This window comes from Methylobacterium sp. UNCCL125, assembly GCF_900116795.1.
GTDB lineage: Bacteria > Pseudomonadota > Alphaproteobacteria > Rhizobiales > Beijerinckiaceae > Methylobacterium > Methylobacterium fujisawaense.
This window is the reverse complement of the sequence record NZ_FPBW01000002.1, coordinates 169,045-224,266: the sequence shown is the minus strand read 5'-3', so window position 1 is coordinate 224,266 and position 55,222 is coordinate 169,045. Positions and strand designations below refer to the sequence as shown.

Here is a 55,222-nt window from a genome sequence, read left to right as displayed (position 1 = left end):
GGGTCGAGGCGGATCTGGCCGGTGAGATCCTGCCCGGCTGGAACATCATCGGCAGCGTCGGCCTGATCGACGCGCGGATCACCAAAGACACGACCTTCGCGATCGGCAATCGCCTCGCCGGCGTGCCGGTCTTCAGCGGCAGCCTCTGGACGACTTATGATGTCCAGCATGGCCCGCTCCGCGGGCTCGGGCTCGGGTTCGGCATCACCCATGTCGGCCAGCGCTACGGCGACCTCAACAACAGCTTCACCGTGGGTGCCTACAATCGCCTCGACGCGCTCGTATACTATGACTTCGACGCGCATTGGCGCTTGTCGGTCAACATGCGCAATCTGACGAACGCACGTTACATCGAGGCGCCGACGAGCGTGACCAACAACACGCCCGGCGCGCCGTTCACGGTGCTCGCGACGATCACCGCCCGGCTCTGAACCGGGCGGGCGGCCTCGCGGAGGCGGCGGCCTCGTCTATCGCGTCACCGGGGGAGTGCAGTGCTGCCGGTCCCGCACGGAGCGATGCACGCCCGGGCGGCGCTCCACGGACCGGCGTCATGACGCCCCGCTCGCCTTCGCGGCGCTCGCGACGGCGAGCGGGCTGGAGCGGCCGAAGGCCACACGGGCGCAGGGTCTCACACCGCGCGGACGGCCCCTGCCGACGCTTTCGGCTCGACGGCCCTGCGCCGGGCACCGGCGCGGCGGCGCAGGACGTAGAGGGTCAGGCCGGTGGCCGCGAAACCCGGCATGGCCAGGGCCGCGAGACAGAACAGCAGAGCGACGAGATCGCCGAAGAAGCGGCCGCGATGCACCTCCAGGATGTTGTCCAGGAGACGCCGGCCCAGCGGCGCATCGGTGGCGCGCTCGTAGGCCAGCAGGGCGCCCGTGAGGGGATCGTAGCGCTCCTCGTTGCGGGCGCTCGGCGCATCGACGCCCTTGGGCAGCCAGCGAATCCGGATCGCCTTCGTGTCGGCCCCCGGCAGGGTCAGGACCGCTGTCCCGGCGGCGTCACCGGTCCGCGCGCGGAAATCCGCCCAGGCGCGATCGACGGCCGCGCCGCCATCGGCCCCGGCATCGACCGGGCGTCCGGCAGCCTTGCTCCCGGCCGGTCGCGCAGGCTTCCCCGCGTCCGGAGCGCCCGCGAGCAGCCGCGTGGCGCCGTCCTTGAACGACGGGTAGGACCATGTCAGGCCGCTGAGCGCGATGACCAGGTAGACGGGCAGCAGCCACGTCCCGACCACGGCGTGCAGCGACCACCAGCGCGGCCGGCCGGGGCGCGACAGGGCCGGCTTCAGCCAGATCCGCCAGCGATGGATCCTGGGCCAGCGCAGGTAGAGACCCGTCGCCAGGAAAGCCAGCAGCGCCAGGGTGCAGGCGCCCGTGATCGTGCGGCCCCAGCCCTTGGACCCGCCGGGGAGCAGCAGCCAGCGGTGCAGGTCCCGCACCGTGGTGAAGGCCCCCTCCAGCCGCACCGGGCCGAGCAGGGTGCCGTCGTAGGGATCGGCATAGGCGGCGGGCGGCCGCGCGCGGGTCTCGGGATCGCGGGCGAAGCGGACATGGACGCTGGCGCGCGGATCGTCCGACAGGGTCAGCACGTTGGCGATACGCCCCCCCGCCTGCGCGTCGATCCGCGCCGCGAGGGTCGCGGGAGACAGCGCCGTCCGCGCGCCGGGCGTGACCTCCAGCCGGTCGCGGTTGGCGAAGGCGGTCAGCGCCTCCTCGTAGCTCATCAGCGCCCCGGTCAGGCCCATCAGGGCGAGGACAAGGCCGGCGGTGAGGCCAAGCGCCCAGTGCAGGCGGAAGAGCAGGGTCCGGAGGGAGGGAATCGGCAGCGTCATGGCAATGCCGGCTGCCTAGCAGAACGCGGCCACGCTGACGACGCCGCAGGGCACATGCCCCCCGGCCGCCCTCAGGTGATCGGCGCCGGGTTGAACAGGGTCAGATCGTTGAACAGCCCCCACCGGTCGGACCAGGGGCGCTTGCGCCCACTCGCCACGTCGAGGATCAGGTGGAACAGCTCCCAGCCGACCTCCTCGATCGTGGCCGCGCCGGTGGCGATGCGGCCGGCATCCAGGTCGATCAGATCGGACCAGCGCTCGGCGAGTTCCGTCCGGGTCGCGACCTTGATCACCGGGGCCTGGCTGAGCCCGTAGGGCGTGCCGCGCCCGGTGGAGAAGACCTGGACGGTCATCCCCGAGGCGAGCTGCAGCGTGCCGCAGACGAAGTCGCTCGCCGGGGTCGCGGCGAAGATCAGGCCCTTCTCGCGGACGCGCTCCCCCGGCGCCAGGACCCCGGAGATCGCGCTCGTGCCCGATTTGGCGACCGAGCCCAAAGCCTTTTCGACGATGTTGTTGAGGCCGCCCTTCTTGTTGCCCGGCGACGGGTTGGCCCGCCGGTCGGCCTCGCCCTTGGCGAGGTAGGCGTCGTACCACGCCATCTCGCGGATCAGCGCCTCAGCGACCTCCGGCGTCTTGGCGCGCGGGGTCAGGAGGTGGATCGCGTCGCGCACCTCGGTCACCTCCGAGAACATCACGGTGGCGCCGCAGCGCACCAGCAGGTCGGCCGCGAAGCCGAGCGCCGGGTTGGCGGTCACCCCCGAGAAGGCGTCGCTGCCGCCGCATTGCAGGCCGACCACGAGGTCCGAGGCCGGGCAGGTCTCGCGGGTCCGGCGGTTCAGCTCCGCGAGGCGCGCCTCGGCCATCGCCAGGATGCTGTCGATCATGGCCGAGAAGCCGTGATGGCGCTCGTCCTGCAGCCGAACCACCCCGTCGCCGGCGGCGCCGTTGTCGGGCAGGAGGCGCTCCGAGACGAGCTTCTCGCAGCCGAGGCCGACGACCATGACCGCGCCGCCGAAATTCGGGTTCTGCGCGAGGCTCTGGAGCGTCCGGATCGGCACCACCGCCTCGGGGGCGTTGATGGCGACGCCGCAGCCATAGGCGTGGGTCAGGCCGACCACGTCGTCGACGTTGGGGTAGCGCGGCAGCAGCTCCTGCTTGATCCGCCGGATCGCCACGTCGAGGGTGCCGGCGACGCATTGCACGCTGATCGAGATCGCCAGGATGTTCTTGGTGCCCACCGACCCGTCCGGGTTGCGGTAGCCCTCGAAGGTGTAGCCCTCGAGCGAGGGCAGGGGGGCCGGCACGCGGGTGGCCATCTCCAGGGCGTCGAGGGCGGGGGGGACCGGCGTCGCGACGCGGGATTCCTCGACCCAGGCGCCCCGCGGGATCGCCTGCGTGGCGAGACCCACCACCTCGCCGTAGCGGCGGACCGCCCCGCCCTCCGGGATGTCGGTGAGGGCGACCTTGTGGCCCTGCGGCACGAACTCGACGAGCTCCAGCCCGTCCGGGAAGACCGTGCCGGCCGGCAGCCCGAAGGCGTTGACCACGATGGCGACGTTGTCGTCGGGGCTCAGGCGGATCGTGCGCGGCACGTCGCCGGCGGCGGGCGGGCGGGTCGGGGCTTCGATCTCGGCCTGCATCGGAGGCTCCTTCCGTGACGCGCCCGTCCGGGCTTCTGGCGTGATCAGGCGGCGGCGCCGACGGCGTGGTTCGCCAGGGCCTCGAGCGCCTTCACCATCGCCGAATGGTCCCAGGCCGCGCCGCCCTGCGCCACGCAGGCCGAGAACAGCTGCTGGGCCAAAGCCGTGGCGGGCAGGCTGAGGCCCAGCGTCCGGGCTCCATCAAGGGCGAGGTTGAGGTCCTTCTGGTGCAGGCCGATGCGGAAGCCGGGATCGAAGGTCCGCTCGATCATCCGCGCGCCGTGCAGCTCCAGGATGCGCGAGGTGGCCAGCCCGCCGGTGATCGCCTGCCGCACCTTGGCGGGGTCGGCGCCGGCCTTCGAGGCGAAGAGCAGCCCCTCGGCCACCGCCTCGATCGTCAGGGCGACGATGATCTGGTTGGCCACCTTGGCGACCTGGCCCGCGCCGACCGGGCCGACATGGGTCACGGTCTTGCCCATCGCCTCGAAGAGCGGCCGGGCGCGCTCAAAAGCCTCCGGCTCGCCGCCGACCATGATCGAGAGCGCGGCGTTCTTCGCTCCGACCTCGCCGCCGGAGACCGGCGCGTCGAGATAGGCGCCGCCCCGCTCGGCGATCCGGGCGGCGAAATCCTTGGTGGCCAGCGGCGCGATCGAGCTCATGTCGATCACGGTCTTGCCGGGGGACAGGCCTTCGGCCACGCCGTCGGCGCCGAACAGGACCTGCTCCACGTCCGGTGTGTCGGGCAGCATCAGGATGATCGTGTCGGCGCGCTCGGCCACCGCGGCCGCCGTGGCGCAGGCGGTGCCGCCCGCGGCAAGCAGCGCTTCGGGCACGCTGCGCCGGGTCTTGAGGAACAGGCTGTGGCCCGCCGCGATCAGGTGTCCGGCCATGGGCGCGCCCATGATGCCGAGGCCGATGAATCCGATGTTCATGCGTGTCGATCCCGGTTGCGGTGTTCAGGCGCGGAAGCGGGCGGCCAGCGCCTCGGAGCCGCGGGCGAGCAGCCCCATGTCGGAGCCCACCGCGGTGAAGCGGGTGCCGGCGGCGATGTAGCGGCGGGCCAGCTCCTCGCTAGGCGTGAGGATGCCGGCATGCTTGCCGGCCCGGACGATCCGCGCGACCGCCGCCTCGATGGTGGCGACCACCTCCGGGTGGCCCTGCTGGCCGACATGGCCGAGGCTGGTGGAGAGGTCGCCGGGCCCGATGAACACGCCGTCCACGCCCTCGACGGCGGCGATCGCGTCCAGATTGTCGAGGGCGCGGCGGGACTCGACCTGCACCGCCACGAAGATCTCGGCCTCGCAGCGGGTGTGGTAGTCCTTGATCCGGCCGAACCGGGCGGCGCGGGGCGCCTGCGAGAAGCCGCGGATGCCGCGGGGCGCGTAGCGCGTCGCCGCGACCACCCGGGCGGCCTGCTCGGCATCGTCGATGTTGGGGATCATCAGCGACTGCGCGCCGGCATCGAGGATGCGCTTGATGGTGATCGGGTCGTCGCTCGGCACCCGCACCATCGGGTGCGTGTCGCCCTCCATCATGGCCTGGAGCTGGGCGTAGATGTCCCGGAGGTCGTTGGCCGAGTGCTCCATGTCGAGGAGCAGCCAGTCGAACCCGGCCCCGGCGACCACCTCGGTGGAGATCGGGCTCGCGAGGCTGCACCACAGGCCGATCTGCTGGCGCCCCTCGGCGAGGGCCGCCTTGAAGCGGTTGGTGAGGCTGTCCATCACGATCCTCCCTGGGCGCGCACGCGTCGCGGCGTCTGCGCGCCGTCCGCCCCATCACGCGCAGCCTTCCGGTGCCAGGTCAAAGCCAAACACTGGATCGATCGATGCCGAACATGCATCAATCGGAGGCCCCGTCAGGGTGGGGGCATCTCGGCCAGGATCGAGACCAGCCGGGCGATGAGCGGGGCGTCCGCATCGCGCCGCCACGCGAGGAGGAGTTCCACCGGGCGCGGGGCGGGCAGGGCGAGCGGCCGGAACACCACGCCCTCGAAGCGCAGGCGCTCGGCGGCGGCCGGCACCAGGGCGATGCCGAGCGCCGCCCGGACGAGGGCCAGGATCGAGTGGATCTGCGTCAGCTGCTGGACCATCGGGGGCTGGATCTCGGCCTCGGCGAGCAGGCCGAGGACGAGGTCGTGGAAGTAGCGCGCCTCGTTGGGCGCGTAGCCGATGAGCGGCTCGCGCCCGAGATCGGCGGGGGTGAGCCCGTCGCGCAGGGCCAGGGGGTTCCCGGCCGGCAGGGCCACCACGAGGGGCTCGGCCAGCGCCCGGACGGCGATCAGGTCCGGATGCGTCACCGGCGGCCGCACCAGCGCGGCGTCGATCCGGCCGGCGAGGAGTTCCTCGATCTGATCCTTGCTGACCATCTCGCGCAACGCGAGCGTCACGTCCGGCAGCGCCCGCCGCAACGCGGTGACGAGGCGCGGCAGGAAGTCGTAGGCCGAGGCCGCCGTGAAGCCGAACTTGAGGACGCCCGCGCGCCCCGCCGCCACCTGCCGGGTGACGTGGGTCGCGGTCTCGGCCAGCCGCAGGATGCGCTGCGCCTCGGGCAGGAAGCTGCGGCCGGCGGCGGTCAGCCGGACGGTGCGGCTGGTGCGCTCCAGGAGCTGCACGTCGAGGACGCGCTCCAGAACCTGGATCTGCCGCGACAGCGGCGGCTGCGTCATGTTCAGCCGGGCGGCCGCGCGCCCGAAATGCAGCTCCTCCGCCACGGCGGCGAAGCACCGGAGCTGGCTGAAATCGAACATGAAGGCTCCCTCTTCCGGACCGCGGCGCAGTCGGGCGGGAGCATAAGGCCGTCGCGGCGGCTGCGTTGAGAGGGCCGCCCTCATCCAATTAGCTGAGGCGGCGGCCTCCGGCCCCGACCGGCCTACGGGGTCACCTCGTGCCTACGGGGCCACCTCGTGCCCGGCATAGTCGATCCGGCCGTCCGGCCCCTTGGTCCACGCGTAGATGACGTAGTCGGGCCGGGTGAGGTCGCCCTTCCTGTCGTAGGCGATCGGCCCGACCACCGTGTCCACCGGCTTGCCCTGGTGCAGCCAGTCGGCGAGCGCCTTCCCGTCGCTGGAGCCCGTCTCGGCCATCGCCTTGGCCAGGACCTGCACGGCCGCGTAGGCGTAGAGCGTATAGGCCTCGGGATCGATGCCCCGGGCGTTGAAGGCCGCCACCACGCCCTTGGCGTTCGGGTTCTTGCGGGCATCCGGCGCGAAGGTCATCAGGGTCCCGGCCGCGCCCGGACCGGCGATCTGGACGAATTCCTTGTCGGGGATGGCGTCGCCGCTCATCATGCGGGCGGCGAGGCCCTGATCGCGCATCTGCCGGATGATCAGCCCGGCCTCGGTGTGCACGCCGCCGAAATAGACGACGTCGACATTGGCCGACTTCATCTTGGAGACGAGCGCAGAGTAGTCCTTCTCACCCGGGTTGATGCCCTCGTACAGCACCTCCTTGCCGCCCTTGGCCCTGAACGCCTTCAGCGTCTCGTCGGCCAGCCCCTTGCCGTAGGGCGTCTTGTCGTGGACGAAGGCGATCTTCTGGCCCGGGAAGTGCGCGGCCAGATAGCTGCCCGCCACCGCGCCCTGCTGGTCGTCGCGGCTGCAGGTGCGGAACGTGTTCCACATCCCGCGCTCGGTGAACTTCACGCTCGTGGAGGCCGGCGTGATCTGGATGATGCCGGCGTCGAGGTAGACGTCCGAGGCCGGGATCGTGACGCCGGAATTGTAGTCGCCGACGACCATCTTCACGCCGTCGCTGGCGAACTTGTTGGCCACCGAGACGCCCTGCTTCGGGTCGGAGGCGTCGTCGCCGACCGTGACCGTCAGCGTCCTCCCCTTCAGCGTGCCCGCCTTGTTGAGGTCTTCGACCGCCTGGCTCACGCCGTTCCGGATCTGGGCGCCGAAGGCCGCGTTCGGCCCGGTCATGGGCGCGGCGACGCCGATCTTCACCGGCGCGCCGCCCTCCTGCCCCTGCGCCGCGGTCATGAACAGCAGCCCGGCCAGGCCGGCCCTCAGTAATTGCGTCATCGTTCCCCCAGATGCGGCCGGTCAGATCGCCGACGAACGCTGAGTTCGGACAGATCAACGTGCATCGCCGCGCGTCGAGTCGCAGATCATCCAGACCGATCCTGTCGCTCACCTTGCGCAGGGTCAAGTTTTCCGGGGCGGGCCCGGATGGTCCCGGGCCGGGCCCGCCGCGGGGCCGGCGGACGGGCCCTCACGGAGCCGTGCGGTGGCCGTGCGGGCGGCCGGGTCGGGATGGCGTCAATGATGCATCGGGCCGGCGCATCCGCAGCAAACCGTCGTGACCGATGGCCGCCTCCCATCCCCGCCGCGCCCCCGTCCCCCGCCGTCCGAGACCGCGTCCGGGACGCGGCTGATGGGGCCGCGCGTGGACGAGGATCGTGCCGAGGATCGTGACGACTCCCGGGACGCGTCGGTGGGCTGGGCCGAGCGCCGCCGGATCGCCGAGCAGGGCCGGGGCGACCGGGCGTGGTCGCTCTGGGGGCCTTATCTCAGCGAGCGGCAATGGGGGACCGTGCGGGAGGATTACAGCCCCTGCGGCAACGCCTGGGCCGCCCTGACGCACGAGGACGCCCGCTCGCGCGCCTATCGCTGGGGCGAGGACGGGCTGGCGGGGATCTGCGACGAGCGCGGCAGCCTCTGCCTGGCCCTTGCCCTCTGGAACGGGCGCGACCGCATCCTCAAGGAGCGGCTGTTCGGCCTGACCAACCAGGAGGGCAACCACGGCGAGGACGTGAAGGAGGTCTACCACTACCTCGACGCGGTCCCGAGCCACGCCTACCTGAAGATGCTCTACCGCTATCCGCAGGCGGCCTTCCCGTACGAGGACATCGTCGGCGAGAACATGCGGCGCGGGCGGGAGCAGCCCGAATACGAGATCGAGGAGACGGGCCTCTTCGACGGGAACCGGTTCTTCGACGTCACGGTGGAATACGCCAAGGCCGACGCCGACGACATCCACGCGGTGATCACCGCGCTGAACCGGGGGCCCGAGGCCGCCGACCTCCACCTCGTCCCGCAGCTCTGGTTCCGCAACACGTGGTCCTGGCAGGCCGGGCAGGCGCGCCCGCGGATCGCCTGCGCCCCCGACGGGGGCGTGATCTGCACGCATGACCGGCTCGGGCCGTACCGGCTCGCCTTCGACGGGATGCCGGACCTCCTGTTCTGCGAGAACGACACCAACCTGCGGCGGCACGGCGGGCAGCCGGACGCCGCCGGGCCGTTCAAGGACGGGCTCCACGCGGCGATCGTCGGCGGCGATCCCGCTTCGGTGCGCCGGGACGCGGGCACCAAGCTCGGCCTCCACTACGCGCTGCGGCTGGCGCCCGGGGAAACCGCCCGGATCCGCCTGCGGCTGTCGGCGGGCACGCGCCCCCGGGTGGTCGATGAAGGGTCGCTGGTCCGCCGCCGGGTGGCCGAGGCGGACGCGTTCTATGAGGAATTGCAGGACGGCATCGCGAGCCCGGATTCCCGCGCCATCTTCCGCCAGGCCGCCGCCGGCCTGATCTGGTCGAAGCAGCTCTACAGCTACGACGTGCGGCGCTGGCTGGAGGGCGACCCGCTCCAGCCGCCGCCGCCGCGGGGGCGCGCGGGCGGCCGCAACGGCCAGTGGCGCCACTTCGCGGCGGCCGACGTGCTGTCGATGCCCGACACCTGGGAATATCCCTGGTTCGCCGCCTGGGACCTCGCCTTCCACTGCCTGCCGCTCGCCCTGCTGGACCCGGACTTCGCCAAGAAGCAGCTCCTGCTGCTCACCCGCGAATGGTACATGCACCCGAACGGTCAGCTCCCGGCCTACGAGTGGGAGTTCGGCGACGCCAACCCGCCGGTCCATGCCTGGGCCACCTACCGGGTGTTCGAGATCGACCGGGACCGGCGGGGCGGGCGCGGCGACCTCGCCTTCCTGGAAGGCGTGTTCCACAAGCTCCTGATCAACTTCTCCTGGTGGGTGAACCGCAAGGACGCGCAGGGCCGCAACGTGTTCCAGGGGGGCTTCCTGGGGCTCGACAATGTCGGCGTGTTCGACCGCTCGCGCCCGCCCCCGGGCTTCGGGGTGGTGCACCAGGCCGACGGCACCGCCTGGATGGCGATGTACGCGCTCAACATGATGCGCATCGCCCTGGAGCTTGCCCTCCACAACGACGTCTACGAGAGCACCGCCTCCAAGTTTTTCGAGCACTTCCTGCTCATCGCCGAGGCCATGACCGACATGGGCGGCGAAGGCGGCGGCGACGGCTTCGGCCTGTGGGACGAGGCCGACGAATTCTACTACGACGAGGTCGACATCCCCGGCGGCGGGATGCTGCCGCTGCGGGTCCGCTCCATGGTCGGGCTGGTCCCGCTCTTCGCCGTGGAGGTGATCGAGCCCTCCGTGCTCCACCGGCTGCCGGACTTCGCCCGGCGCCTGAACTGGGTTCTGGAGAACCGGCCCCATCTCGCCCAGCTGGTCTCCCGCTGGACCGAGGGCGGCGTGAAGGACCGCAAGCTGCTGTCGCTGCTGCGCGGGCACCGGATGAAGGCCCTGCTGCGCCGCATGCTCTACGAGGCCGAGTTCCTCTCGCCCTACGGCATACGCTCGCTGTCGAAGGTCCACCGCGACGCGCCCTACGTGCTCAACGAGCTGGGCGCTTCCTTCACGGTCCGGTACGACCCGGCCGATTCCACCTCGAACATGTTCGGCGGCAATTCGAACTGGCGCGGGCCTGTCTGGATGCCGATGAACTTCCTGATCGTCGAGGCGCTACGGCGCTTCCATACCTATTACGGCGACGACTTCCGGGTGGAGTATCCGACGGGCTCGGGCGCGATGCTGACGCTCAGCGCCATCGCGGACGCCCTCGAGGACCGGCTGATCGCCCTGTTCGCCAGGGACGAGACCGGCCGGCGGCCCGCCCTCGGGCCCCGCGAGCCGATCGCCCCGGCGCCCGGCGCCGAGGAGCCGCTGCTGTTTCACGAATTCTTCGATGGCGACACCGGCAGGGGGCTCGGCGCCGCGCATCAGACCGGCTGGACGGCGCTGATCATCAACCTGCTGCACGACCGGGCCCGCGCCCGATAGGCGCGCCCGGTCGAGCGGGGTCCGGCGATCCGGTCAGCAGCTCAGACGGCGGCCCTCGCGACGCCCGAACACCCGGTAATGGGCGGCGCCCGATTCCATCTGGCCGTTGGCCACGGCGCGGCGGACATCCGGATTGCAGCGCAGGTATTCCCGCTCGTCGAACCCGTAATTGGCGCGTCCCCGATAATCGTCCCGATCGCGGTAGCCGCGGTCGCGGTCGCGGTAATCGTAGTCGCCGCGATCACGGTAACCGCGACCGCCGTAATCGTCGTAATCTGGGCGCGGCTGTGCCGAGACCGGGCCGACGACGCCCAAGATTCCGAGGCTCACCGCGGCCGCTGCCAGAAACGCCTTCATTGTACCAATCTCCCTTTCGGTGCCTTGAAACGCACAGCGCCACGGATGGTTCGATCGTCCCGGACGTAGCGGCGCGCACCGCAGACCTCCGAGGACGGACCGGGACCATGGCCGCTCCGGCACCGGGGAGCCGCTCGCCAGGGCCGCCCGGGGGCCGCGCGTCGGGGCCGGCCCACCGCCGATCCCGGTCACAGGTAGCGCTTCTCCCGATGCGTCATGGGCGCGGTCAGGCCGCGGATGGCGCGGCCGCCCGGAAGTCTCCGGTGCCGCGCCATCTCCGGAATCCTCGGTCGGGGCTCGCCGCGGGCGGGCAGCTCACGGTGACGGGGAACGGGAGCGGACTTCCTGTCGCGGCTTGCCCGCCGCCGCGCACCGCGGCGTGGCGCGATACGGATGGACCCAGCCCTACCGCACCAGCCGCAGGACGATCGCACGCACCTGTGCCCGATCCGCCGGCTGCGGGTCGACCGAGCGGTGGATCGTCAGGCCCTCGATCATCGCGTCGAGGGCCTTGGCGGTCTCCGGTGCGAAGTGGCGCTCCAGGGCGGCGCGGCTCTTGGCCATCCAGTCCTGCATGACCCGGCGCAGCGGCGGGTTCCGGGCCGCGAAGGCGTAGAGTTCATAGCTCAGCAGCATCGTGCGCGGGCTCGCCCAGGCATCGCTCACGATGAGGTCGACCACGGCCTCGCAGGCCTCGTCGAAGGTCGCGGCCGCGGCGAGCCGGTCGGCGAACCGCGCCGAGACCGTGTCGGCGAGCCCGGTGAACGCCTCGGTCAAGAGCGCGTCCAGGCTTTCGAAATGGTAGGTCATGGAGCCGAGCGGGACGTCGGCCGCCGCCGCGACCCGGCGGTGGGTCGTGCCGGCGACGCCGTACTCGGCGACGACGTCGAGGCTCGCCTGGATGATGCGCGCCCGGCGATCCGGGTCGAAACGACGCTGGGCGGCGGGCACGGGAGCCTCCTCGGATCCGGGATCACGGCCGCCGGGCGGTAGCGCACGCGGCCAGGATGTGTACATATGTACGTATCGTTCGGTTGTGAGATGCCGGTGCTGACGTCCTGTGCGGTCTCGCCGTGCGGGAGCGGGCCGAAGAGGCTGGAGGGGAATCCTCGCCATGACGACAGAGACCATGAAGACTCAGAAGCAGAAAATGCTGGCCGGCGAATTGTACTGCGCCGACGACCCGGACCTGGCCGCCGACAACCGGCGCATCTCGGAATGGATGGACCGCTACAACGCCACGCATACGCGGAGCCAGCCCGAGCGGCAGGCGCTCTTGGAAGAGGCGTTCGCCCGCGTCGGCGCGGGCTGCAACATCCGTCCTCCCTTCCACTGCGACTACGGCTACAACATCAGCCTGGGCCGCGGCGTATTCCTGAATTTTGGATGCTGCATCCTCGACGTGGTATCGGTCACCATCGGCGACATGACCCAGATCGGCACGGCCGTGCAGATCCTGACGGCCGATCATCCCCGCGATCCGGCGCAGCGGCGGCAGATGCTGGAATTCGGCCGCCCGGTGGTGATCGGCGCGAATGTGTGGATCGGCGGCGGCGCCATCATCCTACCCGGGGTGACGGTCGGCGACGACGCGATCATCGGGGCGGGAAGCGTGGTGACGCGCGATGTCCCGCCGGGCGCGACCGTCGTCGGGAATCCCGCTCGGCCACGGCCGTGAGGCGAGGAAGCACGGGGGTGCCGCGGGAGGCTGCGATCCGGCCGCTCGGCGGCCGTGCCGATCGGGATTGTGCCGGACATCGCGTCCAGATCGAGCCGCCAGGGACGCCGAGACCCTGGCGCCGGGCGGGGCGGATGTCGGCATCGGTCCGATCGCCCGGCACGGTCCCGCCCAACGCCTGACGCGGTGCGTGGCCGTGCCGGACGATCGCCGCGTGCGGGATCAGTCCGTGTGGATGAGGGCCGCCGGGGCGACCGTTTCGCCGAAGCCGAAATCGGCCAGCCGGTACGAGACCTGTGCGAAGGCGCCGTAACGCGCGGTCCCGAACTCCATCGGGCTGGGCGGCGGCGACGTCAGCCCGCCGCCGGGTACGCCCCCGGCCCAGGCCTCCCCGGAGGATCGTGATGCCGCACGCGGCCTGAGCGGGTCGGGCGCCGTCACGGGGAAGGAGGACGCGCCATGTCCGGCCGGCTTCCCTGTCCAACGGGCAGGTCTCTTGCCTCCGAAGCAAAGCGTGTCGGACCCTCCGGGCGGCTGGCCGGCGCACGTTCGATTCGGCTGCGAGGAGGAAGAACAGGTCATGGCTCGAGAGGGTATGCTCCGCCGGTCGGTTGCAGTGGCGGCGCTGGCAACGCTGGTTCTCGGCCTTCTGGCACCCGGCCTCGCCCGGGCCGCCGACAAGGAGGTCACCTTCGCCCACCAGGACATGGTGGTGCCGTTCCGGGCGCTGATGGCCTCGGGCGCCCTCGAAAAGGCGACCGGCTACACCGTCCACTGGCGCAAGTTCGGCGGCGGCGGCGACGTGATCCGCGCCATGGCCTCGGGCAGCGTCCAGATCGGCGAGGCGGGATCGAGCCCGATCGCGGCCGCCGCGTCGCAGGGTCTCGATATCCAGCTGTTCTGGATCCTCGACGAGATCGCCGACGCCGAGCAGCTCGTGGCCCGCGCCGGCAGCGGCGTGACGCGCGTGGCCGACCTGCGCGGCAAGACGATCGCCGTGCCGTTCGTGTCGACGGCGCATTACCAGCTGATCGCCGCCCTGGCGGAGGCCGGGCTCGGCCAAGCGGATGTCAGGATCCTCAACATGCGCCCGCCCGAGATCGCCGCCGCCTGGGAGCGGGGCGACATCGACGCGACCTTCATCTGGGATCCGGTGCTCGCCCGGGTGAAGCCATCCGGCACGGTGGTGGTCTCGGCCGGCGACCTCGCCCGCCGGGGCAAGGCGACCTTCGACGGCCTCGTGGTCGACCGCGCCTGGGCGGCCGCGAACCGGGATTTCCTGGTGAGGCTCGTCAAGCTGATCGCCGCCCAGGACGCGGCTTATGCCGCCAAGCCCTGGAATGCCGACGCGCCCGAGGTGGCGGCGGTGGCCCGGATCACCGGCTCGGCGCCGGCGCAGGTGCCGGCGAGTCTCGCGGCCTACCGGTTCCCGACCCTCGAGGCGCAGGCCTCCCCGGCCTGGCTCGGCGGTGCCGCCGCCAAGGCCCTGACCGAGACCGCCGCGTTCCTGAAGGCGCAGGGGCGCGTCCAGGCGCTGGCGCCGGATTACGGCCGGTTCGTCACGACGGACGTCGTGGACGCGGCCCGGAAAGGGCCTGTCCCCGGACCGGAGGGCCGATGATCGAGATCCGCAACCTGAGCGTCCGCTACGGACAGGGTGCCGGCGCGGTCGCCGCCCTGTCGCGGATCGACCTGACCATCGGCCCCGGGGAGTTCGTGGTGGCGCTCGGCGCCTCGGGCTGCGGCAAGACCACCCTGCTCTCGGCGATCGCGGGCTTCCTCCCGTCCACCGAGGGTCAGATCCTCCTCGACGGGGCCCCGATCCGGGGCCCGGGGGCCGAGCGGGGCGTGGTGTTCCAGCGCCACGCGCTGATGCCCTGGCTGGACGTGGCCGAGAACGTGGCCTTCGGCCCCAAGATGCGGGGCGTGCCCCGGGCGGAGCGGCGGCGGATCGCCCGCGCGATGCTCGACCTCGTGGGCCTGCCCGACTGCGCCGACCGGAAGGTCTACGAGCTCTCGGGCGGCATGCAGCAGCGGGTCGGCCTCGCCCGGGCGCTGGCCGGAGACCCGCGTGTCCTGCTGATGGACGAGCCGCTGGGCGCGCTGGACGCCCTCACCCGCGAGCAGATCCAGGAGCTGATCCTCCGGATCTGGCACCGGACCGGCAAGATGGCCTTCTTCATCACCCACGACGTCGAGGAGGCGGTGTTCCTCGCGACCCGGCTGGTGATCATGAGCCCGAGGCCCGGCCGCATCGTCGAGACGCTGGACCTGCCCTTCTCCCGGGCGGCGGTCGGCGGCCGCGATACGCGGGCCGTGAAGTCGGATCCCGCCTTCATCGCCGTGCGGGAGCGCGTCCTCGAGCGCATCCGCCACGGTGCTGGCGCCCGGCCCGAGGCCGTCCGATGAGCGGGCCGCCCCGCACGGCGCGGGACGCGGCCTCGGGCTCCGCGGCGGATCCGCCGGCGCGCCCCGGATCCCGTCGCCGCGGCGGGATCCCGGTGCCGGCGGTCAGCGTCGCAACCGTGCTCGCGGCCCTCGGCCTCTGGGTGGTCGCCACGGGCGCCGGCTGGGTGAAGCCGCTGTTCCTGCCGCCGCCGGAGGCGGTCCTGTCGGCCTTCGGGCAGGCCTGGCACGGGGCGATCGACGGCGCCCCGCTCGGGATCCACATCCGCGACAGCCTCCTGCGCGTTCTCGGCGCCTTCGGGCTCGCTACCCTGGTCGGGATCCCCGTCGGGCTCGCCATGGGCACGAGCCGGATCGCCCGGGGCATCCTCGACCCGCCGATCGAGTTCTACCGGCCGCTGCCGCCGCTCGCCTACCTGCCGCTGATGATCATCTGGTTCGGGATCGGCGAGCTGTCGAAGGTGCTGCTGATCTTCCTCGCCTGCCTCGCCCCGGTGGCGCTCGCCGCGCGCGCGGGGGTGCGCTCCGCCTCGGTCGACCAGATCAACGCGGCGCGCGCCCTGGGGGCGAGCCCCTGGCAGGTCCTGCGCCACGTGGTCTTCCCGGCAGCCCTGCCGGAGATCCTGATCGGCCTGCGGATCGGCATGGGCGTCGGCTGGACCACCCTGGTGGCCGCCGAGATGGTGGCGGCCCAGGCCGGCCTCGGCCAGCTCGTCCTCAACGCGTCCAACTTCCTGCGCACCGACGTGGTGCTGATGGGCATCCTGGTGATCGGCCTGTTCGCGGGACTGTTCGAGTTCGGGATGCGGTGCCTGGAGCGCGTGCTGGTCCCCTGGAAGGGCAGGGCTTGAGAGGCGACCGACCCGCGCCCACGATCCCGGACGAGACGCCGATGCGGCGGCGGGGAGGGAATGCCGCAGGTCAATATTGCGCCCTCAACATGCGCACTTAATTGTGTCGCTTGCAGATCCCAACGGAATACGGAGTGTGTACGATCGGAGGGGGCGCGCGGCAGCGGCCGTTTTGGCGATGCGCTCGGGGATGCCACGGATGGCCCAAACGGACGAGGATGTGTCCGAGGCGGCTCTGGTCGCGGCTCTCGAAGCCTCGGGCGGCGTCGGCTTCTGGATGTGGGACATTCTCCGGGACGAGGCGCGGGCCGATCCGGTGAGCGCCCTTCTGTTCAACATCAGCCCGGCCCGGTCGCGGGCCGGCGTCAGCCTCGCCGAGCTCCTGGAGGCCGTCCATCCGGACGACCAGCCGCATATCTCGCAGGTCATCCTGGATTGCGTCCGCACGGGCGGCTCCTACACGGCCGAGTACCGCGTCTGCTCCCCGGAAGGCCGGCTGCGGTGGCTGTTCACCCGCGGGCATTTCTACCTCGATCAGGACGGCCGACCGTCCACCGGCCGGGGGGTGATCGTCGAGATCTCGGACAGCAAGTCCGCCGGCACAGCCTTCGCGAAGCGCGACGGGGCCACGATCGACGACGCCCTCAGCCGGACCGCCGACCTGTGCCTCTCGCTGCACGACACGGTCTCGCAGCTCCGCGACACCGCCCTGGTGGCGCTGACCGAGACGCTGCTGATCGAGATCGGCCGGCGCCTCGCGGACCGCCAGCGCACCGAGCGCGGCGACGCCCTGCACTGATTGGGGCCCCGTTCCCGTCGAGGCGGCGGCCAGGGCGACGACCGTGGCGCCGGAGCCGCGTCTCCCCATCGACGTCGCCGGCCGGTTGACCCGCCCCGTCAGTCCGGGGCGTCGAGGGCAAGCCCGGACCCGGAGAGGCGCGCCGGAGGCGGTCGATCCGGAACCGCGCCGGTCCGGATCCCGAAACGGCGCAGGACAGGCTCGATCGGCGCCTCCTCCTGCGACCTTCCGACCGGAACTTGGCCGCGCGGCGCCTGTGTTTGCTGGTTGAACGAGCCATCAGGCTCGCAACTGCTACGAGGTAAACGCCATGACCATGGACGTCCGCGAGATCTACGTCACGGCCCTGAAGAATACCCATGCGGTTGAGATGCAGGCGCTGCAGATCATGGAGCGGCAGGTCGAGCGTCTGGAGCGCTACCCCGAGATGGAACAGGCCCTGCGCCGCCACATCGAGGAGACGCACGGGCAGCGCCAGCGCCTGGAGGAGGCGCTCCAGAGCCTGGGCGACAGCCCCTCGGCCCTCAAGGAGGGCTTCCTGGGCTTCGTCGGGAACATGATGGCGCTCGGTCACACCCCGGCCCAGGACGAGATCCTGAAGAACACCTACGCCAACCACGCCTTCGAGAATTTCGAGATCGCCGCCTACGAGTCGCTGCTCACGATCAGCGACGCCGCCGGACAGCAGGGCCACCGGAGCGCCTTCGAGCAGTCGCTCAAGGAGGAGCAGGCCATGGCGGATGCGATGCGCAAGCTGATCCGTCCGATCACGGAGCGCTACCTCTCCCTGACGGTGTCCGGCGCCAAGGCCGATCGCTGACGTCGCGCCGTCCCCGCCCGAAGCGGGGCGGGGACGGCCGCGTCCGACGACCCTCACACCAACGCCGACCCGGCCTGATTGCGCGCACATGGACACTGGAAGCGGACGATCGACGAATGCTCCCCGGCCGGAGGGGAAAGCCTCCGGAGGGGCCCTGGAGACGGGTTGCGTCCATCTCTGCATCGACATGCAGCGCATGTTCGCCGAGCCCACCGACTGGCAGACCCCGTGGATGAACCGCGTCCTGCCGCAGGTGTGCCGCCTCGCGGCGGCGCATCCGGAGCGGACCATCTTCACCCGCTTCATCCCGGCCGCCCGGCCGGGCGAGGGCCGCGGCACCTGGGCGACCTACTCGCAGCGTTGGGCCGCCATGACCCGGGAGCGCCTCGACGCCGGCATGATCGACCTCGTCCCGGATCTCGCCCGGATGGTCCCGCCCGCGGAGGTCGTCGACAAGACCGTCTATTCGCCCTGGCTCGAGACCGGCCTCGACGCGCGCCTGCGGGCGCGCGCTGTCGATACGCTGATCGTCACCGGCGCCGAGACGGATGTCTGCGTGCTGGCCGCCGTGCTCGGCGGCGTCGATCTCGGCTACCGGATCGTGCTGGCCACCGACGCCCTGTGCAGCTCCTGCGACGCGGCGCACGACGCCCTCCTGCTGATGTACCGGATGCGTTACGGCCACCAGGTCGAGACCATGACGACCGCCGAGATCCTCGATCTCTGGCACTGACCCAGCCCGCCGCCCTCCGGACAGGGCCGAACATTCGCACCGTAATAGCCAAGCTCAGGCGAGATCTGCGCGAGCCGTCCGCGACCATCCCGGCTCTCGAACACTCGATCCGTGCGCCGCCGCACGCGAAAAACAGTCGCGCCGCGCGAACCAGCGGCCTGCGCGACCGTTATGATCCTGAACACGGTCCCGGAGGAAAGGTTATGGCCAAGCACGAGATCCTCGGCTACTTCGAGCACCGCCGCGACGGGGCCTGGGTCTGCGTCCGTCCCTTCACCCTGACCACCCGGGATGCCAGCGTCGACATCCGCCAGGGGATGCGCTTCGACTACGGCAAGCGTGTCGGGGGTGTCGACCTGGCCGAGTACCTCGAGCGGCTGGGCTCGCAATTCGGGTCCTGAGGGCCTGCCCGAGGGCTTGGTGGCACCACCGGCAGCCCCGGCGCCGGTCAAAAATGTCTCGACGCGGCGCCGGACCTTGAGCCCAGCGCCGCGCTTCGTCGTTCAGGCGCCACCCCACTGCATCGTCAAGCCGCCATCGACCACCAGAGTGTGGCCGGTGACATAGGCCGCGGCATCCGAGGCCAGATACACGATCGCTTGAGCGATCTCCTCCGGCTGGCCGGCCCGATGCCACGGGATCCGCTCCAGGGACTGGTCCAGAACCTCCGACCGCTCGAACCGGTCCGCGGTCATCGGCGTCTCGATCAGGCCCGGGGCGACATTGTTGACGTTGATCCGGTCCTCGGCGAGTTCCCGCGACAGGGAGCGGCAGAGGGAGCCGAGCCCCGCCTTCGACATCCCGTAGGGCGCGCTCTCAGGGGTGGGCAGGTGCTGGGCCACGGAGGAGACGAACACGATCTTGCCGTTCCCGCCCTGCGCCCGGCGCATCTTGATGAAGGGGCGGGCACAGAAGAGCGGTCCCATGAGGTTCACCCGCAGGATCCGCTCCAGGACTGCGTCGTCCATCTCGGCGACCGGTATCCCGCTCATGGCCTGTCCGGCATTGGCCACGAGGATGTCGAGGGTGCCGAGCTCGCTGCCGATACGGTCGAAGGCCGCCGTGACGGCCGCCGGATCGCCGACATCGAGCTGGAGCACCAGGGCCCGGCGGCCCGCGGCCTCGACCCGCGCGGCGGTCTCGCGGATGCCGTCCGCGTCGCTGTGATAGGTGATCGCGACGTCGGCGCCTGCCCGGGCGAGCAGTTCCGCCGTCGCCTGCCCGATGCCGGAATCGGCCCCGGTGACCAGGGCACGGGTGTCGGTGAAGCTCATCGGGACTCTCTCGCTGGCACCGCCATGGCGGCCGGATGCGGGGGCAATGGGTGTCGCCGGGGCGGGTTCCGGGCGCGCGCACCGGCCGCAGGGGAACCCGATCCGGGTTCGCGTCTTTGACGCCCCACGGCCGCATGGCCTAGTGAGGACGCATGTCCCTGGACGAAACGCCCCACGCGATCGCAGAGGAGTGCGCGCCCGACACGCGGAGCCGCATCCTGGCGACGGCGGGCACGTATTTCCGCGAGATCGGCTATCAGAAGACGACCGTGGCCGACATCGCCCGGACGCTCAAGATGAGTCCGGCCAACGTCTACCGGTTCTTCGAGTCGAAGAAGGCGATCAACGAGGCGGTGCTGGAGCGGCTGATCGGCGAGAGCGAGGCGGTGATCTCGGAGATCGCCGACCGGCCGGGCCTCGACGCCACCGCGCGCCTCGTGGCGGCGATCGAGACCCTGCATCGCGACTGCACCCGCCGCTGCGAGACGTTTCCCCGCCTGCACGAGATGATCGAGGCGGCGATGGTGGAGAGCTGGGACGTCTGCCGTCATCACGTGGCCCGGATCACCGCCGGGTTCGAGCGGATCATCCGCGAGGGGGTGGCCCGGGGCGAATTCGAGGCCGCCGATCCCGTCGAGGCGGCCGCCTGCATCCACGCCGCCATCGCCCGCTACACCCATCCGCTGCTGGTGGGCAGCTCCAGTCTTCAGCCGGTGCCGCCCGTCGCCGCGATGACGGCCTTCCTGCTGCGGAGCCTTGCGCCGCGGAGGCCGCTGTCGTAGCGCGACCGGACGAGATCCGGGATCGTCGCCGGCGGCATCGCGGCCGCCCCGGAGGACCCGCCTCCATGGTCCCGCTCTGACGGTCGGTCCAACGTCGGCATTCCGCCCCCCGCCCCACAGGGGCGAAGCGGCGCGCCGGGACAGTGGCGATCGCCAGCGCGGACACCGCGCCGCCGGATGCGATGGCGGCCGGGGACGACACCTCCGTCATTCCCCGACTGCGCGCAGGCCCCGAAATCCAGAGCCCCGTCCGGTGCCCGGCTCGGCCGCGCGAGACTCCGCGTGGCCCCTTCGCTGCGATCTACTCGGAAGCCGGACCGGCCTCCGGCGCCGGCTCGGAGGCGCTCGGCTGCGGGCCGTCATAGCCCTCGATCACCAGGATCTCGGCCTCGACGCCGCCGCGCTGCTTGGCCTTGGCCGCCTGGTAGAGGTCGGAGTTCCAGCAGGCGAGGGCATCGGCATAGCTCGGGAACTCGATCACCACGTTGCGGGATCGGGCCGGCCCCATCACCGCCTCGTGGGCGCCGCCGCGCACGAGGAAGCGACCGCCGAACTTGGCGAAGGCGGCACCGTTGGCCGCCACGTACGCCTTGTAGGCCTCCGCGTCGCGGACATCGACCCGCGCGATCCAGTAGCCCTTCGTCATGCTGCGTCTCCTGCCTTGCGGAGCGAAGTGGATCCGATCGGCGCGAAGGCAATCCCGGTCCGGTTCAGGCGAGTTCCGTCACGATCGCCTGCGCCACCGCGCGGGGGTCGGCGGCGCCGGTGATCGGGCGCCCGACCACCACATGGTCGATCCCGACCTTTCGGGCATCGCCGGGGGTCATCACCCGCTTCTGGTCGCCGGCCTCGGTGCCCGCCGGGCGGATGCCCGGAGTGACGATCAGCCGGTCCGGGCCGACGATGCGCCGGACCGAGCCCGCCTCGGCAGCCGAGCAGACGAGGCCGTCGATGCCGATCTCGGCGGCCTGGGCGGCGCGCTTGGCGACGAGCTCCGCCACCGGCAGGCCGTAGCCGGCCTCCGCGGCGTCGGCATCGTCGTAGGAGGTGAGCACCGTCACGGCGAGGATCTTGAGCCCCGCGCCCCGGCCGCGGACCGCCGCCCGCATGGTCTGCGGGTAGGCGTGGACGGTGAGGAAGGTGGCGCCGGAGCCCGAGGCCGAGCGCACGCCCTCCTCGACGGTGTTGCCGATGTCGTGGAGCTTCAGGTCGAGGAAGACCTTGAGGCCGCGGGCCGCCAGCCGCTCGGCCAGGGCGAGGCCGCCCGCGTAACCCAGCTGGTAGCCGATCTTGTAGAAGGTCGCGGCGTCGCCGATTCGGTCGATCAGCGCCTCGGCCGCCTGCACGCTCGGCAGGTCGAGGGCCACGATCAGGCGGTCGCGGGGGTCGGCAATCTCGGTCATCGGCGCGTCCTTCGGGGTCGCGGCAGCGATTCCGCGGAACGCCTGCGAGGTCAATGCCGGCACGGCCACTCACCCCGCCAACACCCGCGCCACCTCGGCGCGCAGCACCGGCAGCAGCTCCGCCTCGAACCAGGGCTCGCGCTTCAGCCAGCCGTTGTTGCGCCAGGACGGGTGGGGCAGGGGGAGCACCCGGGGGCGCCGGGGCTCGGCGAGGATCTCCCGCCAGCGGCGCACCGTTCCGGTGAGCCCGCCCTCCATCCGTCCGAGATGCCAGCCTTGCGCGTACTGGCCGATCACCAGGATCAGTTCGAGGTCGGGCAGGCCGGAGAACAGCTCCGCCCGCCAGCGCTCGGCGCATTCCCGGCGCGGCGGCCGGTCGCCGCCCTTGGCGTCGAGGCCGGGGAAGCACGATCCCATCGGCACGATGGCGACCCGGGCCGCGTCGTAGAACTGCGCTTCGTCGAGGCCGAGCCAGGACCGCAGCCGCACGCCCGACGGGTCGGTGAACGGCTGGCCCGTGCGGTGGGCGCGCGTGCCGGGCGCCTGGCTGGCGATGCACAGGCGGGCCGTGGCCGAGCCCTGCACGATCGGCCGGGGCTCCTGGGGCAGGGGCGGACCGTAGAGCGGGCTGTCCCGGCAGAGGCGGCAGGCGCGCAGGCGCGCGGCGGTGTCGTCGAAGGCGGGCATGCCCCGGAGATGGCGCATCGGCGCAGAAAAAAGAAACGGCGCGGTGTCGCGCCGCGCCGTCTTCAGTCGGGTCTCTTGCCTTGGGGGGAAGGCCTCTCCTCCCTACGCCGAACCGGGCCGGTGGAACGTGCGATTCCTCACGCGCCCTTCACGCCCGAGAGGTCGAGAGGCAGGGAGCGCAGGCGCCGGCCGGTGGCGGCGAAGACCGCGTTGGCGATCGACGGTCCCAGGACGGGCACGCCCGGCTCGCCGATCCCGGTCGGCGCCACCTGGCTCGGCACGATGTGAACCTCGACCGTCGGCATCTCGCTCATCCGGGTCGGCGCGTAGGCGTCGAAATTGTGCTCCTGCACCTGCCCGTCCTTGAGGGTGATGCGGTTGCGCAGCACCGCCGACAGGGCGAAGCCCACCGCACCCTCGACCTGCGCGCGGATCACGTCCGGGTTGACCGGAACGCCGACATCCACCGCCGCCACGATCCGGTTCACCCGGACCGCGTTCTCCTGAGCGGTGACGTCGGCGACCATGGCGACGTACGAGCCGAAGGATTCGTGGACCGCAACCCCGAGGCCGCGGCCCGGATCCTGCGGCTTGGCGCTCCAGCCGGCCTTCTCGGCGGCGAGCTTCAGCACGCCGGAGAGCCGCGGCGCCTGGGCGAGGAGCGACAGCCGGTAGGCCACCGGATCGACGTTGGCGGCATGGGCCAGCTCGTCGATCATCACCTCCATCACGTGGGCCGTGTGGGTGTGGCCGACCGAGCGCCACCACAGGACCGGCACGCCCTCACGGCCATTGTGGACGCCGAACCGGTAGGCCGGCAGCGCGTAGGGCGTGTCGGAGGCGCCCTCCACGGTGGTGGAGTCGATCCCGTTCTTGACGATCATCGCCTCGAAGGGCGAGCCGATCATGATCGACTTGCCGACCATGACGTGGTCCCAGCCGACCACCGCGCCCTTGGCGTCGATGCCGGCCCGGACCTTGTGCAGCACGGTCGGGCGGTAATAGCCGCCGGCCATGTCGTCCTCGCGGGTCCAGACGAGGTGCACGGGGGCCTTCTCGCCCGACGCCTTCAGAACCGTCGCGGCTTCGGCGAGGTAGTCGGCGGTGGGGGTCGCCCGGCGGCCGAAGGAGCCGCCGGCCCAGTTGCTGTGGAGGCGCACCCGGTCGGGCGTCACCCCGAGGATCGCCGCCATCGTCGCCTGCTCGACGGTCTGGAACTGGAAGCCCGCGTAGACGTCGTAGCCGCCGTCGGCCGCCCGCTCGATCGTGGCGTTCAAGGGCTCCATCGCCGCATGGGCGAGGTAGGGGAAGGTGAACTCGGCCTCGACGACCTTGGCGGCCCCTCTCAGCGCCGCCTGCGGGTCGCCGCGCTCGGAGGCCGTGAGGCCGGGGCCCTTGGCCCGCTCACGGTACTCCGCGAGGATCGCGTCGGACGAGCGGGTCTCGGCGGTGCTGTCGTCCCAGGCGACGGTAAGCGCCTCGCGGCCCTTCATGGCCGACCACGTGTCGCGGGCGATCACCGCCACGCCGGTGGGCACCTGCACCACGTCGAGGACGCCGGCGACCTTGCGGGCGGCGGCGGCATCGAAGCTCTTCACGGTGGCGCCGAAACGCGGTGCCCGGGCCACGACCGCGGTGACCTGGTTGGGGCGGCGGATATCCAGCGAGTAGATCGCCGTGCCGTTGGTCTTGGCCACGGAATCGAGGCGCGGGATCGTCTGGCCGATCAGCCGCCACTCGCTCGGATCCTTGAGCCGCGGCTCGGAGGGGACCGGCAGGGAGGCGGCCGAGGCGGCGAGTTCCCCGAACCGGGCCTGCCGGCCGGAGGGCGCGTGGCGCACGATGTTGTCGGCGACCGTGATCTCCGAAACCGGCACCTTCCAGCGGAAGGCGGCTTCGGCCATCAGCATCTCGCGGGCGGCCGCACCCGCCTTGCGCAGCTGGAACCAGGAATTGGCCACCGCGGTGGAGCCGCCGGTGCCCTGGATCGGGCCCATCAGGCTGTTGTTGTAGAGCGTCGCATCCGCGGGGGCGAATTCGGTGCGGACCTTGGACCAGTCGGCGCCGAGCTCGTCGGCCAGGATGGTGGCGAGGCCGGTCGTGTTCCCCTGGCCCATGTCGAGGTGCTTGATCACCACCGTGACGGTGTCGTCGGCGCCGATCCGCACGAAGGCGTTGGGCTGCGCCTTGACGTCGGCGAGGTTCGGGCCGGATGCCGCGCGGGCGGATTTCGGGTCGAGCCGGAACGCGACCACGAGGGCGCCGGCGCCGGCGAGCAGGCCGCGGCGGCTGGGACGGGCGGGCAGGGGATTCGGTCGACGGGCGTTCAGCATGGCGGCGAGGCTCCGGTCGGGACCGCGGGGAAGGTGAGGCGTCAGGCCGATCAGGCGAGGCTGCGCGCGGCTTCGTGAATCGCCGCGCGGATGCGCTGGTAGGTGCCGCAGCGGCAGATGTTGCCGTCCATGGCGCCGTCGATGTCGGCGTCGCTGGGCTTGGCGTTGCCCGAGAGCAGGCCGATCGCCGACATGATCTGGCCGGACTGGCAGTAGCCGCACTGGACCACGTCGAGCTTGCGCCACGCCGCCTGGACGGCCTCGGCCACGCGGCCCGACACGCCCTCGATGGTCGTCACCTGCGCGGTGCCGACATCGCCAAGCCGCGTCTGGCAGGACCGGACCGGCTGCCCGTCGAGATGGACCGTGCAGGCGCCACACTGCGCGATGCCGCAGCCGTACTTGGTGCCGGTGGCGTCGAGCCGGTCGCGCAGCACCCAGAGCAGGGGCATGTCGGGGTCGGCGTCGACCGCGTGCGTGACACCGTTGACGGTGAGATTCGGCATGGTCGGCGACCCTTTCTCGACGCGGGCATCCGGGCAGCCCGGATCACGGCGTGCGGTCTCGCACGGGTAAGCGAGCACGCACCCTTAAATAGCGAGCCCATGCCCGGACACGATGTGCGGCACCGCACTTCAATCCGGCGGCGGCACAGCCTCGATACAGCCCCCGATGCTTAAGATTGAAGGGATGCCGGCAGCCGCTTCTTAACACATCCGCCTCATCTTCACGGCGTGCTTCCCAGCCACCGCCGCCCGTCCGCGGAATCGAGCCGAGTTTCAAGACGCGCATGCCCGATCTCACCGTCGAGATGGTCCAGCGCGGTCGCGGCCCCTCGACGGAGGAGGCGGCGCGCCGCCTCGGGGTCGCCCGGGAAATCCGCTCGGCCCGCGAGAAGCTGACCTCGCAGACCGGCCTGGAGCGGGCCTTCGACTACGAGCTGCTGCGCCACTACGCCCAGTACCGGGCCGGCGCGGGCATCCCGCTGGTGGGATTCGCGGCGGCGCTCGCCACGGCGGCGACCTTCTGGATCGCGCCGCCGGTGGCGGCGGCCTGGGCGCTCGGCGTGTTCCTGATGATCACGCTCAACACCACCTTGAGCCGGCGCTTCCTCCGCGCCGACCCGGCGACGATCCCGCTCGCCCGCTGGCGCCGGCGCTTCCTGATCGGCGAGGTGCTGCAGAGCCTGTCGTGGTCCGCGATGATCGGGCTCGGCACCACCGGCGGCTGGACCTTCGCGCTGTTCGGCCTCGTCATCGCCTCCGCCGTCACCACCATGCTGGCCGCGACGGTGCCGCTGGCCGCCATCGCCGCCCTGGTCCCGCTGGCGCTCGCCACCGTGTCCCTCGCCGCCTTCTCCCGCGGGATGGACCTGCTGATGCTGGTGGTGATGGCCGGCGGCGCGCAGGTCTTCTTCCTCGGCCTCTCCCGCCGCCTCTACACCTCGACGGTGGGCGCCCTGCGCTCCCGGGCCGAGAAGGACGCGGTGTTCGGCGAGCTGGAACAGGCCAAGGCCAATTCCGACGAGGCCCGCCGCCGGGCCGAAGAGGCCAACCTCGCCAAGTCGCGCTTCCTCGCCACCATGAGCCACGAGCTGCGGACGCCGCTCAACGCCATCCTGGGCTTCTCGGAAGTGATGAAGAACGAGGTGTTCGGCACCCACACGGCGCCGTCCTATCGGGAATACTCGCACGACATCCACGACAGCGGGATGCATCTCCTGAACCTGATCAACGAGATCCTCGACCTGTCGCGGATCGAGGCGGGGCGCTACGAACTCAACGAGGAGCCGGTGCAGCTCGCCCACGTGGTGGAGGAGTGCCGCCACATGATGGGCCTGCGGGCCAAGGCCAAGAACCAGACGTTCCACGATCTCGTGGACGGCTCGCTGCCGCGGCTCTGGGCGGACGAGCGGGCGCTCCGCCAGATCGTGCTGAACCTCCTGTCGAACGCCGTGAAGTTCACGCCGCCGGGCGGCGAGATCTGGCTGAAGGTCGGCTGGACCGCGTCGGGCGGCCAATACGTCTCGGTGAAGGACAGCGGCCCGGGCATCCCGGAAGACGAACTCGGCACGGTCCTGTCCTCGTTCGGGCGCGGCTCCCTGGCGATCAAGACCGCCGAGCAGGGCTCCGGGCTGGGCCTGCCGATCGTGAAGGGCCTGGTGGAACTGCATGGCGGGCAGTTCCAGCTGTCCTCCAAGCCGCGCGAGGGCACCGAGGTGGTGGTGACGCTGCCAGCCTCCCGGGTCATGGACACGCTGCCGGCCGTCGAGGTCGAGCCGGAGGTGGTGGCCCCCGCGCGCAGTCCCCTCAACCGCGCGGCGTGACCCGCGCCGGTCGGGCCGCCCCGCTCAGTCGAGGCCGCCGAGCACACGGATCCGGGCCCATTCGGCTTCGGTCACCGGCTGCACCGACAGGCGGGAATTGTTGACCAGCACCATGTCGGCCAGGGCCGGATCGGCCTTGATCGCCTCGAGCGTCACAGGGCGGGGCAGCGCCCGCACGGCCTTGACGTCGACCATGCCGAAGCGGCCGGTCTCGTCCGTGTGATCGGGATAGTAGGGGCGGATCACCGCCACGATGCCGACCACCGCCTTGCCCTCGTTCGAGTGGTAGAAGAAGCCCTGCTCGCCGACCTGCATGGCCATCAGCTGCTTCTTGGCGAGGTGGTTGCGCACGCCGTTCCAGTACGTGCCGGCCTCACCGGCCGCGACCTGCTGGTCCCACGACCAGGTCGCGGGCTCGGATTTGAACAGCCAGTACGCCATCGCTGAAGGTCCCGCGGACCGCCCGGCCGGGCGGCATGCCCCGCCATAGCCCAGCTTCGGCCTCCGGGAACAGGCCAGCGCCGCGTCCGGCGCGCTCGGCGCACCGAGGGCCGGCGCATGAGACGTCGTTAAAGATCAGTAAAATCTCGCTTATCGAGGGATGCTGTTGGCTGAATATTAAATTCTGGATGCCAAACGTGGCATAAGAGCATCTCTTAATAATCTCCGGTTGCATACATGCTGTCACTGGTCGGCTGCTTCGCCGGAGAGCACAACTTCTGGCTGGTGGTCCTGGCGGCACTCGTCTGCACGCTGGCGAGTGCGACGGCGCTGGAACTGCTCATCCATGCCGGCCGGGCCGGAGGCCGCAACCGCTACATCTGGCTCACCGTGGCCGCCGCCGCCGGCGGGTCGGGGATCTGGGCGACGCATTTCCTGGCGATGCTCGCCTTCGAGCCCGGGCTGCCGTCGGGGTACGGCGTCGGGCTGACCCTCCTCTCCTACGTCGATGCCGTGGCGATCACCGGGCTCGGCTTCGCCCTGGCCACGACCGGCCGGAGGATCCAGGCGGCGCTCGGCGGCGCCGTGGTGGGGTGCGGCATCGCGGTGATGCACTATACCGGCATGGCCGCCTTTCAGGTGCCAGGACACCTTGTGTGGAATCCCGTCCCGGTCGTGATCTCGGTCGGGCTCGCAGCGGCGTTCGGCGCCGCCGCCCTGGTGGTCGGGCTGTCGGCCACCACGGTCCGGGGCCGGTTCGGCGGCGGCGCGCTGCTGATCCTGGCGATCTGCGGCCATCATTTCACCGGCATGGCCGCCGTGACCATCCTGCCGGACCCCACCGTGGAGATCCACGCGAGCGCCATCCGCACCGCCTGGCTCGCCGCCGCGGTGGCGGCGGCGAGCTTCCTGATCCTGCTGCTCGCCGGGGCTGCCCTGGTGCTCGACCTGCGGGACCGCAAGCGTGCCGAGTTCGAGCGTGAGCGGCTGCGCAGCCTCGCCAACGCGGCGGTGGAGGGTCTCGTCGTCTGCCGCGGCGGCGAGATCGTCAGCGCCAACGAGGCCTTCGCCCGCCTCGCCGGCACCGGGGCCTCCAACCTCGTGGGCACGAACCTGGCCCTGTACCTGCCGGGCGTCGCCGCCGGGGCCGGAACGGTCGACCAGCCCCTCGAGGCCGACCTCGTCCCGGCGAGCGGCGGCACGATCCCCGTGGAGGTGATCATGCGTCCCGTCGCCGAGTACGGGCGCCTGCCGCACCACGCCGTGGCGGTGCGCGACCTGCGCGCCCGGCGCCGGGCCGAGAGCGAGATCCATTACCTCGCCCACCACGACGCGCTCACGGGGCTGGCCAACCGCACGAGCTTCCACGCGCGGCTGGAGCGGGAGATCCGCGCCGCGGACGCCCAGGGCGGCCGCCTCGCCGTGTTGTGCCTGGACCTCGACCGCTTCAAGGAGGTCAACGACCTGTTCGGACACGCGGCCGGCGACGCGATGCTGCGCGATCTCGCCCTCCGGGCCGGCGGCCTCCTCGACGCGAAACAGCTGATGGCCCGGCTGGGCGGCGACGAGTTCGCCATCCTGACGCCGCAGGCGGAGGGGTCCGCCGAGCGGCTGGCCGAGCGGATCCTGTCCACCCTGGCCGCGGTGCCGGCCGCCTCCGGCCCGGTGATCGCCACCAGCATCGGCATCGCGGTCTATCCCGACGACGCCGCGGACCAGCGTGCGCTCCTGAGCCACGCCGACGCCGCCCTGTACCGGGCCAAGAACGAGGGCCGCGGCACCTTTCGGCGCTACGACGCCAGCATGGGTGCGCAGATCCGCGACCGGCGGCAGCTGGAGCACGACCTGCGCCACGCGGTGACCCGGGGGGAGCTGGAGCTCGTTTATCAGCCGCAGAGCGAGATCGGCACCGGCGCGGTGACGGGCTTCGAGGCGCTGCTGCGCTGGCGCCACCCCACCCGGGGCAGCATCCCCCCGGCCGTGTTCGTGCCGATCGCCGAGGAGACCGGGGCGATCCTGGAGATCGGGGCCTGGGTGCTGCGGGAGGCCTGCCGGGCGGCGGCCGGCTGGCCGAACCCTCTGGCGATCGCCGTCAACGTCTCGGCGGTGCAGCTCCACAACCCGCACTTCGTCCAGTTCGTCCACGGGACCCTGTTCGAAGCCGGCCTGAAGGCGGAACGCCTCGAGATCGAGATTACCGAGACCGCGCTGATCCGGGATCCGGCCCGGGCGCTCCTCACCCTGCGCCAGCTCAAGGCGCTCGGCGTGCAGATCGCCATGGACGATTTCGGCACCGGCTATTCCTCGCTGTCGAACCTGCGCGCCTTCCCGTTCGACCGGATCAAGATCGACGGCTCGTTCATCAAGGCGGTCCACAGTAACCCGCAGGGGGCCGCGATCGTGCGCTCCGTGCTGGGGCTGGGTCGGGGTCTGGGGCTCGCCGTGGTGGCGGAGGGCGTGGAGACCGCCGAGGAGCTGTCCTTCCTGGCGCAGGAGAACTGCACCCTCGCCCAGGGTTATCTGCTGGGCCGACCCGAGCCGATCGCGCGCTTTTCCACCCACACCCACGGCGCGGCGCCGGACCGGGCGGCCGCCGTGGCCTGAGGCGCATCGGGCCGGTCGCCTCACTCCGAAGAGGGGCGGCCCCGGCGCCGGCTCATCCCGGCGGAGGTGGTCGATGGCGGCCCCGCGGTCGGGCTGCCGACGCTGTCGCGGGTCCGATCCGCGATCCGGGGAGGCGCTCCGCGCAGCGCCCCCGGCCCCGTCGTCGACAGCCACGCGCCCAGAGGGCCGAGCCCCTGGGCGGCGGATCGGGGCGGAGCCGTGACGGATCACGCAGGGCCTGCCCCCAGCACCCGCCAGAAACCCGGATGCGCGGTCCCGGGTCCGGGCGCCGGGCGCGTCGGCAGCCTGCGCCCCGGGGAGGGCGCCCCGGGGACGGCGCCCTCAGTCGGTCTCCCCGCGCAGAGGCCGGGCCAGCAGGCCGGCGATCACGTCGTCGACGCTGGCCGAGCCGGCCACGATGGCGGCGACGGCTTCCGCCACCGGCATCTCGAGACCCTTCGCGGCGGCGAGGCCCGCGAGGGCCGCGGCGGTGAACGCCCCCTCGGCGAGCTTGCCGCCCGCGGCCTCGGCCGGGCTGGCGCCGGCGCCGAGCCGCTGGCCGAAAGCGAAGTTGCGCGATTGCGGCGAGGAGGCGGTGAGCACGAGGTCACCGAGCCCCGAGAGCCCCATCAGCGTCTCGGGCCGCCCGCCGAAGGCGCGGGCGAAGCGCATCAGTTCGGCGAAGGCCCGGGCGATCAGCGCCGCCCGGGCGCTCTCCCCGAGGCCGCGCCCCACCACGATCCCGCAGGCGATGGCCAGCACGTTCTTGCCGGCGCCGCCGATCTCGACGCCCCGCACGTCGTCGGTGTGGTAGAGGCGGAAGCTCGGCCCGGACAGCAGGGCGCTCAAGCCGGCGGCGAGGCCGGCATCGGCCGCCGCCAGGGTCACGGCGGTGGGCAGGCCGCGGGCGACGTCGGCTGCGAAGCTCGGGCCGGACAGGACCGCCACGGGCACACCGGGGGGCAGGACCTGCTCGGCCACCGCGCTCATGAAACTGTCGCTGCCGCGCTCGATTCCCTTGGCGCAGAGGATCACCGGCCCGGCGCTGGCCAGGGGACCGCGCAGGGTTTCCAGCACGCCGCGCATGGTCTGGGCGGGCACGACCACGAGCGTCGCCCGGGCGCCCGCGAGGGCGTCGGCATCGGCCGTCGCGCGGATCGCGGGATGCAGCGGCACGCCCGGCAGGTAGCGCGGATTCTCCCGCTGGGCCTGGAGGGCGGCCGCGGCCTGCGCATCGCGCAGCCAGAGGGTGACGGGATGGCCGGCCCCGGCGGCGGCGTTGGCCAGCGCCGTGCCCCAGGCCCCGCCGCCGACGACGTTGATCGGGGTCTCCGCGCTCATGCCGCTTCCTCCCTGTCCGCGCAGTCCAGCCGGTAGAGCACGTGCACGCGCAGCGGCCCCTCCGGCACCGCCGGATGCGGGAATGTCCCGGCCGGCCTCAGGCCGAGGCGCTCCATCACGGCCCGGGAGCGGTCGTTGCCGACCGCCGTGAAGGCCACGACGCTCCGGATCCTGCAGCGCCCGGCGAGGTCGGCGAGGGCGAGCCGCGCGGCCCGGGTGGCGAAGCCGTGGCCCCAGGCCTCGCGTGCGAGGCGCCAGGCCAGTTCGACCGTCGTTCCGGGCCGGTCGCCCCCCGGGAAGGGCAGGGGCCGCAGGATCCGCATCGGGCCGGCGAAGCCGATGAACCGGCCCGCATGCTCCAGGGCCCAGGGGCCGAACCCGTCCGCCACGAAGCGGCGGTCGCAGAGGCCGGCCTCGGCGGCGCTCTCCGCCTCGGTCCGGGGCCGCGGGAAATGAGCCATCACCGCCGGATCGGCGTTGAGCGCCGCGAAGGGCGCCGTATCCTCCGGCCGCCAGCGGCGGAGGGTCAGGTCGCCGTCCCGGAGGGCCTCCGGCACCGGGGCGGCGGCGATCTTGCCGCGCCAGGCCAGGGAGCGGCGGTTCAGGAGCGCGAGGTCCGCACGGCCGGCGAGCACCGCCTCGCCCAGCGCGATCGCGATCTCGAGCTGACCGAGCGGCATGGTGGCGTGGGCGGGCGGGCGGGTATGGTCGCGCCAGGGGCCGCCGCAGGCATTGTCCAGGAGGATACGGGCGAAGCAATGGTCGAGCCGCACCGGCCAGTCCGGACGGACGGCTTCGGGCAGGCGGCGCTCCACCAAATCCCGCCAATGCGTGCGCCGGTCCGCCGGGTTCATCCGGCCGGCACCGCCGCCCGGGCCGCCAGCGGCCAGCGGGGCCGCGCCGGGGCCGTGAGGTCGTCCACCAGCCCGAGGCGCAGGCGCTCCAGCCCGGCCCAGGCGATCATCGCGCCGTTGTCGCCGCAGAGCGGCAAGGGCGGCGCCACGAAGCTCAGGCCCGCCTCGCCGGCCAGGGCGGCCAGCGCCCGCCGGATGGCGCCGTTGGCCGCCACGCCCCCCGCCGCCACCAGGGCGGTGGGCCGTCCGGCCACGTCCGAGAAGGCGCGCAGGGCGACCCGGGCGCGGTCCACCACCACGTCGACCACGGCGGCCTGGAAGCTCGCGCAGAGATCGGCGACGTCGCGCTCGGCCAGCGGGGCGATCCGCTCGGCCTCGATCCGCACGGCGGTCTTGAGGCCCGAGAGGGAGAAGTCGGCCTCGCGGCGGCCGAGCATCGGCCGGGGCAGGGCGAAGCGCTCGGGATCGCCGGCCTCGGCCATGCGCTCGACCGCGGGACCACCGGGATAGCCGAGGCCGAGGAGCTTGGCGACCTTGTCGAAAGCCTCGCCGATGGCGTCGTCGACGGTCGAGCCGAGCCGCACGTAGTCGCCGACGCCGCGCACGGCGACGAGCTGGGTGTGGCCGCCCGAGACCAGGAGCAGCAGGTACGGGAAGGCGACGCCGTCGGTGAGCCGCGCCGTGAGCGCGTGGGCTTCCAGATGGTTGACGGCGAGCAGGGGCTTGCGGGTCACGAGCGCCAGGGTCTTGGCGGTGACGAGGCCGACCAGCACGCCGCCGATCAGCCCGGGGCCGGCGGCCACCGCGATGCCGTCGAGGTCCCGGAAGCCGGTCCCGGCCCGGTCGAGGGCACGGGCGATCAGCCGGTCGAGCACCTCCACGTGGGCGCGGGCGGCGATCTCCGGCACGACGCCGCCATAGGCCGCGTGCTCGGCGATCTGGCTCAGGACCTCGTTGGCGCGGATCTGGCCGACACCATCCTCGTCGACCGACACCACGGCGGCGGCGGTCTCATCGCAGGTGGTCTCGATGCCGAGCACGGTCTTCTGCACGGGTTGAACTCCTCCGATCCGGACCGCATCCTATCCGCCGGCGGTCACGGCGCGAAAGCGGAGCATGGTCTCAGCCGTCCGTCCCATCCGCCTCCTGCGGTGCCGGAGCGCAGGGCAGGCCTCGGGATGAGGGGACGGCGCGAGGACGCCCTCAGTCGACGGCGACCATGACGTCGGAAGCCTTGATCACCGCGTAGGCGGGACCGCCGGCGACGAGCTTGAGGGATTCGACGGCCTCGTTGGTGATCGAAGCGGTGACCACTTGGCCGGGGCTGATCTCGATCTTCACGTGGGAGGTGGTCGCCCCCTTGTCCACGGAGAGGACCGTGCCCTTGAGAACGTTGCGCGCGCTGATCTTCATGGTCTGCTGCCTCGCTCCATAAGCCGCACCGGAACAGGTCGCGTCGGGCGGCCTCGGGCAGGTCTCCTACAGCATGGCGGGGTCCCGCGCGACCGCCTCAGCGCGGATCGGCCTCAGGCTCGCCGGCCTCGTCCTCGGGGATCGGCGCGGCCCCCCAGGCGGCCAGCGCGGCGTTGAGATCGTCGAGGACGAAGTGCCGGGCGCTGTCCCGGTCGTATCCGTCGGCCAGGAGGTCGTCGTAATCGGTGAAGACGTGGCGTGCGTACGTGATGAGGGCGAGGCGTGCCGCGGTCTCCGGGGCGGCCCGGCGCAGGCCCGGGCTGGCCAGCGCCCGGTCGAGGGCGGCCTCCGCCTCGAAATCCGGGAGGCGCGGGGCAAGCCGGGCCAGCGCCGCGGCGACGGCGTCCCGGCGATTCAGCGGCGGCGATCCAACGCTCATCGCAGGCCTGCCGACGGCATGATTTTAACGGAGCGATCGGGTAGGATCGGCCTCAGATGAGGCGGGGCCTGCACGGGATCCTCCGCCGGGGAGATCAGGTCCATGGCAATTCTTCGTCCCGCGCTGCTTCTCGGCCTCTTCCTCGGGGCGGCGCCGGCGCTGGCCCAGGGCCCGGCTCCGGGCATGAATCCGGGCACCAATCCGGGCTCTGCCGCGTCCCCGGCCACGGCGGGTTCCCAGGTCAGCGGCCGCCGGACCACGGCCACCGGCCAGACCAAACCCCCGGGCGGAACCGCAGCCACCGGATTGCCGCAGCCCGTGAACCAGGCCGAGATGATCAAGGCTCAGAAGGCCGCCGAGGCCCGCTCGAAGGCCTGGGACAGCAAGATGCGCCACACGATGGGCTCGATCTGCCAGGGCTGCTGAGGCCCGGGCGGTCGTCCCGGACGCCGGAGGCCCTCGTCCGGGACGAGGGTCCGAAAACGCGAAGGGGCCGCCCGAACGGGCAGCCCCTCCTCGGTCGCCGGGGCGACGGGATCAGCGGGAGTAGAACTCGATGACGAGGTTCGGCTCCATCTGCACCGGGTAGGGCACCTCGGACAGGCTGGGGATGCGGGTGACGCGGGCGGTCATCTTGGCGTGGTCGGCCTCGATGTAGTCCGGCACGTCACGCTCGGAGAGCTGGGTCGCCACGATGACGATCTCGAGCTGGCGGGAGGACTCCTTGACCTCGATGAGGTCGCCGGCCTTCACCTGATAGCTCGGGATGTTGACGCGGACGCCGTTCACCTTGACGTGCCCGTGGTTGACGAACTGGCGCGCGGCGAACGGGGTCGCGACGAACTTCGCCCGGTAGACCACGGCGTCGAGGCGGCGCTCGAGCAGGCCGACGAGGTTCTCGCCAGAATCGCCGCGCAGGCGGATCGCCTCGGCGTAGTAGCGGCGGAACTGCTTCTCGGTGATGTTGCCGTAATAGCCCTTGAGCTTCTGCTTGGCGCGCAGCTGCGTGCCGAAGTCGCTCATCTTGCCCTTGCGGCGCTGGCCGTGCTGGCCGGGGCCGTATTCGCGGCGGTTGACGGGGCTCTTCGGGCGGCCCCAGATGTTCTGGCCCATGCGGCGGTCGAGCTTGTGCTTGGCCTGAATCCGCTTCGACATATCTTCCGCGTCCTCTCGTGACGAGAATGAGGAACGCGCCCTCCTTTTCCCGGCCCTTCGCGGTCCGGGACGACAGGGCGGGAGGATCCCGCCCACGGGTGCGCGTGAAAACGCGACGGGGCCCCGTGCGGAGCCCCATCGACGGCGGGTCTTTAGGGGACGGACGCGCCGCGGTCAACCGTGAGAGGTCAGATGGACGAGTCAGTCGTGGTCCGGCGCGGCGCGCCCGCGGACGCGGAGGCGATCCGGGGGCTGGTGGAGGCGGCCTACACCAAATGGATCCCGGTAATCGGGCGCCTGCCGATTCCCATGCAGGCGGATTACGCGCAGGCTTTGCGGGACCACCGCTTCGACCTGCTGCGGACCGGTCCGGATCTCGCCGGCCTGATCGAGACGCGGGCCGAGGCCGATCACCTCTTGGTCGTCAACGTCGCGGTGGACCCGGCCTTCCAGGGCCGGGGCTTCGGCAGCCGGCTGATGGGACGGGCCGACGCCGTCGCGGCCGAGGCCGGGCTCGCGCGGCTGCGCCTCTACACCAACAAGAAGTACACGGCGAACCTGCGCCTCTACGGGGCGCTCGGCTACCGGGTGGAGCGGGAGGAGCTCTACGACGGACCGGGCCGGACCCGCGACGACGACGTCACCGTGCACATGGTGAAGGACTTGGTTTGAGGCATCGGCGCCGGCCTTACCGTCATCGCGAGCGCAGCGAAGCGACCCAGGGTGGCGCGCCGCCGTAGAGCGTGGCGCCTCTGGATTGCTTCGCGGCGCTCGCAAAGACGAGGCGTCTCCCGGCTCCCCTCAGGTCACCACGCTCGGCTCAGGCCGTCCGGTGCGCGGCTCGATCTCGGCGATCGCGCGGGCCGCGGCCGCGACCGGGGCCAGCACCTCGGCAACGGCCAAGTCGAGGCGGTCCGGTGCGTTCTCGTAGCGCTCTAGGTAGACCCGCAGCGTCGCCCCGGCGGTGCCGGTGCCGGAGAGCCGGAACACCGCCCGCGCATCCTCGGCGAAGCCGATCCGGATGCCCTGGCGCTCGGTGAGCGAGCCGTCCACCGGATCGCGGTAGGCGAACTCGTCGGCCGTCGAGACCGTGAGATCGCCGATCCGCGTGCCCGGCAGCCCGGCGAGTTTCTCGCGGAGCGCGTCCATCAGACCGTTGGCGGCGTCCGAATCCACCTCCTCGTAGTCGTGGCGGGCGTAGTAGTCGCGCCCGTAGGTGCGCCAGTGCGCCCGCACCAGCGCGTCGGCCCGCTCGCCCGTGGCGGCGAGGATGTTGAGCCAGAGCAGCACCGCCCAGAGCCCATCCTTCTCGCGCACGTGGTTCGAGCCGGTGCCGGCGCTCTCCTCCCCGCACAGGGTGATGAGGCCCGCGTCGAGGAGATTGCCAAAAAACTTCCAGCCGGTGGGCGTCTCGTAGGCCTTGATGCCCAGCGCGGCCGCGACCCGGTCGGCGGCGCGGCTCGTGGGCATGGAGCGCGCGACACCGGCCAGCCCGCCCGCGTAGCCCGGCGCCCGGTGGGCGTGGGCGGCGAGCAGGGCGAGGCTGTCGCTCGGCGTCACGAACAGGCCCGGGGCCACGATCATGTTGCGGTCGCCGTCGCCGTCCGAGGCGGCGCCGAAATCCGGCGCGTCCGGCCCCTGCATCAGGTCGAACAGGTCGTGGCAATGGACCGGGTTCGGATCCGGGTGGTGACCGCCGAAATCCTCTTTCGGGACCGCGTTGACCACCGTGCCCGCGGGGGCGCCGAGCATCCCTTCCAGGATCGCCGTCGCGTAGGGGCCGGTCACCGCGCTCATGGCGTCGAAGCGCATGCGGAAGCCGGAGGCGAACAGGCGCGCCACCGCGTCGAAGTCGATGAGCGTGCGCATCAGCGCGGCGTAGTCGGCCACCGGGTCGATGACCGTCACCGTCATGCCGCCGAGGCGGGTGTCGCCCAGAGTGTCGAGGTCGAGGTCCGGGGCCTCCACGAGGCGGTATTCCGTGATCGCCTTCGCCCGCGCGAAGATCGCGTTCGTCAGCGTCTCGGGCGCCGGGCCGCCATTGGCGGCGTTGAACTTGATGCCGAAATCGCCGTCCGGCCCGCCCGGGTTGTGGCTCGCCGAGAGCACGATGCCGCCGAGCGCCTTGGCCTTCCGGATGACGCAGGAGGCAGCCGGCGTCGAGAGCAGGCCGCCCTGACCGACGAGGACCCGGCCGAAGCCGTTGCCGGCGGCGAGGCGCAGCGTCTTCTGCACCACCTCGCGGTTGAGGAACCGGCCGTCGCCGCCCAGCACGAGGGTCGCGCCCGCCTTGTCGGGCAGGGTGTCGAAGATCGCCTGGACGAAGTTCTCGACGTAGTTCGGCTGCCGGAACACCGGCACCTTCTTGCGCAGGCCGGAGGTGCCCGGCTTCTGGTCGGGGAAGGGCGTGGTCGCGACGGTGGTCGGAGTCGTCATAAGCGGGCGTCTCCCGGAATCTCCCGCCTCAATGCCCGTCCGGGAGCTTGGCGTCACCAGCCCCGGCGACAGGGGCGGGCTTTTTTCACGCGGTTTCGCCGGATCGGGCGACGGAACCCGCCGCCTGTCCGCCGCCGGCCGGTCCGGAGCGTTGCGCCCGCCGCCGCCCGCCGGTTGAATCGCCCGAGCCGCCAGACAAGGCGGACGGGAGGAGACATCATGGCGGACAGACCAATGCGGACGGACCCGGACGCGGCCCGGCCCGGCCGGGGCTTGGCCCGGCGCGAGCTGGTCGGGGCGCTCGCCGCCGGGGCGGCGGTCGCGGCCTCGGCGGCCCAAGCCGTCGCGGCCCAATCCGTCGCGGCGCCTGCCGTCGCGGCTCCTGTCGTCGCGGCTCCGGCGGCCCAGCTGACGACGGACGAGTTCCGCCTGCCCTGGAGCGAGCCGGGGGTCGAAATCTACGTGCGCAACAAGCGGCCCGCGGGAACCGACCGGTTCCTGGGCGACCGGATCCTGCTCTACGTGCATGGCTCCACCTACCCGTCCTCCACCGCCTTCGACCTGCCGCTCGGGGGGATGTCGGCCATGGACTACCTCGCGGGCCTCGGCTTCGACGTCTACTGCGTGGACCTGCCGGGCTACGGCCTGTCCGGACGCCCGGCCGCCATGGATGCGCCGCCCGCCGACAATCCGCCGCTCATGCGGACGCCGGACGCCGCCAAGGTGGTGGGGCAGGTCGTCGACTTCATCCGGAAGCGGCGCAACGTCGAGAAGATCGACCTGATGGGCTGGTCCTGGGGGACCTCCACCATGGGGCTCTACACCAGCACCCACAACGACGCGGTCAACCGCCTCGTCCTCTACGCGCCGCAATGGCTGGCGCGCACGCCCGGCCTGATCGGCGGCGGCGGCACGGTGGGGGCCTATCGCACCGTCAGCCGGGACAGCGCCCGAGCGCGCTGGCTGACCGGCGTCCCCGAGGACAAGAAGGCCGACCTGATCCCGGCGGGCTGGTTCGACCAATGGGCCGACGCGACCTTCGCCACCGACCCGGTCGGGGCGAAGCGATCGCCGCCGGTCCTGCGCGCGCCGAACGGCACGGTCGCCGACAAGGACGCCTACTGGGCGGCGGGGAAGCCGCTCTACGATCCGGGCGAGATCCGCGTGCCCGTGCTGATCATCCACGCCGAGTGGGACGCCGACCTGCCGAGCTACCAGGCGCAGGAATACTTCACCAAGCTCACCCACGCCCCCTACAAGCGCTTCGTCGAGCTGGGGGAGGGCACCCATACGGTGATGATGGAGAAGAACCGCATGCAGTTCCTCCACGCGGTCGGGGCCTTCCTCACGGAGGCGGACCCGCAGGCGCTGAACTGAGCGGCGAGCCCCGGGGGCCGGCCGATCCCATACCACCGCCCCATCCTGAGGTGCGCGCGTCAGCGGGCGCCGCAGGGGGGCTCCAGGGATCGCGCGGCCGGATGGAGGCCTCCTTCGAGGCCTCCGCTTCGCTCCGGCACCTCAGGACGAGGGGCGCGCCAGGGCATGGGGCGAGGCGGCCGGTCCGGCCGCCTCGGGAAGCCTTCTACTCCGCCGCCTGCCGCGCCGCGTAGCCCAGCCGCTCGTTCAGCGCGCGGATCAGCTTGGCGGCCGCCTCGGCGATGACCGTGCCGGGCGGGAAGATCGCCGCCGCGCCCGCGGCCGTCAGCGCCTCGTAGTCGCCCGGCGGGATGACGCCGCCGATGGCGATCATCACGTCGTCCCGGCCCTGCTCGGTCAGCGCCGCCTTCAGCTCCGGCACCAGGGTCAGATGGCCGGCAGCCAGGGACGAGACGCCGACGATGTGGACGTCGTTCTCCACCGCCTGCCGGGCGGCCTCCGCCGGGGTGGCGAAGAGCGGCCCGATATCCACGTCGAAGCCGAGATCCGCGAAGGCCGAGGCGATCACCTTCTGGCCGCGGTCGTGCCCGTCCTGGCCCATCTTGGCGACCAGGATGCGCGGCCGGCGGCCGTCATTCTCCTCGAACGCCTCGACCAGCGCCCGGACTTCCTCAACCACAGGCGACATGCCCCCCACCTCGCGCTTGTAGACGCCGGAGATCGAGCGGATCTCGGCGCGGTGCCGGCCCCAGGCCTTCTCCAGGGCCTCGGAAATCTCCCCCACCGTCGCCTTGGCGCGGGCGGCCTCGACGGCGAGCTCCAGCAGATTCTCGGTGCCGTCGGCGGCCTTCGTGAGGGCCTCCAGCCGGGCCGTCACCGCCGCCTCGTCGCGCTCGGCGCGCAGGCGCTTGAGCTTGTCGATCTGGAGCCGGCGGACATTGCCGTTGTCGACCCGCAGCAGGTCGATGGCCATGTCGTCGTCGGCCCGGAACTTGTTCACGCCGACGATGGTCTGCCGGCCGGAATCGATCCGGGCCTGGGCCCGGGCGGCAGCCTCCTCGATGCGGAGCTTCGGGATCCCGGCCTCGATCGCCTTGGCCATGCCGCCGAGGCCGTCGACCTCGCGGATGTGCTCCCAGGCCCGGGCCACCATGTCGGCCGTGAGCTTCTCCACATAGTAGGAGCCGCCCCAGGGATCGACGATCCGGGTGGTGCCGCTCTCCTGCTGCAGGAACAGCTGCGTGTTCCGGGCGATCCGCGCCGAGAAGTCGGTGGGCAGCGCCAGCGCCTCGTCCAGCGCGTTGGTGTGGAGCGACTGTGTGCCGCCCTGCGTCGCCGCCATCGCCTCGATGTTGGTGCGGGTGACGTTGTTGAACACGTCCTGCGCGGTGAGCGACCAGCCGCTCGTCTGCGAATGGGTGCGCAGGGCCAGGGATTTCTCCGACTTCGGATCGAACCCCTTCACGAGCTTCGCCCAGATCAGGCGCGCGGCCCGCATCTTGGCGACCTCCATGAAGAAGTTGGTTGAGATCGCCCAGAAGAACGACAGGCGCGGGGCGAACTGGTCGATGGTCAGCCCGGCGGCGAGGCCCGCCTTGATGTACTCGACGCCGTCGGCGAGCGTGTAGGCGAGCTCCAGGTCGTTCGTCGCCCCGGCCTCCTGCATGTGATAGCCGGAGATCGAGATCGAGTTGAACTTCGGCATGTTCTTCGACGTGTAGGCGAAGATGTCCGAGATGATCCGCATCGATCCCTTGGGGGGATAGATGTAGGTGTTGCGGACCATGAACTCCTTGAGGATGTCGTTCTGGATCGTGCCGGCGAGCTTCTGCGGCGGCACGCCCTGCTCCTCCGCGGCGACGATGTAGAGCGCGAGGATCGGCAGCACCGCGCCGTTCATCGTCATCGACACGGTCATCTCGTCGAGGGGAATCCCCGAGAACAGCGTGCGCATGTCGTAGATCGAGTCGATCGCCACGCCCGCCATGCCGACATCGCCGGAGACCCGGGGATGGTCGGAATCGTAGCCGCGGTGGGTGGCGAGGTCGAAGGCGACCGACAGGCCCTTCTGGCCAGCCGCGAGGTTGCGGCGGTAGAAGGCGTTCGAATCCTCGGCCGTGGAGAAGCCGGCGTACTGCCGGATCGTCCAGGGCTGAGTGACGTACATGGTCGGGTAGGGGCCGCGCAGGAACGGCGCGATCCCCGGATAGGTGTCGAGGAACTCGAGGCCCTCCCGGTCCTCCGGTCCGTAGCGGCCCTTCACCGGGATGCCCTCCGGCGTCATCCAGGGCTCGCCCAGCGCCGGCGCCGCGACCACGAGCGATTCGCCGGCCAGCGGGATTTCGGCGAAGTTCGGGATGCGGGAGGTCATGGCGTTGACTCGTTATGGCGTTTGTCACGCCATTATAGACACGCGCTTGACGCGGGCTACTCCCCCGCAGGTCCAGGACCGCGTCCGCCCCGCAGGACGTAGACAACCGCGGCCGCCAGCATCAGCGCCATCCCGTACCACGTGATCGCGTAGACGAGGTGGTTGTTGGGGAAGGCGATCACCGTCAGGCCGCCCACCGGCAGCCCGCCGGGATTGGGCGTCGCGTCCGCATCCACGAAGTAGGGGGCGACGTCGGTCAGGCCGCGCGCCGCCGCGATGGCGGCCACGTCGCGGGAATACCAGCGGTCGTCCTTGGGATCGTTCGAGCGCAGGAACGCGCCCCCGGGCTCGGTCAGCCGCAGGAGGCCGGTCACCGTGGTCTCCCCCGCGACCTGCCCGGCCGCCCGGGTCGCCGGATCCCGCCGGTCGCCGGGCACGAAGCCGCGATTGACCAGCACGAGGCTGCCGTCCGGACGCCGAAGGGGCGTCAGCACCCAGAATCCGCCGCCGCGCTCGGTGACGGCCTGAACCAGGGTCTCGCGATCGTGCAGGAAGGTGCCCGCGAGCCGGACGTGCCGGTAGGCGTCGTCGGGGCCGACGCGCGGCCATGCGGCGGAGTCGGGGGCCGGCACCGGCGGGGCATGGACCCGGGCATCGACCCGGGCGATCAGGTCGAGCTTCCAGGCCCGCCGCTCCACCTGCCACGTGCCGAGCCCGAGCAGGACGATGAAGACGAGGCCCGCGCCGACGCCGAACACGACGCGCCGCCACAACGCAATCGGGGCCGGGGAGGGGCTCAAGCCCCCCGCCGACCCCGCGGGTCTCATCTGCGGACGCGCGCTCAGCGGGCGTTGTTCATGACGTCGTGGGCATCCATCGGCATCATGTTGTGGTTGAGGTGGTACATGACCCACACCGAGCCGGCGAGCATGATCACCACCAGCGTGATGGTGAAGATCAGCGCCATGAAGGTCCAGCCGCCCTCCGACTTCGTGCTCATGTGCAGGAAGTAGATGACGTGCACGACCATCTGGACGCCGCCGAGCGCCAGGATGACCAGGGTGGTGACGAGGCTGTTGTCGAGGACGTTGCCCATCACCAGCCAGAACGGGATCACCGTCAGGATCACCGACAGGACGAAGCCCGTCATGTAGCTCTGGAAGCTGCCGTGCCCGCCCTCGCTGTGGGCGTGCGCATCGTGCGTGTCCTGGCCGTGGCCGGTGAGGCGGTGTGCGTCGGCGCTCATTCGAGCACTCCCATCAGGTAGACGACGGTGAAGACGCCGATCCAGATCAGGTCGAGGAAGTGCCAGAACATCGACAGGCACATCAGCCGGCGCTTGTTCTCGACGATCAGGCCGCGCTTGCTGACCTGCACCATCAGCACGACGAGCCACAGGATGCCCATGGAGACGTGCAGGCCGTGGGTCCCGACCAGGGTGTAGAACGACGACAGGAACGCGCTGCGCCAGGGCGGCGCGCCCTCGTGGAACAGGTGGACGAATTCCCGGATCTCCAGGGCCACGAAGGCCACGCCGAACAGGCCGGTGATGGCGAGCCAGATCTGCGTCTGCTTCACCCGGTCCCGGTCCATCTCCAGCATGGCGAAGCCGTAGGTGATGGACGAGAACAGCAGCATGGCGGTGTTCACCGCGATGCCGGGCAGGTCGAACAGCTCCTTCGGGGTGGGGCCGGCCGCGAAGCTGCGCCCGAGCACCCCGTAGGTCGCGAACAGGGTCGCGAAGATGAGGCAGTCGCTCATCAGGTAGAGCCAGAACCCGAGCATGGTCGAGCCCTCGGAATGATGGCCCTCCTCGTCGGTCTGGTAGAAGACCGGCGCCGCGGCGCCGGGGGGTGCAGTCTCCGCGTGCATCATCGGATCACGCCATCTCCAGTTCGCGCGTCCGCTGACCTTCCGTCCGACTGACGACGTCGGCGGGAATGTAGTAGTCGCGATTGTAATTGAAGGTGTGGGCAATCGCGACGACGAAGATCGCCACGAAGGTGAGCGCCGCCAGCCACCAGACGTACCAGACCATGGCCAGGCCGAAGGCGAAGTTCAGCCCCGCCAGGATCGCGCCGGTCGCGGTGTTCTTGGGCATGTGGATCGGCTTGTAGCCCTTGAGGGGACGGTCGAAGCCGCGGTTCTTCATATCCCACCACGCATCGGAATCGTGGACCACCGGCGTGAAGGCGAAGTTGTAGTCCGGCGGCGGCGAAGAGGTGGACCATTCGAGGGTCCGGCCGCCCCACGGATCGCCGCTGAGGTCGCGCAGCTTGTCGCGGTTCCGGATCGAAACCACGAACATGATGATCTGCGAGGCGATGCCGCAGGCGATGAGCGCCGCGCCGATGGCGGCGATGACGAACCAGATCTGCAGCGACGGGTCGTCGAAGTGCTGCATGCGCCGGGTCACGCCCATCAGGCCGAGCACGTAGAGCGGCATGAAGGCGACGTAGAACCCGGTCACCCAGAACCCGAGGGCGACCTTCCCCCAGAAGTCGTCGAGCTTGAAGCCGAAGGCCTTGGGGAACCAGAAGGTCACGCCGGCGAACATGCCGAACAGTACGCCGCCGATGATCACGTTGTGGAAGTGCGCGATCAGGAACAGCGAGTTGTGCAGGACGAAGTCGGCCGGGGGCACCGCCAGGAGGACGCCGGTCATGCCGCCGATCACGAAGGTGACGATGAACGCCACCACCCACATCATCGGCACCTCGAACCGGATCCGGCCGCGGTACATCGTGAACATCCAGTTGAAGATCTTCGCGCCCGTCGGGATCGAGATGATCATGGTCGTGATCCCGAAGAACGAGTTCACGTCCGCGCCCGAGCCCATCGTGAAGAAGTGGTGCAGCCACACGAGGTAGGCGAGGATGGTGATCACCACCAGCGCGTAGACCATCGAGGTGTAGCCGAACAGGCGCTTGCCGCAGAAGGTCGAGGTGATCTCCGAGAACACGCCGAAGGCCGGCAGGATCAGGATGTAGACCTCCGGGTGACCCCAGATCCAGATCAGGTTGAAGTACAGCATGGCGTTGCCGCCGAGGTCGTTCGTGAAGAAATGCGTGCCGATGTAGCGGTCGAGCGACAGCATCGCGAGAACGGCCGTGAGGATCGGGAAGGCGGCCACGATCAGGATGTTGGTGCACAGCGACGACCAGACGAAGATCGGCAGCTTCATCATGGTCATGCCGGGCGCCCGCATCTTCACGATGGTGGCGATCAGGTTGATGCCCGAGAGCAGCGTCCCGATGCCGGCGATCTGCAGCGCCCAGATGTAGTAGTCGACGCCGACGCCGGGGCTCATCGCGGCGCCGGAGAGCGGCGGGTAGGCGAGCCAGGTGGCGCGGGAGAACTCGCCGACGAACAGCGAGACCATCACCAGCATGCCGCCGGCCACCGTCATCCAGAAGCTGAAGTTGTTCAGGAACGGGAAGGCCACGTCGCGGGCGCCGATCTGCAGCGGCACCGCGAAGTTCATGAGCCCCGTGACGAACGGCATCGCCACGAAGAAGATCATGATCATGCCGTGGGCGGTGAAGATCTGGTCGTAGTGGTGCGGCGGCAGGAAGCCCTGCTGGTCACCGAAGGCGACCGCCTGCTGCGAGCGCATCAGGATCGCGTCGGCGAAGCCGCGCAGCAGCATCACGCCCGCGAAGATGCAGTACATGATGCCGATCTTCTTGTGGTCGATCGACGTGATCCAGTCACGCCACATCGGCCCCCAGAAGCGGTAATAGGTGATGACCCCGAGCACGGCGAGGCCGACCACGGCCACGCCGGCGAAGGTCCCCTGCAGGATCGGCTCGTGATAGGGGATCTGCTCGATCGTAAATCGTCCGACGAGCAGCTGCTGTAGGTCCAGGTTTGCGAACATGGGATCGGCCCGTTCAGTGGGTTCGACGGCGACCGCCGGTCTTGTGTGTGGGTTCCGCTGGCATCACGCGCGGAATCATTGGTTCAGCTGCTTGGGCGCGATCTGCTCGCCCTCGCTCTGGCCCTGGCTGTCCGGCGCCTTCTGGCTCCGGACGTCCGGGTTGCCCATATCGGGCCGCGGCTTCATGCCCTGGGGCTGCGTCTGGCCGTGCGGGCCGGTCTCCGAGGCCGGCGACGTGGCGCCGGGGCCCTCAATCCCGCGCTCGGCGAGGCGGTTGTCGTATCGGAGCCGCTTGTAGTTCTCTTCCGCCTCCGCGCCGGAGGCGCCGCCCTGCGCGTCGATCTTCACCATCTCGCCGACGCACATCTGATCGGGCCGGGGGCACATGCCGATGATCCGGTCGTAGAGGCCCTTCATGTAGGACTTGTAGAACCGCGCCGGTTCGGCCTCGCTCGGCTCCTCGAGCTTCAGGTAGGCCTCCTGGGTGAGCTCGCCGCCCTCGGCCTTGGCCTTGGCGATCCACTGGTCGAACTTGTCGTTGGCCAGGCCGTGGAACTTGAAGAACATGTTCGAGAAGCCGGCGCCGCTGTAATGCGCCGAGCGGCCCTCCCAGGCGCCCTCCCGGTTGATCACCGCGTGGAGCTGGGTCTGCATGCCCGGCATGGCGTAGACCATGCCGGCGAGGGTCGGCACGTAGAACGTGTTCATCACGTCGGTGGCGGTGATCTTGAAGCGGATCGGCCGGTCCACCGGCGCGGCCAGCTCGTTGACCGTGGCGATCCCGTATTGCGGGTAGAGGAACAGCCACTTCCAATCCATGGCCACCGCCTCGACCTCCAGCGGCACCGTGCCGGCCGGGACGTCGCGCTTCGTGTCGATCTTGCTCAGCGGCCGGAACGGATCGAGGGTGTGTGTCCCGATCCAGGTCAGGGCACCCAGCGCGATGATGATCATCAGCGGCGCCGTCCAGATCAGCACCTCGAGCTGCGTCGAGTGGTGCCACTCGGGATCGTAGACCGCGTCCTCGTTCGTGGCGCGGTAGCGCCACGCGAAGATCAGCGTGAAGGCGATCACCGGGACGATGATCAGGAGCATCAGCCCGGTCGCCGCCAGCACGAGGTTGCGCTGCTGCTCGGCCACGTAGCCGGCCGGCTGCATGACCACGAAGTTGCAGCCGCCGAGCAGGGTCAGGAGCGGCAGGGTCAGGAGCGGCAGGAGGCGCCGCCCGCGGCCGCCTCGGCGGGTCGCGGTGTCGGTCCTGTCCGGTCGATGGGTCGTAGAGGTCACAGCACGCGTCTCGTCATCCCAGGCCGCTTGCGCGGCGCTTCTGCCGTGCCGCGCAAGGCGGCGTTCCTGTCAGCGATGGGCGGATCGGGCGGCCTGCGCCGCCGCCCGCCGACTACATCTGGCGCAGTTCCGACCGGTCGGTGAACAGGGCCACGAGGCTGCAGACCGCGCCGGAGAGGAGGTAGACGCCGATCATCGCCAAGCCGTAGCGCTGCGACAGGAACAGGGCCACGAGCGGCGCGAAGCCGGCCCCGATCAGCCACGCGAAGTCGGAGGTGAGCGCGGCGCCGGTGTAGCGGTAGCGGTTGCCCAGCCGGGCCGTCACGGCGCCCGCGGTCTGGCCATAGGCGAGCCCGAGCAGCATGAAGCCGATCGTGACGTAGATCGTCTGGCCGATGGCGCTCTCGCCGAACAGGAGCGGCGCGATGATGCTGCCGATGGCGAAGAAGCCGATCAGCGAGGCGCTCATGATCAGGGCGTTGCGGCGGCCGATCTGGTCGGCGATCAGACCGGAGGCGGCGACCGCGCCGGCGCAGACGATGGCCCCGGAGAACTGCACGATCAGGAACTCGCCGGGCGAGCGGGTGGTGCTGTTCAGCGCCAGCCACGCGATCGGGAAGATCGTCACGAGGTGGAACAGCGCGAAGGCCGCGAGCGGCACGAAGGCGCCGCGGATCACGTCGCCCGCATGGTGGCGGAACAGCTCGAGGGCCGGGACCGGACGCAGCCGGTCGAGGTCCATCATCCGGGCGAATTCCTCGGTGGCGACGAGGCGCAGCCGGGCGAACAGGGCGACTACGTTGATGGTGAAGGCGCAGTAGAACGGGAAGCGCCAGCCCCAGTCGATGAAGTCCGCCTCGTCGAGGTTGACGATGAAGAACGCGAACAGGGCGCTTGCCACCATGAAGCCCAGCGGCGCACCGAGCTGCGGGATCATCGCGTACCAGCCGCGGCGCTCCCGCGGGGCGTTCATGGCGAGCAGCGAGGCGAGGCCGTCCCAGGCGCCGCCCAGCGCGAGGCCCTGCAGGATCCGCAGGCCGGCCAGGATGTAGACCGACGCGATGCCGATGCTGTCGTAGCGCGGCAGGAAGCTCACCGCCGCCGTCGAGCCGCCCAGCAGGAACAGGGCCGTGGTGAGCTTGACGCTGCGCCCGTGGCGCCGGTCGATCGCCATGAACAGCACCGTGCCGAGCGGCCGGGCGATGAAGGCGAGGGCGAAGATCGAGAAGGCGTAGAGCGTGCCCTTCAGCGGGTCGACGAAGGGGAAGAACACCTTCGGGAAGACCAGCACGCAGGCGATGCCGAAGACGAAGAAGTCGAAGTATTCGGACGCGCGTCCGATCACCACACCGATGGCGATCTCGTTGGGATGGACCTTGTGGTCTCCCACCGCCTGCTGGGCGTCGCGCTCCAGGATCGTGGCCGAGGCCATTGGGGTATTCGAACTCATTGTTGGCTGCCGCCCTCGCCGCGCGCCTATGGGGTCGCCTTGGCCGGAACCGCCTCATGCGGCATGTCCAGAGGTATCGCAACCGGCTCCGGACGCAAGTTCACCCACTGACGCATGCATAGCACCGGTGGTCGCGGCCATCGGCGGCGCCACGGGGCGTGGACCGCTCACACCCGGTAATGCGCCGAATTCCGTGACAGGTTGATGTTGTAATAGGGGTCGGCGCGCAGCTCGGGACCCCAGCGGTCCAGCATGGTCAGCACCTCGCCCTCGAAGCGCTTCCGCTTCTCGGGCGTGTCCTCGGCCCCGCGGCTCTTCGACTCGTGGTGAATCAATCTGGCGAAGGGCGTCCAGACGATCCGGTAGCCGGCCCGGCGGATCTTCAGGCAGAGATCGACGTCGTTGAAGGCGACCTTCAGGGCCTCGGCGTCGAAGCCTCCGACCGCCGCGAAGACATCCGCCCGCATGGCGAGGCACGCGCCGGTGACCGCCGAGACCTCGTGGGCGATGACCATGCGGCAGAAATAGCCCGGATCCGCGTCCGCGACGCCGAGATGGCTGTGGCCCGCGACACCGCCGATCCCGAGGACGATGCCGCCGTGCTGGATCGTGTGGTCCGGATAGAGGAGCTTCGCCCCGACGGCCCCGATCTCCGGCCGCACCGCGTGGCGGACCAGCTCGGCGAGCCAGCCGGGCTCGAGCACCTCGATGTCGTTGTTGAGGAACAGGAGCACCGGGCCGGTGGCCGCGGCGGCGCCGCGGTTCGACAGGTCCGAGAAGTTGAAGGCGCCCGCTACCGGCACGACGCGCACCCGCGGATCGTCCCGGTAGCGGGCGAACAGGGCGGCGGTCTCGGGCTCGCGGCTGTCGTTGTCGACGATGATCACCTCGATGTCGGGGTAGTCGGTCGCGCCGAGCAAGCCGTCGAGGGTCACCGACAGGATCTCGGCCCGGTCCCGGGTCGGGATGATCGCGGAGACCCGCGGCGGCGGCGCCGGCAGCGGCCGGATCAGGCGGTTGAAGCCCCCGGGACCGCGCTCCGCCCGGCCGCCCCAGGGGGCCACGACCTCCTCCAGGGCGCGCAAACGCGCGGCCTCCGCCCGGGCGAGGGACCGGTCGGAGAAGGTGCCGGAGCCCTGCGCGGCGCGCCAGTGATAGAGCACCCGCGGGATGTGGCGGATGCGGCCGGGATCGAGCCCGTCGGTGAGTCGCAGCAGCAGGTCGTGGTCCTGGCTGCCCTCGAAGCCCGGACGCAGGCCGCCGACGGCGCGCAGCGCCTCGGTGCGCACGACCGTGAGATGGTTGATATAGTTCTGGGCGTAGAGAAGCTCGCGGTCGAAGCACGCCTTGAAATGCGGGTCGAACCGGCGGCCGCGCCCGTCGATCTTGTCCTCGTCGCTGTAGATCAGCACGAGGTCCGGATCGCGGCGCAGCGCCCGGGCGACCTCGTAGAGGGCGTCCTCGGTGAGCGCGTCGTCGTGGTCCATGAAGGCGCAGACCGCGCCCCGGGCCATGCCCAGCGCGTCGTTGGTCGCCCGGGCGATGTGGCCGTTCTCCGGCCGGGTGAGGACGCGGATGCGCGGGTCGGCCTCGGCCGCCCGGCTCAGGATCCGCGGGATCTCGGGGCGCGTGGAGGCGTCGTCGACGGCGCACAATTCCCAGTGGGGATAGAGCTGCGCGCGCAGCGACGCCAGGGCCGATCGCAGCACCTTCGGGTCGGGATTGTGGACCGGCATCAGCACGGAGATCAGCGGCGGATCGGTCCAGGCGGCGATCTCGGCGGCGATCCCGTCCCGCTCCGCACGGCGCAGGCTGTGGGTTCCGAGCCACGCCTCGTAGCCGCTGACGCGCCGGTGGCGCAGCGCCCGGCCGAGGAAGCCACGGGCGCGCACCTTCTTGCCGAGGATCCGCCAGGCGAGCGCCTGGGCGGTCAGGCCGGGATCGCGCAGGAGACCGCGCGCGGCCAGGATCGGCCGGGCGAGACGATGCACGGCGATCCGACGCAGCCGGACCGGGACCCGTCCCGCCGGATCGGCGACGCGCAACGCGACGACGTCCTCGGGCAGGCGGCCGATCCACGCGAAGGCGCCCCCGCCCCGGGCCTCCTGGGGCAGCACCGTGCCCGGGCGTCCGTCCGGTCCGACGAAGCTGATGTCTGGGAGGGTGTCGCGGCCCTCGGCCGGGTCGTTGGACAGGACGATCTCGACCCAGCGGCCCGCGAGGCCCGGGAGGGCGACGCGCAGGCCGTCCGAGGCCGCCCGCGCCGCGAGGTCGCGCCGCTTGCGCCAGAGCCCCGTGAGCTGCGCCGGCAGGGGCTGGAATTCGGGCACCTCCGCCCCGGACGCGGGCACCCTCAACTCCAGCTCTTGTCGACCGAGGCCTTCACGGCATCCGACATGGCGACATCGAAGACGATCATGTCTTCCACCGCCTTGACGGCCTTCAGGCGCTCGGCGAGCGCCATCGTCTCGGCCGGCACCGGGGGCAAGGCCGGGATCGGCTTGGCGATCCCCAGGCGGTCGAACAGCGTCGATGCGAAGGCGGGGAACCGGGATTTGTGCCCGACGATCCCGACGCGGGCGAGAATCTCGATCGCCGCGATGGAGTTGCCCGGATGCAGCCGGTCGTCCGGCATGCGGGTCCCGAGTTGGCGGGTCAGCGGATTGTAGAGCAGCCGGTAGGCGGGTTCGGGCAGCATGCGGAAGAAGCGCTTGAGGCTCTTCACGTCGGAGAAGTCGTACCCCTCCGCGAAGGCGGCGGCCTCGGCGAGCGGGCCCAGGCGCCAGCTGCGTGCGGGATCGGCGGCATCCCCGGCCCGAGCCTTCAGCCAGCGCATCCGGGTCGCCATCTCGATCTGCGGCTCCTGCAGCAGGATGGCGGTGATCATCAGGTCCGGCGTCAGGAAGTTCTCGTAGCGCGGGACGGTCACGGCGCCGGACAGGAAGGCCGACGGGGCGGCCGGGCCGGTCAGGACGCAGGTGAGAATCTCGTCCGGCAGCTTATGGATGCCGAAATAGCAATGCTGGAAATGCGGGAAGAGCGCCGTCTGGAGGACGGTTTCGGGCTCGATGCCGGTGTTGATCAGCATGGTCCGCAGCCGCACCAGCCCCTCGGGCGGCATGCGGCGATAGACCATCACGTTGGTGTCGGCATCGTACAATTCGAGCCGCGGGATCTCCGTCAGCCCCGGCACCTCCGCCTCCGTGACCACGAAGGTGCATTGCCCGGTGGCATGCCACCCGTTGCGCTTGAAGGCCTCGTCGATGACGCTGGCCGGGACCTCGGCCACGCGTCGTCCGTCGACCGCGACCACGACCCGGCTGATGGCGAGGGGATTGTCCGGCACGATCCAGCCGCGGATCGCAACACCCTGATCGTGGTCGATGAAGTAGCGCATGTCCTGAAGCGTGAGGCGGCGGCATGCCGGCGCCCTGTGTCCGCCATGTGTCGCGGCACGGCCTGATGCCGAGCGGCAGGGCCATAGCGCATTTTTCCGCCGGCGTGCACCAGGGCCGGCTTCGGCCTCGAACCGCATCCGAGCCGGTCGATTGAACCGGCCCGAAGATTTTTCCCGCAAGCCCTTGCCCGCAAACCCTTGCCAGACATCACCGATGCAGTCCGGCCCCGTCGCGATCCGGTCGTCCGGTGCCCGGCCGGGCGCGATCGATCCGATCCGCGATGCAGGTTCTGCTTGCGCCCTCGCCGGCCAGCCGCTATAGGCCCCGCCCACCGGAGCAAGAACGGCTCCGGCCCGGGCGCGTAGCTCAGCGGGAGAGCACTACCTTGACATGGTAGGGGTCACAGGTTCGATCCCTGTCGCGCCCACCATCTAACCGAGCGAGGTTGGATGGTTTTTTTGACCGAAGACGGTTTTCTACCGGGTCCCTCAGGTTCGGCGAACCTGAGGCGGGTTCAGCGGACATCAGCCGCAGGTTCGCGTGGCCACCGACCCGACCGTCTCCGAAGTCCGGAAAGCCGCTGAGGTCACCGATCAGGAGATCGATGCTGCGGTCGACGCGGTGCCGGCCGACCTCGCTACCGACGCGTACCCGCTTGCGAAGGGTTGGAGCCTCGACCTCGTCGTGACCATCCGAACGCACGCCCATGCGGCCGATGCGCTCACCACCGACACGCCGGCCTGGACGCGCACCATGGTCCGGACCGCGATCCTGCTGGCGCACCCGGTGAAGGGATGAGCGAGCCCGAGGCCGATCTGGATCGCGAAGCCACCGCCAATCGCCTGATGCAGCGCCTGAGCGGCTTCGCGCAGGGAATCGGGCTGAGTGGCACGGACGCCCGCCAGATCATCGGCCGCGTGATCGCATCCGATCCGTCGGCCGGGGACGGGGAGCTGATGGCGAAGGCTCGCACCTGGATGCTGATCGCGCTGGGGTAGCGACCTGCCGACGGCCCCATCGCCGCGAGGCGCTCGGCCGCGTCAGGGCATTCGCCCACGCGTGATGGCGGCCTGTGTGGTTGAGCCGCCAGAAATCTGTCCGGCGGATATCCACCCGGCTCGGGCCTGACGAGGCGGCCCAGACGTTCGATCCGGAGACTTCAAGCAGGCGGCTTGCGGGTGCTTCGCGGCGGCACCGCCCGCTTCCGCACGCCGCGAGCCAAATCACGGAGCGTGGTCAGGCGTATCGGCGTTTCCGCTTCCGATCTTGCCAAGCCGACGCGATGCGGCATCGCGCGTCCACCAACGAAAACTGTGTTGCGGTGCGACAGAGATTGATTTCGACCCGGCGGGATCAGCAATGGACCGACAGCGTTCTCACTATTGCTGGCAAAGATTCGCGGAGCGTCGTCATGGGTCTCACCGCATTTGTTGTCTTCGTCGTCCCATGGGTGGTGCTGGCGGTGTATTTCACGCGCACCCCGACGGCCCTTCGCCTGGGGGCCGCGCCCGCTCCTTGGCGGCCGCTGCCGACCCACAGGGAGTTGGCACAGGCCCAGCGGCAGGCGACGCACCCGAACCACGGGCGCAATCCAGATCACGGGGGCATATTGAACCGGGACGGGCACGGTCCGGTGGATTTGCCGCGCGGTGGAGCGCTCGGTACGAGCGTGGAGCCCACCGAACCGGACGACAAGGTCAGTTAGCGTACCGCAGCGCGTGCGGCAGCATGCGATCACGAGGGCCGCGGACCCGCCACGCGCAGGCCACCGGCGTTTCGCTGAGCTGCGTCGCGTAGCGCAGCGATCCCGCGCGGCCCCACGGACACCATCGGACCGCGCCGGAACAGCGTGGGGCGGACGAGCACCGCGCACAGGCCGAAGAAGCCGCGGGCGGCCGCAAACAACCCGGCGGCTCTCCAGGGCGAGCGATGGATCCCGACCACGGTCACGGCGATGCGCTCCCGTCTCCCTTCGGCCCTGTCCGGCGATGCGAAACAGGGTCTCTCAGAGCGCAGGCGAAGCGTCCGGGCTTCCTGTCGCAGCGCCCACGGGGTCGGCCGCGCCGTCGGCAGGGATCGATGCCGTAGGGGTGTCCGGGCGGCGGCGCGTCCGGTCGCGTGTTTCGTCCGGCCGCACGCGATCAAACGTCTGCGTCACCGCGTCCAGAGCGGACGAGGCGCCTGCCATGAGGGCGAGCGCCATCGCCGATCCGACCGAGGTCAGGAAGACGACCGTGGCGATGACTTGCGGAGCGGTCATGGCGCACCTGCGCGGGTGCATCGCGCTGACGACGGGCCCGGATGGCCGCGGCGGAGGCTGCGGCGTCGGATGAGCACGGGCCGTGGCGGAGCGGGGTCGCCCGCAGGCCGGACAGGCGCCCGCGTCATCGCGCCCCCAGGAGCAGGCGGTCCAAACCCGAGGAGAACCTCAACTCGATCCTCCGGCCCTCGCGCCCGACGACTTCGCACGGCTGGTTCAGGAGCAGGGCGATCGAGATCAGTCGCAGGGTGTGCGGCGGCATCGCCTCCGGATGAAGCTCGATCATCGCACCGGATGCCCTGAGCTCCCAGATGAGACAATCGCAGCACTCCGGCGGGCGCCCGAAGAAGATCTGCCCGGTCTTGAAGGCAGGCCTCCAGGGCTCGTCCAAGCGCTTCTCGGCCATCGTGACCTCCTGACGAACCAGCCATCGCGTCCTGCGACGATCTGTATTCGCGTTCATTCCCCGCGCGATTTCGGTATCAAACGTCACATCCGGCAGCGCGGCAGCCGCCTCGGGGCGCAGGCCCACCGGGTCCGTTCGACGGCACCCGGCCGCGCGGATTCGGGCCCGGCGCGTCCCGCGCGGTCGAGCCTGCGACGGGGCCTCGATCGCCAGGGCCGGATCCCACGGGGCGGCGGAGCCCATCGTGTTAACATTCTACAATCGGCCAGCAGCGCATTTAATTGTTTGTTAACTATTCTAAACAGTCTAGGCGGATCGGAATTGGATCGAGAGGGAGCAGAGGATCCGTGAGCGAGCTGCAGAGGCTTCTGAACGACCCTCGGTTTCGACCCGCAGACAAGACCCAGCGCGACTCCGGCGCCGGGCCCGAAACCAACCTCGGCAACGTCCTGCGCGTCGTCTCGTCGCTGCACGCACGGGCCGAGCTTCAGAAGCCGCCGGCCTCGCCGCAGGATTGGGACGCCCTCATCCTCCGGGTCCAGGCCGCAGCCCGCCAGGCCCGCGAGATCGAGGCGCAGGCCCGTGAGCGGGAGGCGCGCATCGAACAGGTGCTGGATCAGGTTCGTGAGGAGATCCACGCCTCCAACGAGCGCGCCCGGACGGCGGAGATGCAGGCCCGCGAGGCACAGGTGCGCGCCGAGGCCCAGGTCCGCGCCGCCGAGGAACGCGCCAGGGCCGCCGAGGCCCGCGTCCGCGCCGCCGAGGACCGGGCGCGGCAGGCCGAGGAATGGCTGGAACGCGTCCAGCAGGCGATCCTGTCCGAGTTCTCGGACCTCACCGATCAGGAGGCGGCATGAGCGGCGCCGCCCGGGCGCGGGCCGAGACGATGGAGTCCCATCCCCTGACCTACCCGGTCGGGCCTCGCAACGGCGACGCCGCGCCGATCGACCGGGTCGTCGCCCTGTTCTCCGGCGCCGCTTCGGCCGGGCCCGCGGCCGAAGCGGAGGCGGATGACTGGTCGGCCTCCCTGACCGCCGTGCGCGGCGTCGCAGCGCGGGTCCGCGGCCTGCAGGCGAGCGCCCGCGAGTCCGTCCGGGAGGCGCAGCATTCGGTG

Annotated in this window: 53 protein-coding genes and 1 tRNA gene (2 of these 54 running past the window's edge); 21 read left to right on the top strand and 33 right to left on the bottom strand. The window is 71.1% G+C overall.

Features of this window, described 5'->3' with window-relative positions:
• A protein-coding gene (locus tag BM396_RS01010; RefSeq protein ID WP_051975939.1) for a TonB-dependent siderophore receptor crosses the window boundary here: on the top strand, nucleotides 1–431 show its 3' portion. 1,750 nt of this gene lie to the left of the window's left edge; the window shows 431 of its 2,181 coding nt (coding positions 1,751–2,181); the start codon falls outside the window, past its left edge; it ends in the stop codon at nucleotides 429–431.
• A 197-nt stretch (nucleotides 432–628) separates the two neighbouring features.
• Here BM396_RS01010 and BM396_RS01005 read toward each other — a convergent pair whose 3' ends face one another.
• From BM396_RS01005 to BM396_RS00980, 6 genes are all read right to left on the bottom strand, one after another.
• Nucleotides 629–1,831, bottom strand: a complete 1,203-nt coding sequence (locus tag BM396_RS01005; protein WP_043379503.1) for a PepSY-associated TM helix domain-containing protein — start codon at nucleotides 1,829–1,831, stop codon at nucleotides 629–631.
• 71 nt (nucleotides 1,832–1,902) lie between these two features.
• A complete protein-coding gene (gene garD / locus BM396_RS01000) occupies nucleotides 1,903–3,471 on the bottom strand; it encodes a galactarate dehydratase (RefSeq protein ID WP_051975940.1) in 1,569 nt (522 codons plus the stop codon).
• A 44-nt stretch (nucleotides 3,472–3,515) separates the two neighbouring features.
• The gene (locus tag BM396_RS00995; protein WP_043379506.1) at nucleotides 3,516–4,403 is read right to left on the bottom strand and encodes a 2-hydroxy-3-oxopropionate reductase; all 888 of its coding nucleotides are present in this window, start codon (nucleotides 4,401–4,403) and stop codon (nucleotides 3,516–3,518) included.
• A 24-nt stretch (nucleotides 4,404–4,427) separates the two neighbouring features.
• Nucleotides 4,428–5,192: an HpcH/HpaI aldolase family protein gene (locus tag BM396_RS00990; RefSeq protein WP_043357688.1), complete on the bottom strand. Its 765-nt coding sequence runs from the start codon at nucleotides 5,190–5,192 to the stop codon at nucleotides 4,428–4,430.
• A gap of 134 nt (nucleotides 5,193–5,326) precedes the next feature.
• On the bottom strand, nucleotides 5,327–6,217 hold the full coding sequence (locus BM396_RS00985; RefSeq protein ID WP_043379508.1) for a LysR family transcriptional regulator: 891 nt from the start codon (nucleotides 6,215–6,217) through the stop codon (nucleotides 5,327–5,329).
• A 141-nt stretch (nucleotides 6,218–6,358) separates the two neighbouring features.
• A complete protein-coding gene (locus tag BM396_RS00980) occupies nucleotides 6,359–7,450 on the bottom strand; it encodes a branched-chain amino acid ABC transporter substrate-binding protein (RefSeq protein WP_244538786.1) in 1,092 nt (363 codons plus the stop codon).
• Between the two features lie 394 nt (nucleotides 7,451–7,844).
• On the opposite strand from BM396_RS00980, the gene BM396_RS00975 reads away from it, so the two are divergent.
• Nucleotides 7,845–10,547: an MGH1-like glycoside hydrolase domain-containing protein gene (locus BM396_RS00975; RefSeq protein WP_244538782.1), complete on the top strand. Its 2,703-nt coding sequence runs from the start codon at nucleotides 7,845–7,847 to the stop codon at nucleotides 10,545–10,547.
• Nucleotides 10,548–10,580: 33 nt separating this feature from the next.
• Here the strand turns inward: BM396_RS00975 and BM396_RS00970 are convergent, their stop codons facing one another.
• Nucleotides 10,581–10,904, bottom strand: coding sequence for a hypothetical protein (locus BM396_RS00970; protein WP_043356119.1), 324 nt, complete (start codon nucleotides 10,902–10,904; stop codon nucleotides 10,581–10,583).
• Between the two features lie 405 nt (nucleotides 10,905–11,309).
• On the bottom strand, nucleotides 11,310–11,855 hold the full coding sequence (locus BM396_RS00965) for a TetR/AcrR family transcriptional regulator (RefSeq protein WP_043379780.1): 546 nt from the start codon (nucleotides 11,853–11,855) through the stop codon (nucleotides 11,310–11,312).
• 163 nt (nucleotides 11,856–12,018) lie between these two features.
• Between BM396_RS00965 and BM396_RS00960 the strand changes: the two genes are divergently transcribed.
• The 8 genes from BM396_RS00960 (at nucleotide 12,019) to BM396_RS00920 (ending at nucleotide 18,592) form a co-directional block, all read left to right on the top strand.
• A complete protein-coding gene (locus BM396_RS00960; protein ID WP_043379513.1) occupies nucleotides 12,019–12,582 on the top strand; it encodes a sugar O-acetyltransferase in 564 nt (187 codons plus the stop codon).
• A gap of 595 nt (nucleotides 12,583–13,177) precedes the next feature.
• On the top strand, nucleotides 13,178–14,203 hold the full coding sequence (tauA, locus tag BM396_RS00950) for a taurine ABC transporter substrate-binding protein (RefSeq protein WP_170867453.1): 1,026 nt from the start codon (nucleotides 13,178–13,180) through the stop codon (nucleotides 14,201–14,203).
• Nucleotides 14,200–14,991, top strand: a complete 792-nt coding sequence (locus BM396_RS00945) for a taurine ABC transporter ATP-binding protein (RefSeq protein WP_043379518.1) — start codon at nucleotides 14,200–14,202, stop codon at nucleotides 14,989–14,991. The genes tauA and BM396_RS00945 overlap by 4 nt, the downstream gene beginning before the upstream one ends.
• Entirely contained in the window at nucleotides 14,988–15,839 is an 852-nt protein-coding gene (locus BM396_RS00940) for an ABC transporter permease subunit (protein ID WP_043379520.1), read from the top strand. The genes BM396_RS00945 and BM396_RS00940 overlap by 4 nt, the downstream gene beginning before the upstream one ends.
• A 199-nt stretch (nucleotides 15,840–16,038) precedes the next feature.
• The gene (locus tag BM396_RS00935; protein ID WP_043379521.1) at nucleotides 16,039–16,638 is read left to right on the top strand and encodes a PAS domain-containing protein; all 600 of its coding nucleotides are present in this window, start codon (nucleotides 16,039–16,041) and stop codon (nucleotides 16,636–16,638) included.
• 310 nt (nucleotides 16,639–16,948) lie between these two features.
• On the top strand, nucleotides 16,949–17,458 hold the full coding sequence (locus tag BM396_RS00930; protein WP_043379524.1) for a ferritin-like domain-containing protein: 510 nt from the start codon (nucleotides 16,949–16,951) through the stop codon (nucleotides 17,456–17,458).
• Between the two features lie 88 nt (nucleotides 17,459–17,546).
• Entirely contained in the window at nucleotides 17,547–18,191 is a 645-nt protein-coding gene (locus BM396_RS00925; RefSeq protein ID WP_081948564.1) for a cysteine hydrolase family protein, read from the top strand.
• Nucleotides 18,192–18,394: 203 nt separating this feature from the next.
• On the top strand, nucleotides 18,395–18,592 hold the full coding sequence (locus BM396_RS00920; RefSeq protein WP_012318739.1) for a hypothetical protein: 198 nt from the start codon (nucleotides 18,395–18,397) through the stop codon (nucleotides 18,590–18,592).
• Between the two features lie 102 nt (nucleotides 18,593–18,694).
• Here the strand turns inward: BM396_RS00920 and BM396_RS00915 are convergent, their stop codons facing one another.
• Nucleotides 18,695–19,465 (bottom strand): SDR family NAD(P)-dependent oxidoreductase, encoded by a 771-nt coding sequence (locus BM396_RS00915; protein ID WP_043379527.1) that lies wholly within the window; start codon nucleotides 19,463–19,465, stop codon nucleotides 18,695–18,697.
• Between the two features lie 152 nt (nucleotides 19,466–19,617).
• Here BM396_RS00915 and BM396_RS00910 point away from each other — a divergent pair, with 152 nt between their 5' ends.
• A complete protein-coding gene (locus tag BM396_RS00910) occupies nucleotides 19,618–20,247 on the top strand; it encodes a TetR/AcrR family transcriptional regulator (RefSeq protein ID WP_043379529.1) in 630 nt (209 codons plus the stop codon).
• Nucleotides 20,248–20,548: 301 nt separating this feature from the next.
• Here the strand turns inward: BM396_RS00910 and BM396_RS00905 are convergent, their stop codons facing one another.
• From BM396_RS00905 to BM396_RS00885, 5 genes are all read right to left on the bottom strand, one after another.
• A complete protein-coding gene (locus BM396_RS00905; RefSeq protein WP_043346068.1) occupies nucleotides 20,549–20,893 on the bottom strand; it encodes a DUF1330 domain-containing protein in 345 nt (114 codons plus the stop codon).
• Nucleotides 20,894–20,957: 64 nt separating this feature from the next.
• On the bottom strand, nucleotides 20,958–21,650 hold the full coding sequence (pyrF, locus tag BM396_RS00900) for an orotidine-5'-phosphate decarboxylase (protein ID WP_043379783.1): 693 nt from the start codon (nucleotides 21,648–21,650) through the stop codon (nucleotides 20,958–20,960).
• Between the two features lie 69 nt (nucleotides 21,651–21,719).
• Complete coding sequence (locus BM396_RS00895; RefSeq protein WP_043379530.1) at nucleotides 21,720–22,337, bottom strand: uracil-DNA glycosylase family protein; 618 nt, start codon at nucleotides 22,335–22,337, stop codon at nucleotides 21,720–21,722.
• 137 nt (nucleotides 22,338–22,474) lie between these two features.
• Nucleotides 22,475–24,670 carry a xanthine dehydrogenase family protein molybdopterin-binding subunit gene (locus tag BM396_RS00890; protein ID WP_051975941.1) on the bottom strand — a complete coding sequence of 732 codons (2,196 nt, stop codon included), beginning with the start codon at nucleotides 24,668–24,670 and terminating at the stop codon, nucleotides 22,475–22,477.
• Between the two features lie 50 nt (nucleotides 24,671–24,720).
• Nucleotides 24,721–25,176: a (2Fe-2S)-binding protein gene (locus tag BM396_RS00885; protein ID WP_043346072.1), complete on the bottom strand. Its 456-nt coding sequence runs from the start codon at nucleotides 25,174–25,176 to the stop codon at nucleotides 24,721–24,723.
• A gap of 284 nt (nucleotides 25,177–25,460) precedes the next feature.
• Here BM396_RS00885 and BM396_RS00880 point away from each other — a divergent pair, with 284 nt between their 5' ends.
• Complete coding sequence (locus BM396_RS00880) at nucleotides 25,461–26,996, top strand: sensor histidine kinase (protein ID WP_043346075.1); 1,536 nt, start codon at nucleotides 25,461–25,463, stop codon at nucleotides 26,994–26,996.
• A 24-nt stretch (nucleotides 26,997–27,020) separates the two neighbouring features.
• Here the strand turns inward: BM396_RS00880 and BM396_RS00875 are convergent, their stop codons facing one another.
• A complete protein-coding gene (locus tag BM396_RS00875) occupies nucleotides 27,021–27,437 on the bottom strand; it encodes an EVE domain-containing protein (protein ID WP_043379533.1) in 417 nt (138 codons plus the stop codon).
• A 237-nt stretch (nucleotides 27,438–27,674) separates the two neighbouring features.
• Between BM396_RS00875 and BM396_RS00870 the strand changes: the two genes are divergently transcribed.
• The gene (locus tag BM396_RS00870; RefSeq protein WP_043379535.1) at nucleotides 27,675–30,041 is read left to right on the top strand and encodes a bifunctional diguanylate cyclase/phosphodiesterase; all 2,367 of its coding nucleotides are present in this window, start codon (nucleotides 27,675–27,677) and stop codon (nucleotides 30,039–30,041) included.
• 342 nt (nucleotides 30,042–30,383) lie between these two features.
• Here BM396_RS00870 and BM396_RS00865 read toward each other — a convergent pair whose 3' ends face one another.
• The 5 genes from BM396_RS00865 to BM396_RS00845 form a co-directional block, all read right to left on the bottom strand.
• Nucleotides 30,384–31,382 carry an NAD(P)H-dependent glycerol-3-phosphate dehydrogenase gene (locus BM396_RS00865; protein ID WP_043350600.1) on the bottom strand — a complete coding sequence of 333 codons (999 nt, stop codon included), beginning with the start codon at nucleotides 31,380–31,382 and terminating at the stop codon, nucleotides 30,384–30,386.
• Nucleotides 31,379–32,236: a GNAT family N-acetyltransferase gene (locus tag BM396_RS00860; protein ID WP_043379537.1), complete on the bottom strand. Its 858-nt coding sequence runs from the start codon at nucleotides 32,234–32,236 to the stop codon at nucleotides 31,379–31,381. The genes BM396_RS00865 and BM396_RS00860 overlap by 4 nt, the downstream gene beginning before the upstream one ends.
• The gene (tsaD, locus tag BM396_RS00855) at nucleotides 32,233–33,288 is read right to left on the bottom strand and encodes a tRNA (adenosine(37)-N6)-threonylcarbamoyltransferase complex transferase subunit TsaD (protein ID WP_043350596.1); all 1,056 of its coding nucleotides are present in this window, start codon (nucleotides 33,286–33,288) and stop codon (nucleotides 32,233–32,235) included. The genes BM396_RS00860 and tsaD overlap by 4 nt, the downstream gene beginning before the upstream one ends.
• A 151-nt stretch (nucleotides 33,289–33,439) precedes the next feature.
• The gene (locus BM396_RS00850) at nucleotides 33,440–33,649 is read right to left on the bottom strand and encodes a TOBE domain-containing protein (protein ID WP_043350594.1); all 210 of its coding nucleotides are present in this window, start codon (nucleotides 33,647–33,649) and stop codon (nucleotides 33,440–33,442) included.
• A gap of 97 nt (nucleotides 33,650–33,746) precedes the next feature.
• Nucleotides 33,747–34,088, bottom strand: coding sequence for a DUF2293 domain-containing protein (locus BM396_RS00845; RefSeq protein ID WP_043379540.1), 342 nt, complete (start codon nucleotides 34,086–34,088; stop codon nucleotides 33,747–33,749).
• Nucleotides 34,089–34,190: 102 nt separating this feature from the next.
• Between BM396_RS00845 and BM396_RS00840 the strand changes: the two genes are divergently transcribed.
• Nucleotides 34,191–34,514, top strand: coding sequence for a hypothetical protein (locus BM396_RS00840; protein WP_043379541.1), 324 nt, complete (start codon nucleotides 34,191–34,193; stop codon nucleotides 34,512–34,514).
• A gap of 111 nt (nucleotides 34,515–34,625) precedes the next feature.
• Here BM396_RS00840 and rpsD read toward each other — a convergent pair whose 3' ends face one another.
• Nucleotides 34,626–35,243: a 30S ribosomal protein S4 gene (rpsD, locus tag BM396_RS00835; protein WP_010686187.1), complete on the bottom strand. Its 618-nt coding sequence runs from the start codon at nucleotides 35,241–35,243 to the stop codon at nucleotides 34,626–34,628.
• Between the two features lie 192 nt (nucleotides 35,244–35,435).
• Here rpsD and BM396_RS00830 point away from each other — a divergent pair, with 192 nt between their 5' ends.
• Nucleotides 35,436–35,915, top strand: a complete 480-nt coding sequence (locus BM396_RS00830; RefSeq protein WP_043379543.1) for a GNAT family N-acetyltransferase — start codon at nucleotides 35,436–35,438, stop codon at nucleotides 35,913–35,915.
• A gap of 129 nt (nucleotides 35,916–36,044) precedes the next feature.
• On the opposite strand, the gene BM396_RS00825 is transcribed toward BM396_RS00830, so the two are convergent.
• Entirely contained in the window at nucleotides 36,045–37,679 is a 1,635-nt protein-coding gene (locus tag BM396_RS00825) for an alpha-D-glucose phosphate-specific phosphoglucomutase (protein ID WP_043379544.1), read from the bottom strand.
• Between the two features lie 219 nt (nucleotides 37,680–37,898).
• On the opposite strand from BM396_RS00825, the gene BM396_RS00820 reads away from it, so the two are divergent.
• Nucleotides 37,899–39,056, top strand: coding sequence for an alpha/beta hydrolase (locus BM396_RS00820; RefSeq protein ID WP_043379546.1), 1,158 nt, complete (start codon nucleotides 37,899–37,901; stop codon nucleotides 39,054–39,056).
• A gap of 205 nt (nucleotides 39,057–39,261) precedes the next feature.
• Here BM396_RS00820 and scpA read toward each other — a convergent pair whose 3' ends face one another.
• The 9 genes from scpA to BM396_RS00775 form a co-directional block, all read right to left on the bottom strand.
• On the bottom strand, nucleotides 39,262–41,427 hold the full coding sequence (gene scpA, locus BM396_RS00815; protein WP_043379548.1) for a methylmalonyl-CoA mutase: 2,166 nt from the start codon (nucleotides 41,425–41,427) through the stop codon (nucleotides 39,262–39,264).
• A 56-nt stretch (nucleotides 41,428–41,483) separates the two neighbouring features.
• Entirely contained in the window at nucleotides 41,484–42,254 is a 771-nt protein-coding gene (locus BM396_RS00810; RefSeq protein WP_043379549.1) for an SURF1 family protein, read from the bottom strand.
• Nucleotides 42,255–42,268: 14 nt separating this feature from the next.
• Nucleotides 42,269–42,673, bottom strand: a complete 405-nt coding sequence (gene cyoD, locus BM396_RS00805; protein WP_043379552.1) for a cytochrome o ubiquinol oxidase subunit IV — start codon at nucleotides 42,671–42,673, stop codon at nucleotides 42,269–42,271.
• Nucleotides 42,670–43,302, bottom strand: a complete 633-nt coding sequence (cyoC, locus tag BM396_RS00800; RefSeq protein WP_043379554.1) for a cytochrome o ubiquinol oxidase subunit III — start codon at nucleotides 43,300–43,302, stop codon at nucleotides 42,670–42,672. Before cyoC ends, cyoD begins: the two co-directional genes overlap by 4 nt.
• A gap of 4 nt (nucleotides 43,303–43,306) precedes the next feature.
• Nucleotides 43,307–45,307, bottom strand: a complete 2,001-nt coding sequence (gene cyoB, locus BM396_RS00795; protein ID WP_043346007.1) for a cytochrome o ubiquinol oxidase subunit I — start codon at nucleotides 45,305–45,307, stop codon at nucleotides 43,307–43,309.
• Nucleotides 45,308–45,382: 75 nt separating this feature from the next.
• Entirely contained in the window at nucleotides 45,383–46,594 is a 1,212-nt protein-coding gene (gene cyoA / locus BM396_RS00790) for a ubiquinol oxidase subunit II (protein ID WP_043379557.1), read from the bottom strand.
• A gap of 112 nt (nucleotides 46,595–46,706) precedes the next feature.
• Nucleotides 46,707–48,044, bottom strand: a complete 1,338-nt coding sequence (locus tag BM396_RS00785; RefSeq protein WP_043379559.1) for an MFS transporter — start codon at nucleotides 48,042–48,044, stop codon at nucleotides 46,707–46,709.
• A gap of 167 nt (nucleotides 48,045–48,211) precedes the next feature.
• Nucleotides 48,212–50,356: a glycosyltransferase family 2 protein gene (locus BM396_RS00780; RefSeq protein WP_170867455.1), complete on the bottom strand. Its 2,145-nt coding sequence runs from the start codon at nucleotides 50,354–50,356 to the stop codon at nucleotides 48,212–48,214.
• A 41-nt stretch (nucleotides 50,357–50,397) separates the two neighbouring features.
• Nucleotides 50,398–51,441, bottom strand: a complete 1,044-nt coding sequence (locus BM396_RS00775; RefSeq protein ID WP_043345999.1) for a hypothetical protein — start codon at nucleotides 51,439–51,441, stop codon at nucleotides 50,398–50,400.
• A gap of 356 nt (nucleotides 51,442–51,797) precedes the next feature.
• On the opposite strand from BM396_RS00775, the gene BM396_RS00770 reads away from it, so the two are divergent.
• From BM396_RS00770 to BM396_RS00760, 3 genes are all read left to right on the top strand, one after another.
• Nucleotides 51,798–51,872: transfer RNA gene (locus BM396_RS00770), tRNA-Val, on the top strand.
• 110 nt (nucleotides 51,873–51,982) lie between these two features.
• A complete protein-coding gene (locus tag BM396_RS00765) occupies nucleotides 51,983–52,240 on the top strand; it encodes a hypothetical protein (RefSeq protein WP_043379561.1) in 258 nt (85 codons plus the stop codon).
• Nucleotides 52,237–52,440: a hypothetical protein gene (locus BM396_RS00760; RefSeq protein ID WP_043379564.1), complete on the top strand. Its 204-nt coding sequence runs from the start codon at nucleotides 52,237–52,239 to the stop codon at nucleotides 52,438–52,440. Before BM396_RS00765 ends, BM396_RS00760 begins: the two co-directional genes overlap by 4 nt.
• A gap of 1,007 nt (nucleotides 52,441–53,447) precedes the next feature.
• Here BM396_RS00760 and BM396_RS00750 read toward each other — a convergent pair.
• Nucleotides 53,448–53,702, bottom strand: a complete 255-nt coding sequence (locus tag BM396_RS00750) for a hypothetical protein (RefSeq protein ID WP_043379566.1) — start codon at nucleotides 53,700–53,702, stop codon at nucleotides 53,448–53,450.
• 124 nt (nucleotides 53,703–53,826) lie between these two features.
• Nucleotides 53,827–54,234, bottom strand: coding sequence for a hypothetical protein (locus BM396_RS00745; RefSeq protein WP_244538781.1), 408 nt, complete (start codon nucleotides 54,232–54,234; stop codon nucleotides 53,827–53,829).
• A gap of 221 nt (nucleotides 54,235–54,455) precedes the next feature.
• Between BM396_RS00745 and BM396_RS00740 the strand changes: the two genes are divergently transcribed.
• Nucleotides 54,456–54,965, top strand: a complete 510-nt coding sequence (locus BM396_RS00740) for a hypothetical protein (RefSeq protein WP_043379569.1) — start codon at nucleotides 54,456–54,458, stop codon at nucleotides 54,963–54,965.
• On the top strand, nucleotides 54,962–55,222 hold the 5' portion of the coding sequence (locus BM396_RS00735) for a hypothetical protein (RefSeq protein WP_043379571.1). The gene runs 234 nt beyond the window's last position; the window shows 261 of its 495 coding nt (coding positions 1–261); it begins with the start codon at nucleotides 54,962–54,964; the stop codon falls past the right edge of the window. The genes BM396_RS00740 and BM396_RS00735 overlap by 4 nt, the downstream gene beginning before the upstream one ends.

What these genes read in the sequence shown, in the direction of transcription:
- BM396_RS00880 (WP_043346075.1), top strand. Translation starts at nt 25,461, where the DNA reads ATGCCCGATCTCACCGTCGAGATGGTCCAGCGCGGTCGCGGCCCCTCG.
- BM396_RS00875 (WP_043379533.1), bottom strand. Translation starts at nt 27,437, where the DNA reads ATGGCGTACTGGCTGTTCAAATCCGAGCCCGCGACCTGGTCGTGGGAC.
- BM396_RS00915 (WP_043379527.1), bottom strand. Translation starts at nt 19,465, where the DNA reads ATGAGCTTCACCGACACCCGTGCCCTGGTCACCGGGGCCGATTCCGGC.
- BM396_RS00840 (WP_043379541.1), top strand. Translation starts at nt 34,191, where the DNA reads ATGGCAATTCTTCGTCCCGCGCTGCTTCTCGGCCTCTTCCTCGGGGCG.
- BM396_RS00750 (WP_043379566.1), bottom strand. Translation starts at nt 53,702, where the DNA reads ATGACCGCTCCGCAAGTCATCGCCACGGTCGTCTTCCTGACCTCGGTC.
- BM396_RS00935 (WP_043379521.1), top strand. Translation starts at nt 16,039, where the DNA reads ATGGCCCAAACGGACGAGGATGTGTCCGAGGCGGCTCTGGTCGCGGCT.
- garD (WP_051975940.1), bottom strand. Translation starts at nt 3,471, where the DNA reads ATGCAGGCCGAGATCGAAGCCCCGACCCGCCCGCCCGCCGCCGGCGAC.
- BM396_RS00830 (WP_043379543.1), top strand. Translation starts at nt 35,436, where the DNA reads ATGGACGAGTCAGTCGTGGTCCGGCGCGGCGCGCCCGCGGACGCGGAG.
- BM396_RS00825 (WP_043379544.1), bottom strand. Translation starts at nt 37,679, where the DNA reads ATGACGACTCCGACCACCGTCGCGACCACGCCCTTCCCCGACCAGAAG.
- cyoC (WP_043379554.1), bottom strand. Translation starts at nt 43,302, where the DNA reads ATGATGCACGCGGAGACTGCACCCCCCGGCGCCGCGGCGCCGGTCTTC.
- BM396_RS01005 (WP_043379503.1), bottom strand. Translation starts at nt 1,831, where the DNA reads ATGACGCTGCCGATTCCCTCCCTCCGGACCCTGCTCTTCCGCCTGCAC.
- BM396_RS00810 (WP_043379549.1), bottom strand. Translation starts at nt 42,254, where the DNA reads ATGAGACCCGCGGGGTCGGCGGGGGGCTTGAGCCCCTCCCCGGCCCCG.
- BM396_RS00775 (WP_043345999.1), bottom strand. Translation starts at nt 51,441, where the DNA reads ATGCGCTACTTCATCGACCACGATCAGGGTGTTGCGATCCGCGGCTGG.
- BM396_RS00995 (WP_043379506.1), bottom strand. Translation starts at nt 4,403, where the DNA reads ATGAACATCGGATTCATCGGCCTCGGCATCATGGGCGCGCCCATGGCC.
- BM396_RS00975 (WP_244538782.1), top strand. Translation starts at nt 7,845, where the DNA reads ATGGGGCCGCGCGTGGACGAGGATCGTGCCGAGGATCGTGACGACTCC.
- cyoB (WP_043346007.1), bottom strand. Translation starts at nt 45,307, where the DNA reads ATGTTCGCAAACCTGGACCTACAGCAGCTGCTCGTCGGACGATTTACG.
- BM396_RS00895 (WP_043379530.1), bottom strand. Translation starts at nt 22,337, where the DNA reads ATGCCCGCCTTCGACGACACCGCCGCGCGCCTGCGCGCCTGCCGCCTC.
- BM396_RS00870 (WP_043379535.1), top strand. Translation starts at nt 27,675, where the DNA reads ATGCTGTCACTGGTCGGCTGCTTCGCCGGAGAGCACAACTTCTGGCTG.
- BM396_RS00845 (WP_043379540.1), bottom strand. Translation starts at nt 34,088, where the DNA reads ATGAGCGTTGGATCGCCGCCGCTGAATCGCCGGGACGCCGTCGCCGCG.
- BM396_RS00985 (WP_043379508.1), bottom strand. Translation starts at nt 6,217, where the DNA reads ATGTTCGATTTCAGCCAGCTCCGGTGCTTCGCCGCCGTGGCGGAGGAG.
- BM396_RS00960 (WP_043379513.1), top strand. Translation starts at nt 12,019, where the DNA reads ATGACGACAGAGACCATGAAGACTCAGAAGCAGAAAATGCTGGCCGGC.
- BM396_RS00865 (WP_043350600.1), bottom strand. Translation starts at nt 31,382, where the DNA reads ATGAGCGCGGAGACCCCGATCAACGTCGTCGGCGGCGGGGCCTGGGGC.
- BM396_RS00760 (WP_043379564.1), top strand. Translation starts at nt 52,237, where the DNA reads ATGAGCGAGCCCGAGGCCGATCTGGATCGCGAAGCCACCGCCAATCGC.
- rpsD (WP_010686187.1), bottom strand. Translation starts at nt 35,243, where the DNA reads ATGTCGAAGCGGATTCAGGCCAAGCACAAGCTCGACCGCCGCATGGGC.
- BM396_RS00890 (WP_051975941.1), bottom strand. Translation starts at nt 24,670, where the DNA reads ATGCTGAACGCCCGTCGACCGAATCCCCTGCCCGCCCGTCCCAGCCGC.
- BM396_RS00920 (WP_012318739.1), top strand. Translation starts at nt 18,395, where the DNA reads ATGGCCAAGCACGAGATCCTCGGCTACTTCGAGCACCGCCGCGACGGG.
- BM396_RS00990 (WP_043357688.1), bottom strand. Translation starts at nt 5,192, where the DNA reads ATGGACAGCCTCACCAACCGCTTCAAGGCGGCCCTCGCCGAGGGGCGC.
- BM396_RS00910 (WP_043379529.1), top strand. Translation starts at nt 19,618, where the DNA reads ATGTCCCTGGACGAAACGCCCCACGCGATCGCAGAGGAGTGCGCGCCC.
- BM396_RS00940 (WP_043379520.1), top strand. Translation starts at nt 14,988, where the DNA reads ATGAGCGGGCCGCCCCGCACGGCGCGGGACGCGGCCTCGGGCTCCGCG.
- BM396_RS00945 (WP_043379518.1), top strand. Translation starts at nt 14,200, where the DNA reads ATGATCGAGATCCGCAACCTGAGCGTCCGCTACGGACAGGGTGCCGGC.
- BM396_RS00860 (WP_043379537.1), bottom strand. Translation starts at nt 32,236, where the DNA reads ATGAACCCGGCGGACCGGCGCACGCATTGGCGGGATTTGGTGGAGCGC.
- BM396_RS00980 (WP_244538786.1), bottom strand. Translation starts at nt 7,450, where the DNA reads ATGACCGCGGCGCAGGGGCAGGAGGGCGGCGCGCCGGTGAAGATCGGC.
- BM396_RS00905 (WP_043346068.1), bottom strand. Translation starts at nt 20,893, where the DNA reads ATGACGAAGGGCTACTGGATCGCGCGGGTCGATGTCCGCGACGCGGAG.
- pyrF (WP_043379783.1), bottom strand. Translation starts at nt 21,650, where the DNA reads ATGACCGAGATTGCCGACCCCCGCGACCGCCTGATCGTGGCCCTCGAC.
- tauA (WP_170867453.1), top strand. Translation starts at nt 13,178, where the DNA reads ATGCTCCGCCGGTCGGTTGCAGTGGCGGCGCTGGCAACGCTGGTTCTC.
- BM396_RS00970 (WP_043356119.1), bottom strand. Translation starts at nt 10,904, where the DNA reads ATGAAGGCGTTTCTGGCAGCGGCCGCGGTGAGCCTCGGAATCTTGGGC.
- BM396_RS00785 (WP_043379559.1), bottom strand. Translation starts at nt 48,044, where the DNA reads ATGAGTTCGAATACCCCAATGGCCTCGGCCACGATCCTGGAGCGCGAC.
- BM396_RS00850 (WP_043350594.1), bottom strand. Translation starts at nt 33,649, where the DNA reads ATGAAGATCAGCGCGCGCAACGTTCTCAAGGGCACGGTCCTCTCCGTG.
- BM396_RS00925 (WP_081948564.1), top strand. Translation starts at nt 17,547, where the DNA reads ATGGACACTGGAAGCGGACGATCGACGAATGCTCCCCGGCCGGAGGGG.
- BM396_RS00885 (WP_043346072.1), bottom strand. Translation starts at nt 25,176, where the DNA reads ATGCCGAATCTCACCGTCAACGGTGTCACGCACGCGGTCGACGCCGAC.
- BM396_RS00930 (WP_043379524.1), top strand. Translation starts at nt 16,949, where the DNA reads ATGACCATGGACGTCCGCGAGATCTACGTCACGGCCCTGAAGAATACC.
- BM396_RS00820 (WP_043379546.1), top strand. Translation starts at nt 37,899, where the DNA reads ATGGCGGACAGACCAATGCGGACGGACCCGGACGCGGCCCGGCCCGGC.
- cyoD (WP_043379552.1), bottom strand. Translation starts at nt 42,673, where the DNA reads ATGAGCGCCGACGCACACCGCCTCACCGGCCACGGCCAGGACACGCAC.
- scpA (WP_043379548.1), bottom strand. Translation starts at nt 41,427, where the DNA reads ATGACCTCCCGCATCCCGAACTTCGCCGAAATCCCGCTGGCCGGCGAA.